The organism is Citrobacter sp. RHBSTW-00599, from assembly GCF_013784065.1.
GTDB classification, from domain to species: Bacteria; Pseudomonadota; Gammaproteobacteria; order Enterobacterales; family Enterobacteriaceae; genus Citrobacter; species Citrobacter braakii.
In genome coordinates this window covers 1956835-2013323 of record NZ_CP056717.1, presented here as the reverse complement: position 1 = coordinate 2013323, position 56489 = coordinate 1956835, and the positions used below count along the sequence as shown (strand labels likewise).

General features: G+C 53.6%; 62 protein-coding genes, 1 pseudogene, 1 riboswitch and 1 other annotated feature (2 of these 65 only partly in view). Of the genes and pseudogenes, 30 read left to right on the top strand and 33 right to left on the bottom strand.

Annotated elements, in window-relative coordinates; translation table 11 throughout:
* A protein-coding gene (locus tag HV243_RS09640) for an ABC transporter ATP-binding protein (protein WP_053390208.1) crosses the window boundary here: on the top strand, positions 1–445 show its 3' portion. Its footprint begins 239 nt before the window's first position; only the last 445 of its 684 coding nucleotides appear in the window; its start codon lies off the left edge, out of view; its stop codon occupies positions 443–445.
* Positions 446–468: 23 nt separating this feature from the next.
* Here the strand turns inward: HV243_RS09640 and ldtA are convergent, their stop codons facing one another.
* The 23 genes from ldtA to pduF form a co-directional block, all read right to left on the bottom strand.
* Entirely contained in the window at positions 469–1398 is a 930-nt protein-coding gene (ldtA, locus tag HV243_RS09635; RefSeq protein WP_053390209.1) for a L,D-transpeptidase, read from the bottom strand.
* An 852-nt stretch (positions 1399–2250) separates the two neighbouring features.
* The gene (cobT, locus tag HV243_RS09630) at positions 2251–3315 is read right to left on the bottom strand and encodes a nicotinate-nucleotide--dimethylbenzimidazole phosphoribosyltransferase (RefSeq protein ID WP_053389631.1); all 1065 of its coding nucleotides are present in this window, start codon (positions 3313–3315) and stop codon (positions 2251–2253) included.
* Between the two features lie 24 nt (positions 3316–3339).
* Positions 3340–4083, bottom strand: a complete 744-nt coding sequence (gene cobS / locus HV243_RS09625; RefSeq protein WP_053389630.1) for an adenosylcobinamide-GDP ribazoletransferase — start codon at positions 4081–4083, stop codon at positions 3340–3342.
* On the bottom strand, positions 4080–4625 hold the full coding sequence (cobU, locus tag HV243_RS09620; protein WP_046275699.1) for a bifunctional adenosylcobinamide kinase/adenosylcobinamide-phosphate guanylyltransferase: 546 nt from the start codon (positions 4623–4625) through the stop codon (positions 4080–4082). Before cobU ends, cobS begins: the two co-directional genes overlap by 4 nt.
* Entirely contained in the window at positions 4622–6142 is a 1521-nt protein-coding gene (locus HV243_RS09615) for a cobyric acid synthase (protein WP_047357945.1), read from the bottom strand. The genes cobU and HV243_RS09615 overlap by 4 nt, the downstream gene beginning before the upstream one ends.
* Complete coding sequence (locus HV243_RS09610; protein WP_046275697.1) at positions 6139–6954, bottom strand: energy-coupling factor ABC transporter ATP-binding protein; 816 nt, start codon at positions 6952–6954, stop codon at positions 6139–6141. The genes HV243_RS09615 and HV243_RS09610 overlap by 4 nt, the downstream gene beginning before the upstream one ends.
* Positions 6955–6962: 8 nt before the next feature.
* On the bottom strand, positions 6963–7640 hold the full coding sequence (locus tag HV243_RS09605) for an energy-coupling factor ABC transporter transmembrane protein (protein WP_016156861.1): 678 nt from the start codon (positions 7638–7640) through the stop codon (positions 6963–6965).
* Complete coding sequence (locus tag HV243_RS09600) at positions 7627–7908, bottom strand: energy-coupling factor ABC transporter substrate-binding protein (RefSeq protein WP_006683999.1); 282 nt, start codon at positions 7906–7908, stop codon at positions 7627–7629. Before HV243_RS09600 ends, HV243_RS09605 begins: the two co-directional genes overlap by 14 nt.
* 2 nt (positions 7909–7910) lie before the next feature.
* A complete protein-coding gene (cbiM, locus tag HV243_RS09595) occupies positions 7911–8648 on the bottom strand; it encodes a cobalt ECF transporter S component CbiM (protein ID WP_016153516.1) in 738 nt (245 codons plus the stop codon).
* Entirely contained in the window at positions 8645–9358 is a 714-nt protein-coding gene (locus HV243_RS09590; RefSeq protein ID WP_016156863.1) for a cobalt-factor II C(20)-methyltransferase, read from the bottom strand. Before HV243_RS09590 ends, cbiM begins: the two co-directional genes overlap by 4 nt.
* Positions 9355–10149 carry a sirohydrochlorin cobaltochelatase gene (locus tag HV243_RS09585; protein ID WP_046275696.1) on the bottom strand — a complete coding sequence of 265 codons (795 nt, stop codon included), beginning with the start codon at positions 10147–10149 and terminating at the stop codon, positions 9355–9357. Before HV243_RS09585 ends, HV243_RS09590 begins: the two co-directional genes overlap by 4 nt.
* A gap of 10 nt (positions 10150–10159) precedes the next feature.
* Entirely contained in the window at positions 10160–10945 is a 786-nt protein-coding gene (locus HV243_RS09580; protein WP_047357942.1) for a cobalt-precorrin-6A reductase, read from the bottom strand.
* Positions 10942–11667, bottom strand: a complete 726-nt coding sequence (locus tag HV243_RS09575) for a precorrin-3B C(17)-methyltransferase (RefSeq protein ID WP_053389629.1) — start codon at positions 11665–11667, stop codon at positions 10942–10944. Before HV243_RS09575 ends, HV243_RS09580 begins: the two co-directional genes overlap by 4 nt.
* Positions 11667–12722 carry a cobalt-precorrin 5A hydrolase gene (cbiG, locus tag HV243_RS09570; protein ID WP_053389628.1) on the bottom strand — a complete coding sequence of 352 codons (1056 nt, stop codon included), beginning with the start codon at positions 12720–12722 and terminating at the stop codon, positions 11667–11669. Before cbiG ends, HV243_RS09575 begins: the two co-directional genes overlap by 1 nt.
* Entirely contained in the window at positions 12703–13476 is a 774-nt protein-coding gene (locus HV243_RS09565) for a cobalt-precorrin-4 methyltransferase (protein ID WP_053389627.1), read from the bottom strand. The genes cbiG and HV243_RS09565 overlap by 20 nt, the downstream gene beginning before the upstream one ends.
* Positions 13469–14038 carry a decarboxylating cobalt-precorrin-6B (C(15))-methyltransferase gene (locus HV243_RS09560; protein ID WP_016153521.1) on the bottom strand — a complete coding sequence of 190 codons (570 nt, stop codon included), beginning with the start codon at positions 14036–14038 and terminating at the stop codon, positions 13469–13471. Before HV243_RS09560 ends, HV243_RS09565 begins: the two co-directional genes overlap by 8 nt.
* Positions 14028–14633 (bottom strand): cobalt-precorrin-7 (C(5))-methyltransferase, encoded by a 606-nt coding sequence (locus HV243_RS09555; protein ID WP_053389626.1) that lies wholly within the window; start codon positions 14631–14633, stop codon positions 14028–14030. The genes HV243_RS09560 and HV243_RS09555 overlap by 11 nt, the downstream gene beginning before the upstream one ends.
* Positions 14627–15763, bottom strand: a complete 1137-nt coding sequence (gene cbiD / locus HV243_RS09550; RefSeq protein WP_016153523.1) for a cobalt-precorrin-5B (C(1))-methyltransferase CbiD — start codon at positions 15761–15763, stop codon at positions 14627–14629. The genes HV243_RS09555 and cbiD overlap by 7 nt, the downstream gene beginning before the upstream one ends.
* Entirely contained in the window at positions 15760–16392 is a 633-nt protein-coding gene (locus HV243_RS09545) for a cobalt-precorrin-8 methylmutase (protein ID WP_008785140.1), read from the bottom strand. Before HV243_RS09545 ends, cbiD begins: the two co-directional genes overlap by 4 nt.
* A gap of 10 nt (positions 16393–16402) precedes the next feature.
* Positions 16403–17362 carry an adenosylcobinamide-phosphate synthase CbiB gene (gene cbiB / locus HV243_RS09540; RefSeq protein WP_053389625.1) on the bottom strand — a complete coding sequence of 320 codons (960 nt, stop codon included), beginning with the start codon at positions 17360–17362 and terminating at the stop codon, positions 16403–16405.
* Positions 17359–18738: a cobyrinate a,c-diamide synthase gene (locus HV243_RS09535; RefSeq protein ID WP_053389624.1), complete on the bottom strand. Its 1380-nt coding sequence runs from the start codon at positions 18736–18738 to the stop codon at positions 17359–17361. The genes cbiB and HV243_RS09535 overlap by 4 nt, the downstream gene beginning before the upstream one ends.
* Positions 18739–18825: 87 nt before the next feature.
* A riboswitch (cobalamin riboswitch) is annotated at positions 18826–19001 on the bottom strand.
* Positions 19002–19333: 332 nt separating this feature from the next.
* Positions 19334–20245 (bottom strand): regulatory protein PocR, encoded by a 912-nt coding sequence (pocR, locus tag HV243_RS09530; RefSeq protein WP_016153526.1) that lies wholly within the window; start codon positions 20243–20245, stop codon positions 19334–19336.
* Positions 20246–20446: 201 nt separating this feature from the next.
* A complete protein-coding gene (pduF, locus tag HV243_RS09525; RefSeq protein ID WP_016153527.1) occupies positions 20447–21256 on the bottom strand; it encodes a propanediol diffusion facilitator PduF in 810 nt (269 codons plus the stop codon).
* A 525-nt stretch (positions 21257–21781) separates the two neighbouring features.
* Here pduF and pduA point away from each other — a divergent pair.
* The 21 genes from pduA (at position 21782) to HV243_RS09420 (ending at position 38554) form a co-directional block, all read left to right on the top strand.
* Positions 21782–22063: a propanediol utilization microcompartment protein PduA gene (pduA, locus tag HV243_RS09520; protein ID WP_003030255.1), complete on the top strand. Its 282-nt coding sequence runs from the start codon at positions 21782–21784 to the stop codon at positions 22061–22063.
* Positions 22063–22875, top strand: coding sequence for a propanediol utilization microcompartment protein PduB (gene pduB / locus HV243_RS09515; RefSeq protein WP_016153528.1), 813 nt, complete (start codon positions 22063–22065; stop codon positions 22873–22875). The genes pduA and pduB overlap by 1 nt, the downstream gene beginning before the upstream one ends.
* 18 nt (positions 22876–22893) lie before the next feature.
* Positions 22894–24558, top strand: coding sequence for a propanediol dehydratase large subunit PduC (gene pduC, locus HV243_RS09510; RefSeq protein ID WP_003030249.1), 1665 nt, complete (start codon positions 22894–22896; stop codon positions 24556–24558).
* Positions 24559–24568: 10 nt separating this feature from the next.
* Positions 24569–25243 (top strand): propanediol dehydratase medium subunit PduD, encoded by a 675-nt coding sequence (gene pduD / locus HV243_RS09505; RefSeq protein ID WP_003844241.1) that lies wholly within the window; start codon positions 24569–24571, stop codon positions 25241–25243.
* Between the two features lie 14 nt (positions 25244–25257).
* The gene (gene pduE / locus HV243_RS09500) at positions 25258–25776 is read left to right on the top strand and encodes a propanediol dehydratase small subunit PduE (RefSeq protein ID WP_016153529.1); all 519 of its coding nucleotides are present in this window, start codon (positions 25258–25260) and stop codon (positions 25774–25776) included.
* Positions 25777–25791: 15 nt separating this feature from the next.
* Positions 25792–27624: a diol dehydratase reactivase subunit alpha gene (locus HV243_RS09495; protein WP_019077098.1), complete on the top strand. Its 1833-nt coding sequence runs from the start codon at positions 25792–25794 to the stop codon at positions 27622–27624.
* Positions 27614–27964, top strand: a complete 351-nt coding sequence (locus HV243_RS09490; protein ID WP_053389623.1) for a glycerol dehydratase reactivase beta/small subunit family protein — start codon at positions 27614–27616, stop codon at positions 27962–27964. The genes HV243_RS09495 and HV243_RS09490 overlap by 11 nt, the downstream gene beginning before the upstream one ends.
* A gap of 19 nt (positions 27965–27983) precedes the next feature.
* A complete protein-coding gene (pduJ, locus tag HV243_RS09485) occupies positions 27984–28259 on the top strand; it encodes a propanediol utilization microcompartment protein PduJ (protein ID WP_181603984.1) in 276 nt (91 codons plus the stop codon).
* A 24-nt stretch (positions 28260–28283) separates the two neighbouring features.
* Positions 28284–28760 carry a BMC domain-containing protein gene (locus HV243_RS09480; RefSeq protein WP_053389622.1) on the top strand — a complete coding sequence of 159 codons (477 nt, stop codon included), beginning with the start codon at positions 28284–28286 and terminating at the stop codon, positions 28758–28760.
* A complete protein-coding gene (locus tag HV243_RS09475) occupies positions 28760–29392 on the top strand; it encodes a phosphate propanoyltransferase (protein ID WP_053389621.1) in 633 nt (210 codons plus the stop codon). The genes HV243_RS09480 and HV243_RS09475 overlap by 1 nt, the downstream gene beginning before the upstream one ends.
* On the top strand, positions 29389–29880 hold the full coding sequence (pduM, locus tag HV243_RS09470) for a microcompartment protein PduM (protein ID WP_049040282.1): 492 nt from the start codon (positions 29389–29391) through the stop codon (positions 29878–29880). The genes HV243_RS09475 and pduM overlap by 4 nt, the downstream gene beginning before the upstream one ends.
* A gap of 3 nt (positions 29881–29883) precedes the next feature.
* The gene (locus HV243_RS09465) at positions 29884–30159 is read left to right on the top strand and encodes a EutN/CcmL family microcompartment protein (protein ID WP_003030211.1); all 276 of its coding nucleotides are present in this window, start codon (positions 29884–29886) and stop codon (positions 30157–30159) included.
* An 8-nt stretch (positions 30160–30167) separates the two neighbouring features.
* A complete protein-coding gene (pduO, locus tag HV243_RS09460) occupies positions 30168–31175 on the top strand; it encodes a two-domain cob(I)yrinic acid a,c-diamide adenosyltransferase PduO (RefSeq protein ID WP_053389620.1) in 1008 nt (335 codons plus the stop codon).
* Positions 31172–32557, top strand: a complete 1386-nt coding sequence (pduP, locus tag HV243_RS09455; protein ID WP_047357934.1) for a CoA-acylating propionaldehyde dehydrogenase PduP — start codon at positions 31172–31174, stop codon at positions 32555–32557. Before pduO ends, pduP begins: the two co-directional genes overlap by 4 nt.
* A 10-nt stretch (positions 32558–32567) precedes the next feature.
* A complete protein-coding gene (locus HV243_RS09450) occupies positions 32568–33680 on the top strand; it encodes a 1-propanol dehydrogenase PduQ (protein ID WP_053389619.1) in 1113 nt (370 codons plus the stop codon).
* Complete coding sequence (pduS, locus tag HV243_RS09445) at positions 33677–35032, top strand: cobalamin reductase PduS (protein ID WP_053389618.1); 1356 nt, start codon at positions 33677–33679, stop codon at positions 35030–35032. The genes HV243_RS09450 and pduS overlap by 4 nt, the downstream gene beginning before the upstream one ends.
* 2 nt (positions 35033–35034) lie before the next feature.
* Positions 35035–35589 (top strand): propanediol utilization microcompartment protein PduT, encoded by a 555-nt coding sequence (gene pduT, locus HV243_RS09440; protein WP_003030201.1) that lies wholly within the window; start codon positions 35035–35037, stop codon positions 35587–35589.
* Positions 35589–35939: a propanediol utilization microcompartment protein PduU gene (pduU, locus tag HV243_RS09435; RefSeq protein ID WP_016156881.1), complete on the top strand. Its 351-nt coding sequence runs from the start codon at positions 35589–35591 to the stop codon at positions 35937–35939. The genes pduT and pduU overlap by 1 nt, the downstream gene beginning before the upstream one ends.
* Before the next feature lie 4 nt (positions 35940–35943).
* Entirely contained in the window at positions 35944–36396 is a 453-nt protein-coding gene (pduV, locus tag HV243_RS09430; protein WP_049270742.1) for a propanediol utilization protein PduV, read from the top strand.
* Positions 36381–37595, top strand: a complete 1215-nt coding sequence (locus HV243_RS09425) for an acetate/propionate family kinase (RefSeq protein WP_029139585.1) — start codon at positions 36381–36383, stop codon at positions 37593–37595. Before pduV ends, HV243_RS09425 begins: the two co-directional genes overlap by 16 nt.
* A 92-nt stretch (positions 37596–37687) precedes the next feature.
* Positions 37688–38554, top strand: coding sequence for an L-threonine kinase (locus HV243_RS09420; protein WP_046275680.1), 867 nt, complete (start codon positions 37688–37690; stop codon positions 38552–38554).
* Between the two features lie 40 nt (positions 38555–38594).
* On the opposite strand, the gene HV243_RS09415 is transcribed toward HV243_RS09420, so the two are convergent.
* The 7 genes from HV243_RS09415 to phsA form a co-directional block, all read right to left on the bottom strand.
* On the bottom strand, positions 38595–38930 hold the full coding sequence (locus HV243_RS09415; protein ID WP_003834176.1) for a DUF496 family protein: 336 nt from the start codon (positions 38928–38930) through the stop codon (positions 38595–38597).
* Positions 38931–39168: 238 nt separating this feature from the next.
* Positions 39169–40227, bottom strand: coding sequence for an FUSC family protein (locus HV243_RS09410; RefSeq protein ID WP_016156885.1), 1059 nt, complete (start codon positions 40225–40227; stop codon positions 39169–39171).
* Positions 40228–40313: 86 nt separating this feature from the next.
* Entirely contained in the window at positions 40314–40781 is a 468-nt protein-coding gene (gene sbmC, locus HV243_RS09405; protein ID WP_016156886.1) for a DNA gyrase inhibitor SbmC, read from the bottom strand.
* Between the two features lie 123 nt (positions 40782–40904).
* Positions 40905–42077 carry a serine-type D-Ala-D-Ala carboxypeptidase DacD gene (dacD, locus tag HV243_RS09400; RefSeq protein WP_032931656.1) on the bottom strand — a complete coding sequence of 391 codons (1173 nt, stop codon included), beginning with the start codon at positions 42075–42077 and terminating at the stop codon, positions 40905–40907.
* A 138-nt stretch (positions 42078–42215) separates the two neighbouring features.
* Positions 42216–42983, bottom strand: coding sequence for a thiosulfate reductase cytochrome B subunit (phsC, locus tag HV243_RS09395; RefSeq protein ID WP_053389912.1), 768 nt, complete (start codon positions 42981–42983; stop codon positions 42216–42218).
* A complete protein-coding gene (gene phsB / locus HV243_RS09390; protein ID WP_016153548.1) occupies positions 42980–43558 on the bottom strand; it encodes a thiosulfate reductase electron transport protein PhsB in 579 nt (192 codons plus the stop codon). The genes phsC and phsB overlap by 4 nt, the downstream gene beginning before the upstream one ends.
* Positions 43559–43572: 14 nt before the next feature.
* Positions 43573–45846 (bottom strand): thiosulfate reductase PhsA, encoded by a 2274-nt coding sequence (phsA, locus tag HV243_RS09385; RefSeq protein ID WP_047498996.1) that lies wholly within the window; start codon positions 45844–45846, stop codon positions 43573–43575.
* A gap of 397 nt (positions 45847–46243) precedes the next feature.
* On the opposite strand from phsA, the gene sbcB reads away from it, so the two are divergent.
* Positions 46244–47668 (top strand): exodeoxyribonuclease I, encoded by a 1425-nt coding sequence (gene sbcB / locus HV243_RS09380; RefSeq protein ID WP_016156890.1) that lies wholly within the window; start codon positions 46244–46246, stop codon positions 47666–47668.
* A gap of 60 nt (positions 47669–47728) precedes the next feature.
* On the opposite strand, the gene plaP is transcribed toward sbcB, so the two are convergent.
* The 3 genes and pseudogenes from plaP to HV243_RS09360 all read right to left on the bottom strand — a co-directional run bounded on the left by plaP (position 47729) and on the right by HV243_RS09360 (position 51154).
* Entirely contained in the window at positions 47729–49090 is a 1362-nt protein-coding gene (plaP, locus tag HV243_RS09375; RefSeq protein ID WP_016153551.1) for a putrescine/proton symporter PlaP, read from the bottom strand.
* A gap of 214 nt (positions 49091–49304) precedes the next feature.
* Positions 49305–50289 (bottom strand): annotated as a pseudogene (locus HV243_RS09365) (LysR substrate-binding domain-containing protein).
* 40 nt (positions 50290–50329) lie between these two features.
* Positions 50330–51154 carry an SDR family oxidoreductase gene (locus HV243_RS09360; RefSeq protein ID WP_053389913.1) on the bottom strand — a complete coding sequence of 275 codons (825 nt, stop codon included), beginning with the start codon at positions 51152–51154 and terminating at the stop codon, positions 50330–50332.
* 174 nt (positions 51155–51328) lie between these two features.
* On the opposite strand from HV243_RS09360, the gene hisL reads away from it, so the two are divergent.
* The 7 genes from hisL to hisA all read left to right on the top strand — a co-directional run.
* Positions 51329–51376, top strand: a complete 48-nt coding sequence (gene hisL / locus HV243_RS09355) for a his operon leader peptide (RefSeq protein WP_100250077.1) — start codon at positions 51329–51331, stop codon at positions 51374–51376.
* Positions 51352–51474 (top strand) — a sequence feature (His leader region). Its footprint overlaps the gene before it by 25 nt.
* Positions 51475–51519: 45 nt before the next feature.
* The gene (gene hisG, locus HV243_RS09350) at positions 51520–52419 is read left to right on the top strand and encodes an ATP phosphoribosyltransferase (protein WP_003834191.1); all 900 of its coding nucleotides are present in this window, start codon (positions 51520–51522) and stop codon (positions 52417–52419) included.
* 5 nt (positions 52420–52424) lie between these two features.
* On the top strand, positions 52425–53729 hold the full coding sequence (hisD, locus tag HV243_RS09345) for a histidinol dehydrogenase (protein ID WP_053389914.1): 1305 nt from the start codon (positions 52425–52427) through the stop codon (positions 53727–53729).
* Complete coding sequence (gene hisC, locus HV243_RS09340) at positions 53726–54805, top strand: histidinol-phosphate transaminase (RefSeq protein WP_053389915.1); 1080 nt, start codon at positions 53726–53728, stop codon at positions 54803–54805. The genes hisD and hisC overlap by 4 nt, the downstream gene beginning before the upstream one ends.
* Positions 54802–55869: a bifunctional histidinol-phosphatase/imidazoleglycerol-phosphate dehydratase HisB gene (hisB, locus tag HV243_RS09335; RefSeq protein ID WP_053389916.1), complete on the top strand. Its 1068-nt coding sequence runs from the start codon at positions 54802–54804 to the stop codon at positions 55867–55869. The genes hisC and hisB overlap by 4 nt, the downstream gene beginning before the upstream one ends.
* A complete protein-coding gene (hisH, locus tag HV243_RS09330) occupies positions 55869–56459 on the top strand; it encodes an imidazole glycerol phosphate synthase subunit HisH (protein WP_003030129.1) in 591 nt (196 codons plus the stop codon). The genes hisB and hisH overlap by 1 nt, the downstream gene beginning before the upstream one ends.
* On the top strand, positions 56459–56489 hold the beginning of the coding sequence (hisA, locus tag HV243_RS09325; RefSeq protein WP_046275331.1) for a 1-(5-phosphoribosyl)-5-[(5-phosphoribosylamino)methylideneamino]imidazole-4-carboxamide isomerase. 707 nt of this gene lie beyond the right edge of the window; only the first 31 of its 738 coding nucleotides appear in the window; the start codon lies at positions 56459–56461; the stop codon falls past the right edge of the window. The genes hisH and hisA overlap by 1 nt, the downstream gene beginning before the upstream one ends.

The window sequence follows — 56489 nt, the reverse complement described above, 5'->3', positions numbered from 1 at the left end:
GGAAAAACGGCATGTCGGCATGGTCTTTCAGGAATATGCGTTATTCCCTCACCTGACCGCGCAACAAAACGTGGCCTTTGGGTTACGACGTATGCCGCGTGAGCAGCAGCAGGTCCGGGTGGCGGAGCTGTTAAAAATGGTGGAGTTGCACAGTCATGCCAGCCGTTATCCGCATGAACTGTCCGGCGGTCAACAGCAGCGTATCGCTCTTGCGCGCGCGCTGGCGCCGCATCCGGAAATCCTGCTGCTCGATGAGCCTTTCTCCAGCCTTGATAAGCGCACGCGTGAGCGTCTTGGCAACGAGGTGCGGGATATTTTGCGTGCCGCCGGGCAAACGGCACTGCTGGTTACACACAGCGAACACGAGGCGCAGCTAATGGCAGACCATATTGGCGTGGTAAAAATGGGACAGTATCAAATTAAAAAAGCGACCCACTCAGGATAAGGGTCACAGGGGCGCCTTGAAAATTAGTAATGGGTCTGAATCAGACTGATATTCACCGGCATGCCGGAGCGTCTTTCCAGTGCCTGATTTCCGCGACTCACATCCACGTCATTCCCGCTGATGAAGGTGCGCAGCGCGGGGGTGACTGGCAAGGGAACTTTTCTGTCAGACTCGTATTCCGACCGGTTTCGTGACAGTGGTTCATGCACTTCCACCCAGCGACTACCGTCCGGCTCTACGCTGTATTTCACCGGTCGGTCTATCAGTTGCACACGCGTCCCTACCGGTACGGTATCAAACAGATATTTAATGTCGTCATTACGTAAACGGATACACCCCTGACTTACCCGCAGACCAATACCGAAATTCGCATTTGTGCCATGAATGGCATAAAGCCTGCCGATATAAATCGCATACAGTCCCATCGGGTTATCTGGCCCGGCAGGAACAAACGCCGGCAGGCTTTCCCCACGTGCTGCGTATTCGCGCCGGGTATTCGGCGTAGGCGTCCAGCTTGGTGCTTCCTGCTTACGTTCTACCGCCGTCACCCAGTTACGCGGCGTTTCTCTGCCCGCCTGGCCAATGCCAATGGGTAAAACCTCAACTGTATTGCTGCCAGCGGGATAATAGTAAAGGCGCATTTCTGCGACGTTGATTACGATCCCCTCGCGTACAGTATCCGGTAATATCAGTTGCTGTGGCACAACCAGCGTCGAGCCAGACTTAGGCAGAAAAACATCCACGCCGGGATTGGCCTCCAGCATATTGCTCAACCCCTGTCCGTACTGCGCGGCAAAAGCTTCCAACGGCTGAGTGTTTCCTGAAGGTACCGTAATGGTCAAAGGGCTCCCCACCAGGCGACTGCCTTCAGGCGGGAGCGGATAACTCACCGCCTGCGCGCTCTGACTCACGAGCAGCATAATGAGTGAACAAAGCAGTTTTACACGACGCATCTTTTTCCTTTCCTTCGCCGCAGCAGATATCCGTTAATTATAGCTTTTATTATCTGTTTTAGTGAGTTACGCCTAAAATCCGCATAAAAAAGCCGCCTGAGGCTAATGCAGTTCAGTTAACGCCTCTGTATCAGAAAGCATCACCTGTGTTGGCAGAAGTTATGAATATGCTATCTCACGGTAAGGGTTCCGTTCACCTCATGTGCATCGTTTCTCTGAAACACCGATTCCTGTGAACGTGTAAAGGGCGTTCTCCGCCACGCCCTTTACAATCCCGGCTCCCGGCGGGAAAATTGCCGCTCCGCGGTCCCCTCCGTTTATTCCTCCAGGCTACCGGGCCGGGCGCGAGGTAGCATCCCTGCAAAACGCGCCCTGAACCCGCATCCCTGCGGGTTCTCCCTGCCTTACGGAAACACGTCGGCAATTTTCAGCCGGACCAGCCCACACCTGACCACCTGCGTTTTTTATCTGAACAGCAAAACAGAGTTAACTGGAAGTCAGTGCGTTGCAGCGATGACCCCGTTCCGGCTGAAAATCGATGAGGCGTTGACGGCTGACCGGGTCTGCCCGCAGGGATGCGGGCAGAGGGGACGGCCTGCAGGGACGCAGGCCCGGCCCCGACCCGACAGGCAGACGGCATAAGACGAATGAATCGCGCAGCGACGATTTTCCCGCCGGGAGCCTGGGATGCAAGGGAGGCGGCGGTGAGCCTCCCTTGCGCGTTCACAGGTATAACGTTATCAGAGAAGCAACGCACATAAGGTGAACGAAACTGATTCAAAGCAAAACATTTCCATACAGGCTTAACTGAACGGTATTGCACCATGGGGCGAAGTTCAGCGTGGCCGAAAACTATGCTTCCTTACCATCCGGAAGCACAATGTTGCTGGCGGCAAGCTGCCCCATGTTGTTGTACATTGCACAGGCGGCTTCAACAATCGGCATCGCCAGCGCGGCCCCGCTGCCTTCGCCCAAACGCATCCCCATATTGAGATACGGCTCCAGTTCAAGATGCGCCAGCGCGGTGCGAGCCCCCTTCTCGGCGGAGAAATGTGACGGGATCAGGTAAGGTTTAATCTGCGGCGCAATCTGGCAGGCTGCCAGCGCAGCGGAATAAGAGAGAAAACCGTCCAGCACGACCGGCAGGCCGCAGGAGGCCGCCCCCAACATCACCCCCGCCATGCCGACCAGATCAAACCCGCCTACCTTAGCCAGCACATCAATACCGTCATTGCGATCCGGTTGATTGACGGCGATTGCTCGCCGCACAACATCGACTTTATTGCCTACTCTTGAAAGCGGCAGGTTAGCGCCGATACCAACCACATCCTCGGCATCGCTGCCGGTCAGCACGCTGACGATTGCCGCCGCTGGTGTCGTATTTGCCATACCAAGTTCACCGACGCCAAACAGCGTTACGCCATCTTTGGCCAGCTCATGGGTATAGCGGATAACCTCCAGCAGCAGCTCCTCGGACTGCGAACGACTCATCGCCGGGCCTTGTGCAATATTGCCGCAACCGCGCGCCACACGCATATTCACCACGCCAGGGATAAGCTCAGCGTCGATGCCGACATCAATCACATGTACCTTTGCCCCCGCCTGAGCGGCCAGCACACAAACGCCTGTCGTCCCACGCGTCATATTAGCAGCCTGAATAGCCGTGACGATTTTAGGCGAAACGGCAACCCCTTCATCCCATACACCGTGATCGGCGCACATCACCAGCATCGCTTTGCCATTCACATGCGGTACGCCCTTCAGACCCGGCATTCCGGCCAGTTGCACGGCGAGCGACTCGAGTCGACCAAGACTTCCTGGCGGTTTAAGCAAGCCATCGACATGCTGCTGTGCACGCAGCATCGCAGCACTATCAGGTGAAGGGATTGCGTGGAGTAAAGAGGTTAAAGTCTGCATAAGGGTTCCAGTATGTTGGCTGACTCAGAGCAGAGCCAGCAGGAAAATCAACTCGCCAAGTTCAATGGCCGCGCCCAGCGTATCGCCGGTCTGCCCACCCAACGTGCGTTTTAATAACTGCCCAAGAATAAAAATCGCTACTATCGTGATAACCAGCGCCGCCACGCCGCGCATGCCAGGAAGAAGCACGGCAGCCAGGATCGCCGCGAATCCCAACGTGACGCAGGTTTGACGCCCGGTGACTTTACCGATAAAGACGTTGCCCAGCCCTTCTTCGCGGGCGTAGCGATGTCGATACATCAGCAAAACAGCGGTACCCCGCCCGGCGACACAAGCGGCTGCAAGCGCCGCCAGCATCGGTGTACCCCGCAAAGCCAGTTCGCTCACCACCAGCACTTTTGCCAGCAACACGAAAATTAACGCCAGTCCACCGTGAGTCCCCAGGCGGCTGTCACGCATGATTTCCAGCATCCGCTCGCGTCGACGGGCCGAAAAAATACCGTCACAGGTATCCGCCAGACCGTCGAGATGAAATCCCCCGGTCAATAACGCCAGCGTGAGAACTGCAAACAGGGCCGCCAACGACACCCCACACCAGGGCTGCAGCGCCATAAAGACCAGCCCCGTCAGCCCTCCCAGCACCACGCCAATTAGCGGGAACATCACAATGCCACGTGAATAGTGCTCGAAATCCAGTCCTTGCGACCAGCGAGCAGGAACGGGCAAGCGACTAATAAAAGAGAGCATTGCCCAGAACAACTTACTCATTTAATTTTGACTCCAATTCCTGATACCACCAGCCAGACCTCATCAGCCGCCGCCGCCAGTCGCTGGTTCACGCGTCCTGCAATATCGCGAAAATGCCGTGCCAGACGGTTCTCCGGAACAATCCCCATTCCGACTTCGTTAGTGACCAGCACAACCTTCGCCGGACAACGCTGACAGGCCGCAATCAGCGAACGAATTTCATCCTCAATAGATTGCTCCATCGCCGCGTAATCCCAGCTATCCGGGTCGCTATCACCGCCCAGCGCAAACAGCAGGTTAGTCACCATCGTGGTGATGCACTCCAGCAGAATGGCTTCTTGTGGATCGTTTGCTGCCGTAATCAGTTCATCGAGATGTTGCCAGCGTTCGGCTGTCCGCCAGTGCGCAGGACGTCCGTCACGATGATGCTGAATTCGCGCAGCCATCTCCTCATCAAAAATCTGCGAAGTCGCGATATACAAAACGTTTGGAGAGTCTGAGATCAGCGCTTCCGCATGCCGACTCTTGCCGCTTCGCGCGCCGCCAGTCACCAGAATCATCATACTGGCTCCCGGTGTTGCTGCATGATGGTATAAATTTTCTCAATATCGATGTGTTGCCGCATCGCATCCGCCAGCAGATCAAACTGCTGCGATTTATATTGCGCGTAATGGAAGGTGGAATCCAGCGGCGCTAACCCTTTACGTTCTCGCAAGCCATTAACCAGCGCACGGGTAAATTCATCGCTGTCGAACAGACCGTGAAGATAGGTGCCGAACGCCAGGCCATCGGCAGTGACCGCGCCATCAGCCACGTTACCGCCGTCTTTACGCAGCGTCATCACCGACCGGCATTCCTCGGTTAATGCCGTTTCACCCATATGAATTTCATAACCGCGAACGGATAATCCCGCGGTACCCGCCAGCCAGTCCGGCAGCGAGGAGGACATTTGCCCCTCAACCAGGGTCGTGGTTTTGTGCTGGGCAAAATGCGTTACGGTATTGAGCAAGCCCAGACCCGGCAACGTACCGAGTCCTGACTCAACTTCATCAATGATGGTTTCGCCGAGCATTTGATAGCCACCGCAAATCCCCACTACGGGTACGTTATTACGATGTAATTGCACCACGCCATGCGCCATCCCGCTTTCACGCAGCCACACCAGATCGCCCAGGGTGTTTTTGCTGCCGGGCAGAATCACCAGATCGGCCCCCGCCAACTCTTCAGGCTGGCGAACATAGCGCACGCGCACATCCGGCTGTGCGGCAAGCGCATTGAAATCAGTAAAGTTAGAAATGTGTGGTATCTGAACAACGGCGATATCGATGTCGCGTTTGTCTGTGCGCAAATATTTGCCCTTTTGCAGCGCAACGCCATCTTCATCTTCCAGATCAACGTCCAGCCATGGCATGACGCCCAGGACCGGAACGCCGGTCAGCGCTTCAATTTGCTCAATCCCGGAATACAGCAACGCCACATCACCGCGAAACTTATTGATGATCACCCCTTTTACCCTGGCGCGTTCATGGTCGTGCAGTAGCGCCAGCGTGCCGTAAATGGAGGCAAACACCCCGCCGCGGTCGATATCCGCCACCAGAACGACAGGGCACTGCGCCATTTCAGCCATACCCATATTGACGATATCGCGATCGCGCAGGTTAATCTCAGCCGGGCTTCCCGCCCCTTCCAGTACCAGCACATCGAACTCCTGCGCCAGACTGTTATAAACAGACAGGATTTGATCCCGTAGTTTAGGTTTGTACTCGTGGTAGCTCACCGCATCCATATCGGTTGCCACTTTGCCCATCAGCACAACCTGCGCTTTACGATCGCTGGTCGGCTTAAGCAGCACCGGATTCATACGCACATCTGGCGTAATACCGGCGGCCTCAGCCTGAAAAATTTGCGCGCGGCCCATCTCTTTGCCCTCTGGCGTAATGCCAGAGTTCAGCGCCATGTTCTGCGATTTGAACGGTGCGGTACGCAGTCCATCCTGATAAAAAATTCGACACAGACCGGCGACCAACACGCTTTTACCTACATCAGATGCCGTTCCCTGCAACATTATTGCCTGCGTCATGACGCCTCCTTCAGTGCGTTCTCTCGCATACAGCTAAAAAATTCAGCCTCTGTTTTACACAGCGGGAAGCCCAGCTCGGTATGCAGCTTCACCAGCCAGGGCTGAGTTAATCCCGCTTGTTCAATAAGATCCGTCCGGGCAAACACATCACCCGGCGAGCCGTGCGTTAGCACTTCACCCCGGCGTAAAACGTACACTGCATCGCTGACTTCATAGATAAGATCGATATCATGGCTGGAGATAACCACGTGGTTTCCTTGCGCTACGATGCGTTTGATTATCTCAATCATCTGCGTGCGGCCTGATGGGTCAAGGCCCGCAGTAGGTTCATCCAGTAGCAAATACTGCGCCTGCAACACCAACGCCCCGGCAATCGCCACACGTTTTTTTTGCCCGTGACTTAAACACTGAATTGGCTGATGGCGAAAATGCTGGGCATCTACCAGCGTGAGCGCATCATCCACCCGGCGGGAGATTTCAGCTTCATCCACCCCAAGGTTGCGCAGGCTGAAGGCAATATCGCTGTCGATATCGGTATAAAAAATTTGCTGGTCGGGATCCTGAAATACGGTTGCCACCTGCTGACGCAGCGCCAGCAGGCCGCGCTTGCTGTAATCCAGCGGTTTGCCTTGCCACATCACCGCGCCTTCCTGCGGGCGCAGTAAACCACTCAGGTTCATAAACAGCGTGGATTTCCCGCAGCCATTAGCACCGACCAGCCCGGTGACGGCATGCGTTGAAAAGTCCAGCGTTAGCCCTTTGAGGATTGGGTCATCCTGATAGCGAAACCAAAGCGCTGAAGTGGCAAGCATACTTTTCCTTACAGGTGAAAATCACCCTGATACAGTTTGATATCCAGTGTGGTGGTCATTTGCTGGTAGCGGATCAACACGCGGGTAAACAGCAATCCCACCAGCATCGCCAGCGAGCGATAGCCCAACGGCAAGCTACGATAACCAAAACGTAGCGTTTGTGCGCGATGAATAGCCAGCGCCTCGTCTAACAGGATAAAAATAAAGCGCCAGGTTAGCAGGATCTGCTCAGTGAGCAGGCGAGGAACGTGCGCGCGTTTGAGTAAGATAATCAATTGCGGAAACGGCAGATTCAGTACCAGCCAGAACGTTGCCGCCAGCGCAGCCAGGCTGCGCCAGAAGGTCTCATTGGCGGTGACAAGCCCTGGCGCGCTAACGCCTAACCAATAGCTTCCAACGGGGATGCTGGCCAGCAGCGTCTGCGGATCGCGGCTAAAACTAAACAGAATGGTCACGACGCCGACCGTCAGAAAACCAAACGGTAATGCCATCCAGCGACACCAGCGCCAGAAGGAAATGCGCAGCAGCCAGCAGCTCAGCGCGGCAATCAGTAACAGCTCAATACCCTGCCCCAACGGGGGCAGAGTAAACGCCAGAATCATCATCATCAGCCAGAGCAGAAATTTCCGCACGGGTGAGACATGAAACCAGCGGCTTTGATAGCTAAGCCTGTCAAGCCCGGTCATCACGGCGTTGCCTGCCCTTGGTGTAACCCAGAATGTAGAAAATCACGGCTGCGCCCAGCGATCCCTGGAGCGTAAACAGCAGGCTTTCAATCTCACCGCTTGCCGGTTCATACAACGGCTGGAACCACGGCTCATAATGTGGGGCAATTGCCTGAATCTGACTCTCCGCCTCACCGTCTGAGCCGCCGTACTCTCCACCATGGTTGATAAAGAACGGCAGGATCACCAGCGCCACTACCATCCCTAACAAAATCAGCGTCTTTTTCATCGTTAATGTCCTTGAGCGGTAATCAACTGCCGTTTGGTTAACTGGTCATAAATCATTACGGTGAGCAGACCTTCCGCTATCGCAATTGGGATCTGCGTCAGGCAGAAAATCCCCATGAACTTGATGATTGAACCCGTAGCACCAGCGGATGGGTCCGGGAACGCCACGCCCAGTTGCACCGAGGTCACGAAATAGGTGACGAGATCCGCCAGCATCGCGCACAGGAAGACGCAAACATCACGACGCAACCCCGCACGGCAGGCCATTTTCCACACCATGTAACCCACCACCGGGCCAATCACCGCCATCGACATGCCGTTAGCGCCAAGCGTTGTCAAACCACCGTGCGCCAGTAACAGCGCCTGGAACAGCAGGACGATTGCCCCGAGGATTGCCACCACGCCCGGTCCAAACAGGATAACCGCCAGGCCTACCCCGGTAGGGTGCGAGCAACTTCCGGTAACAGAAGGAATTTTCAGCGCCGACAGCACAAAAATAAACGCGCCGCACAGAGCCAGTAACACTTTTTGGTGACTATCTTCCTGCACGATTTGGCGCAGCCGCACCAGCCCGTACCACAGGCACGGTAAAAACAGCAGCCACCAGGCCAGCGCCCACATCGGCGGCAAGAAACCTTCCATTATGTGCATGGCGAACGCTTGTTCAGGAACAACCATCAGTAATAGCGCCGCAGCCAACCCGCTGAAAGACAGCTGTTTTAGCTGTTGTTCAAGCTTCATTGTGCATACTCCCACTGTTTATTGACCAGAATGGTCGAGAAATAAGGCAGCGGCTGATCGTCGCTCACCTCATCGAGATGACGCCAGCACTGTTCACCCGGCAGCGTGGCTTCAGACATCATCAATGCACAGCCCAACAAACCCTCTTGTTGCAGCAGCGCTTTGATGCGCGCAAAACGACCGTATACCTTCATCAGCACCAGACTGTCATGCTGCTTTAACGCCTGCTGGATTTCCGCTTCCGGCGCGGTACAGGAGACCACGGCCAGTGACTGTTGCTCCATGGCGAGCGGCGTTTTTGAACGCGCGGCAATCGCAGCGAAAGAGGTCACGCCCGGGACGATTTCTAACCAGTCAGGACAGCCAATACGCTGGAGTAAAAAAACCCAGGTGCTGAACAGCATGGCGTCGCCGAGAGTAATAAAGCCCACCTGCTTACCCGCTTCGACTTCCTGAACCAGCGCGGCCGCAACGTCATCCCATACCGCCTCTTTTTCAGCGCTGTCAGCACTCATAGGAAAATGGCAGCAGCGAACTTCGGTCTGCTCACCGATATATTCACGTACGATCGACAGCGCCAGACTGTCGCCACCTTTACGCCCAGCGGGCGCATAGAGAATATCCAGCGTACCCAGCGTGCGTGCGGCCCGCACGGTGATAAGATCGGAAGCGCCAGGCCCGGTGCTTAATGCGTACAGTTTTCCGCTCATGCTGCTTCCTCCAGCGCCACATTAAGCGCCTGTTGTAAATGCGCCACGAACATAGCGCGAACCGCCGGATTCTCACCCAGACCACTGAGCCACGGCGTAGCCGGTATCCCGGCCGCATTGAACAATGTTTTCCACGAATCCTCTTCGTCAGAGGCCATATCATTGATGGCATGATCGCCAGCAACTAACATCAGCGGCATCAGATGCACCGCCGTCACCCCTTCCTGAGACAAACTTTCAATCAGCACATCGACTTCTGGGTAGCTTTCCACCGCTCCAACCCGCGCCGGGTAGCGCTGTGCCGTCATCATATGGTCGAGGCAGGCATAGGCGGCAAAGGCATGATGGCTGGCACCGTGTCCCATAAACACCACTTTTTCATTTTCGCCAAGCACCGGCATTTGCTGTTGCAGCGCCAGCATCAGCTGGGCGTAATCGTCATGGCTGCTCAGCAGCGGAACACCCAGCGTCAGGCGAGAAAAAAGCGGGCGCATGCTTTGCACTTCGCGGACAATTTTTTCGTATTCATCACCGTTGATAATGTGCAACGACTGAATAGCCACGTCCTGATACCCCTGCTCCGCCAGCTTTTGCAGCGCCTGCAGCGGCGTGTCGATCTCAATGCCGTCGCGCTGCTTGAGCTTGCGGATAATCATCCCGGAGGTAAACGCCCGAAACAGGTCGCGGTCAGGGCAACTGGCTGCGAGATCGCGCTCACAAGCCACAATATTTTTCTCACAGGTGTCGTGATAGCTGGTGCCAAAGCTGACCACCAGAAGCGCCTTTTTCATCTCTAACTCCTTAAGCAGCGGCCAGCCAGCGCGTTAAACGCGCCCCAAAGGCGGCCTGACTTTCCAGTAACTCTTCTCCCGTCACCAACGGTGCCGGACGTGTAATCACGATGCAGGGGATACCAGCATCCAGACAGGGTTGAACTTTTTCCTGATAACCACCTTCCGCACCGGATGCCTTAGTGATCACCACATCAGCCTGACACTGGCGATAAAACGCAGCGTTGAACTCGGCGCTAAACGGCCCGCACAATGCAAAAATCTCACCGACGCCAAATCCCAGGTCCGCGCATTGCTGAATAACCTCGGGTACAGGCAGGACGCGCGCCAGCAGCGTTTTTTCAGGCAACCCTTCGCGCCAGATAGCCAGATCTTTACTGCCGGTCGTCAGCAGCACGCGGTCACCGAAGCGGCGCGCAACCTCGCAGGCTTGCTGAATACTCTGTACGGTATAAAGCTGCGGATGGGTTAAACCGCTCAACTGCTCAGGACGTTGATAGCGGCTCAGCAGTACCCCCGCCGCTTCGCAGGCGTTCATGATGTTGCGGCTCACCACCTCGGCATACGGATGCGAGGCGTCTATCACCCAGCGCGTCTGATTTTCCTGTAGCCAGGCAATCATTTGTTCGCGTTCCAGACGTCCGCAGCGCACCTGACCTTTGATATCTCCCGCCAGCTGCTTCCCCGTAGGGGTCGCAACTGACAGGGTGTAGGCCACATTGGCTGCGTCCAGTTGCTGGCACAGCATGCGCGCATCGCTGGTACCGCCCATGACCAACACATCACCGTAATTCACAGCACATAACCTCGTGGCGTGATCATCAGGCCGTCCTGAACATAGGTTGTTTTGTTGCCAACGATCACAAGGCTGGTCATATCAACCGGTTCAAAGTCCATTTCACCCAGGGTGGTCAACCATTTTTCCTGTTTTTTACGTCCGGCTGACTTCACTATACCCACCGGCGTTTGCGCGCTCTTGCTGGTAGAAAGCAGCTCAAATGCGCGCGCCAGATGTCCTTCGCGACCCCGACTGCGCGGGTTGTAGAAACAGATTACAAAGTCTGCTTCGCCGGCAGCCACTATGCGTTTTTCGATAACTGGCCACGGTGTTAACAGATCGCTCAAGCTGATGTGGCAGAAGTCGTGCATCAACGGCGCGCCCAGCAAAGAGGCGGCGGCAATGCTGGCCGTCATTCCTGGGATCAGCCTGACCTCAACGTCCAGCTTTTGCTTGCTGACCAGCTCAAGCACCAGCCCGGCCATACCGTAAATCCCTGCATCACCGCTGCTGATCAGCGCCACGTTGTGACCCGCCTGCGCCAGTTCGATCGCCGCCTGGCAGCGTTCAATCTCTTTGCACATCCCGGTTTTGATCACCTGCTTGTCGCCAGTGAACGCTTTTACCAGGTGGGTGTAGGTTTTATAGCCAACGATGATTTCCGCTGCCTGCAATGCTTCAACGGCTTCCATGGTCATCATTGCCTGCGAGCCAGGGCCAATTCCAATTACGCTTAACATCAGTGTGAAACTCCCAAAGTGATAGTGACGCCCTGTTCTCGCAGGGTCTCGCCTAACAGTTTTCCGTGGCTCAGCAGCCAGGCTGCAGGACCGGAAACGCTTCCTGTACCCACCGTTTTGCGAACAAACGATGAGGCCGGGAAGCGGTGTTCATGCTCACGCAGCGCGTCAGCAGTAAAGGTTTCGAAAGGAACGCGACAGCACGAAGCCAGTTGGATAAGTCCCTGTTCATCTTTTTTCAGCGTGATACTGCCAATCGCTTTAAGCGCCAGCGGATCGAGTTGCTGGGCCTCGAGTTGCCTGGCAAGCAGCGCGGCCAGCAACGGGAACGGCGTGTCACGACGACAACCAATTCCGGCCACAACACGCTGCGGCACCAGCTTCCAGTGCGGAACAGGCAGATCGGGTAAGTTGGCGCGTAAGGTGATACACACCAGCGCATCCAGTTCAGGAAGCTGATTGAGATCGGTTACCGTGATAAAACCGCGCCGGTCGCAATGACTGACATCCTGCGTCAGTTCATCATCCCACCACAGCCCTACCCGCTTATTACTGACCAGCATCTGATTAACGATCTTCACCGCCGAACGGAAATCACTCATCCGGGCATTCAGTTGAAATGCCAGCGTATCCAGTGCCGCCATATCGTTGACATCCGTCGCAGTGGTGATCACCGGATCGGCGCCCAACATGCCCGCCAGATACCGCGCCAGCGCATTGGCACCGCCCGCGTGACCGGAGAGCAGGCTGATGACATGCTGGGCGCGTTCATCAATGACCACCACCGCCGGATCGCAAAATTTGTCGTTGACCAGCGGGGCCAGCACGCGCACCGCAATGCCGGTCGCACCGATAAAAATCAGCGCCGAGTAATTCGCAAACGCTTCGCGGGCGGTATTCGCAAAGCCGTTCTCGAAAGGAATGAATCCCTCCTCCAGCAGCTTTTCACTGGTAAAACAGGTGACCGGCAGCATGGCCGCCAGACGTTTTGCCAGCGCAACGCCTCCCGGGGTCAGGCAAAAAAGCGCAATTGACTCAGGCTTTACGGTATTCATGGCTAAAGTCCGCCGCATAGAGTTTGGAGTAGTGATACTCCGAGCCCAGGAAATTACCGACCAGAATAAGGGCCGTTTTACGGATGCCCGCATCACGAACCTTGTCGCCAATATCCGCCAGGGTACCGCGCACAGTCTGGCTTTCCGGCCAGGTTGCCTTGTAGATCACCGCCACGGGCGTGGTCGCCGGATAACCGCCTTCAATCAAACGCTCGGCCACACGATGAATACGCTGAACGGACAGATAAATCGCCATAGATGTCTGGTGACTGGCAAATGACTCCAGCTGTTCGCGCTCCGGCACCGGCGTGCGTCCTTCCAGGCGGGTAATAATCAGGCTCTGTGAGACCTCAGGCACGGTATACTCAACGCCCAACTCCGCCGCCGCGCCAAGGAATGCGCTGACGCCGGGCACCACCTGCCAGTCAATCCCGCGTTTGGTCAGTTCCTCGCCCTGCTCGCGCACGGAACCGTACAGCGAAACATCGCCGGTTTGCAGACGCACCACGGTCTTACCCGCTTTCACTCCGGCTTCCATCAGATCAAGGATCTGCTCCAGATGCAGTTCAGCGCTGTCGTGGCATTCAGCACCAGCAGGGCAATATTCCAGCAGTTCGATGTTAATCAGCGATCCGGCGTAGATAACAACCTGCGCCTGCTGTAGCAACCGGTAACCTTTGAGGGTAATCAGCTCGCGATCGCCAGGACCTGCGCCAACAAACCACACGCTACGGGGATCAAAAATCTCAGACATGGTTTCCTTCCTTCTGACAGGCGATAACAAATACGGGGTTATTCGGTTTGAAATAGTGACCACTGCCAAGCGTGGTAAGCGAGGAAACCTGTAGCTGCAGGCAATCCACTCCCGGTACGCCAAGATGGTCCAGATGTGCCAGCGCGGTGTTGAGGTTTTCCTGGAGGATGAATGTCATCACCAGCCGCCCTGCGGGATGCAATTGACGCATTGACCAGTCAATCAGTTCAGTCAAATGGCCACCGCTGCCGCCCATGAAAATGGCATCGGCTTTTTCAGCGATGGTCATCGGCGCAACACCGGGAAAAATGTCGATGTTTGCACAGGCAAAATGCTGGCGGTTTTCATCCAGCAACCTGAGCGCCGCTGGGTTACGCTCGATTGCCGTCACGCGCAATCCAGGGTATTGCAGCGCGGCTTCTATCGACACGCTGCCGGTTCCCGCGCCAATATCAATCAGGTGACTGGCGCGGTGTAATTCAAGTTTTGAGAGGGCAAGTGCACGTACCGCTTCTTTGGTCATCGGCACTTTCTCTCCACGTAAAAAAAGCTCATCTTTCATCAAGGATCACCACTGCATTCATGTCATAGTCGGCGTTAACTTCGCTCACAGGCAGGAAATGGATCCGTTCGTTTTCCATTGCCAGGTTTTCGCCAATCACCATCCAGCGATGTCCCTTGCCTCGTGCAATGAGCTGCTGCGCAATTTCACGCGGGCCGCACTGCGCATCTGTCACCATCGCCACCTTGTTATGTCGCGCCAGTTCATCGAAACAGACGCTGCGACCATGGCTACTGGTCAGCCACATATCGTTCATATCAATACCGGACTGCGCACACAGGTACTGCACCGCGCTAATACCGGGAATAATGCGCACATTTTCAATACCAAAATGCGCCACCATGCGCGTCCCGATGCCGTAAAACAGCGGATCGCCAGATGCCAGCACCACAACGCGTTGCTCCTGGTGCGCGCAAATCCAGTTCAAAAGTTCGAGAATATTGGCGCCGAGAACAAACAGTTCACCGGTAAAATCCGGGAATTGCTGCAAATGCCGCTTTCCACCGACCAGAACATCAGCCGTTGCGACCGCTTCACGCGCCGCAGGCGTCATCAAATGCAAACCGGCTGGTCCCATCCCTACAACGGTTAACATTGCATCTCCTCAGCAATCTCTGCGACCGGGCGATTACTTCCAAGCACCTGATTATCAAAAGAGAACATGATGGCGTCACAGGTCGGGGGATTTTTGGTAAAGCGCAACGTTTGCAGGACGCGCATACAGATGCGCTTAGCCAGATGGTTGTAAATGTGCTGAAAACCGTATGCTTCTATGTGTTCCATCGCCGCCTCGGTGGTATCGCAGTCGCTGACCAGCGTGAGCAGTTCCAGCGGCGCCCCCAGTAACGCGAGGTGGGCCACCAGCGTTTCCATGCGAGCATCGGCAATATGACTGTGGGTATGAAAGATCCCCGCCGCAATTTTGACGAGCTTACCAGGGTGTCCCACCAGCACAATTTGTCGGAACCCCAGACGTACGGCTTCTTCAATCATGTAGCCGACAAAATTGCTCATAGTGACCACAACCTGGGTGTCGATCCCCATCTGCTCACGCACAAAACGTTCGCCGTGGTTTCCTGGTACCAGTACGACACGCTCCAGCCCCGCCGCTCGCTTAATTTCCAGCTCCAGCGACAGTGAACGTTTCCAGCTTTCTTCTGACATCGGCGTGACGATCCCAGTCGTACCAATGATCGAAATGCCGCCCAGAATGCCAAGGCGGGAGTTGTAGGTTTTTTGTGCCCGCTCTTCGCCTTCCGGCGCGAAAATTTCAATTTGCGCCCCACGATTCGGACCAATCGCCTCACGAACCGCAGACTCAATGGTCTGGCGAGGTGTGCGATTAATCGCCGAACTGCCCACCGGCAGGCCGATCCCTTTGCGGGTTACCGTGCCAACGCCTTCCCCGCCCTGAAGGGTTATCTCTTTGCTATCGTTTAACGTCACGCGGGCAAAAATCAGCATGCCGTGGGTGGCATCCACATCATCGCCACCGTCTTTGCGGATGGCGGCTATCGCCTGCTGTCCTTCGATATGCGGTGACTCTACGTTCAGACACAGCGTCACACCTGATGGCGTCACGATAGAAACCTGATGGATCAGGTGCTGACGCAATACCATCAGCGCAGCCACTTTTGCCGCCGCCGTCGCGCACGATCCCGTGGTATATCCTTTACGCAGCGCTTTACCGTTGTGCCACACAGGCGTATCGAAGGACTCGCTCATCGCGCCCCCTGCATGTGATAAAGCATGGCGTTGACGATCGCGGCGGCGACGTTACTTCCCCCTTTACGACCTAACGCAGCAATGGCGGGTAGATTGCTTTGGGTCAGTGCATCTTTCGACTCTTCTGCACCGACGAACCCAACCGGTACGCCAACTACGCCACTCACGGCCACATCATGCTCAAGCAGGCGGAACAGCGCTGTCGGCGCGTTGCCAAACACAAACAGCTTTTCACCCTCTTCCTTCACCGCAATGTCAACGGCCGCCATTGACCGGGTAATGCCCTGCTCTTTTGCCGTCCGCACGACCCGCGGGTCGCTGATGTAGCAGCGGCATTCGCCACCGAATTTTGCCAGCAGCGTTTTATTAATCCCGGAAAGGGCCATAGTGGTATCGGTATAAATCACGCTCGAACGGCTAAGCGCCGCACAGAACTGCTCCAGCACATCACTGGAAAACCACAGAATGTCCAGCCAGTCGAAATCCGCTGTCGTGTGAATAACCCGCTTGATAATGGCTTCATGTAACGGGCTGGCAAACTGATAGTCCGGGCGGGTTTCACGGATGATCTCGCCAATAATGTCGAAACTTTTGGCCTCAATCGCCTGGGGTTGCTGGATATATTGCATTGTGTTGTCCTCAGGCCACACCGACCAGCAGCCACCGCAGCGCAATAAACAGCGCCAGTGCCAGCATCGATGCCACCCACATCAATCGAATCGTATGGGAAATGTCGTCTACCGAAATGTCGCGTTGTGCATCACCGATCCACGGTTTCTCAACGCGCTCGCCAAAGTAGTCATTAGGACCACCCAGACGAATTCCTAATGCCCCGGCAACGGACGCTTCTGACCACGCGCAGTTGGGGCTGCTGTGGTTGTAGCGATCGCGCCAGCCAATCTGCAAAGCACGCGCGCCGTCCTGGCGACATAAAAATGCCGCTGCGCCCAGCAGCAGCCAACTTAGTCTCGCGGGAATATAATTTGCGACATCGTCCAGACGAGCGCTGACCATACCGATAGCGCGGTATTTTTCATGTTTGTAACCCACCATGGAGTCAAGGGTGTTTACCGCTTTGTAGGCCATCGCCAGAGGCGCACCGCCGAAGAGCAAGAAGAACAGCGGCGCGATAATGCCATCAACGGTGTTCTCAGCCACAGTTTCCACTACGCCGCGATTGATCTGCTGTGGCTGTAATTGCGAGGTATCGCGTCCCACAATCCATGACAGCTTTTCCCGACTTGCAGCAAGGTTACCGGCACGTAGCGGACGCTCAACATCCTGCGCGGCATTTGCCAGGCAGCGCCCGGCCAGCACGGTAAAGATCATCCAGACCTCAACCACCCAACCAAGCCAGGGATGAATAGAGTGCGCCAGCGCCAGTACTCCCCAGGACACAACCCAGGTCAGCCCCACCACCACAATCCACATCACCCCGCCACCGATGCGTAGCGCACGGTCGCTATGGCAGTAACGCCGAACAACCCGTTGCACTGCAGAAATCAGATTGCCAATCCAGCGCACCGGATGCGGCCAGTTCTGCGGATCGCCGATGATAAAATCAAGCAGCCAGGCAACACACCACGCGAGGATGGTCATAGTGCGCTCCTCGCGGCTGCCAGCCAGTGGTTAAGCATCTGCGGACGTTGAGCAAAATGAACGTGTAGATAGCTGGCAAAGGTATTTCCCACCTGCCAACCGCCGGACCAGGCTTGCAGCGTTTTGCCATCGCGCACTTTGCGACAGTTCATCACCGCGGAGGTTTCAGGGGTAAAATCGGAGTAGTGGAATTCATGTCCGCGCAGCACTTCGCCTTCTGCAGCTAACAACGTTTGCTGCGCGGCCTGCGCTTCGCAGTAGCCAAATCGGGTCAGACGTTTTCCCATTTTGCTATGACCGGGAATGATATCCGCCATCAGCCAGGTATCACCCTGGCTGTCTTCCAGCGAACTGCCGAGATACATCAGCCCCCCGCACTCGGCATAAATCGCGACACCCTGCCGGTGCGCCGCCCGCAGTTGGTTAAGCATCGCAATATTACGGGCCAACGCCGCAGCATGTAACTCAGGATAGCCACCCCCTAGCCAGATCATCTGACAGTCGGGTAAACAGGTGTCGTGCAACGGGCTAAAACGGACAATCTTAAGCCCCGTGCGCTCCAGTAGCGCAATGTTGTCCGGGTAGTAGAAGTTGAACGCTTCGTCATCGGCGATGGCAAGCGTTAGCCCTGCCCCGGCGTCTGCGGCGGGCAACGCTGGCCATTCACCCGCAGGAAGCGTGTCTAACTGGCTTAATCTCAGCAGCGCGTCAATATCAAGGGTTTGCTCCAGCGTCGCGGCAAACGCCTGCCACGGCTGCTGGTTGATAACCGACTCACGCGCGGTAACTAACCCCAGATGACGCTCAGGAAGCGCAACGCCTTCCATACGGGGAACGTAGCCTAAGACGGGTACAGCGCAGTAACGCTCAATCGCCACTTTCAGGAGCTGGTAATGCGTTTCGCTGTTAACCCGGTTAACAATAACGCCGGCAATATTCAGGGTTGGATCAAAATGCTGAAACCCCATTACCGTCGCGGCGATCGAGGTGGAAACGGCTTTGCCATCAACCAGTAGGATAACCGGACAGCCTAACTGTTTGGCCATCGCGGCGGTGCTGCAGTAGTTTGGGTCGGTGCCGTATCCGTCATACAACCCCATAACGCCTTCAATAACGGCGATATCCGCATGTTGCATGTGCTCGCGAAATAAAGCATTCAGGGTGGGGACGGGAAGCATGAAGCTATCAAGATTGCGGGAAGCAGTGCCGCATACCGCGGTATGCCAGCCGGTATCAAGGTAATCGGGGCCTACTTTGCAGGGCTGGACGCGTAAACCGCGTTTTTTCAACAAGCTCAACAAGCCCAGCGTCACCGTGGTTTTACCACAGCCGCTTCCGGTACCTGCAAGAACAAAAGCGTGAAAATTGGCCGCCATACCCTGATCCTGTTCAGGGTGGTAGGGGTGTAAAGATACCCAGTCTCTCGACTGTATGCATCTGAACCACCCACTTCCCACCGAAGTTGTTGGTAGTCACTGACAGGCAGGTCTTCTGGCTTAGCGTCATCCTCACCCGTCCTTCCCAATCTTGCGATCAGTGGTCAATACGGGGTCGTCAGCATCACAGCAGCGGGGGCTGCGGGGGATTCTCACCCCCTTCCCTACCACAAATGTGGCAAACCTGTCAGTTCAAGAGCCTGATTAATTAAGCTCTCTGTTATGAGGTAAATTCACGACCTCATGACAATAATTCAATTTAATATCTTGCCGGGTTCATTCAACCAATTACCTGGCATAAACCCACTTATTCATATGCTCGCATTCTGAATGAAAGTGCCAACAAAGAATAAAGAAAGTCATTCACAGAGACACTGTATCTCATCACAAAAATAAAAACTGGTGCAGTTTATCCCTCTAATACTAATATTTTGTTGCGCTATGACAATTTATTGACTGCTGTCGCTACTTTTCATTTTATAATGACTGACATAGCGCCCTATATCAAAAATCGGCAATAGCAAAATATTGCCATTTAAGCGGATTCGCCACGTGAAATGACATTTATTTGCTGGCGAAATGCCTGCGGCGTGACCTGATACGTTTGACGAAAAACTTTGCAAAAATAACTGGTTTGCGAAAATCCTAAATTACGCGCAATGCTGGCTATGCTCCAGTCACTGTGGCAAAGCAGCTCTTTTGCACTGGCCATTCGCTGCTGGTTTACCCATGCGTTAAAACCGATACCATGATATTTTTTGAACAATTTGCTGAAATAGTAAGGGCTAAGGTAAACATGAGAGGCGACATCCTCCAGACGCAATTCGTCTGATAGATGCGCATCAATATAACGCAGTGCTTTTTTCATTTTGCTGTCATGAGGATTGGTACTGCGGTTAGCTCGTACCGGCTCTGACTGCTGCGGGTTATCTTTGATAACCACAAAATTAAGTTGTTTCTTAAGGCAATTTTCTACGATGAGCTTCAGCAGATCCGCTGAGGCGATGACTCGCGAATAATCCATTTCCGGTACATTACGAAACTCGTTGACCAGTTCGGGATCGGCTTGCCAGCGGTCATCTACATTCAGAATATCAACCAAACCAACATCGTTACTTAAGCGTACCTGGCCACAAAGCACAAACCCTACCAGGTGCCCCGCAATGACCAGCGGAATTGAGAAATCGGTAAGTCCGGCGTGGCAGCGATAGATGCAGGGTTGATCGGATTTAGAGGCTTCCAGCCCTCCACAGCGATCGCTCATACGACAACGGGTACTGTGCTGAGGATGCTGACGCATCAACTGGCAAAAAGGGGTGAAATTAAAAAGCTCAGAAATTTCATCACCGTGAATATTGACAACCACAACGGCCAGACTGGTGGCCTGCGCAAAATCCTGTGCGATTTTATTAATGAGTTCTGAGTTCAGGGCACTCGCAGAAATCATGATAAAACCTCTCAGTTAATTTATTGTTATAAATAAAACATATTATTCACATTCGTTTTCACCCTGCCATCCTGAGCATTGATGAAAGTCGTAATTGAACATAACAAAAGTCTCCCATTCTTGGGAGACTTTTTGGGCAGTTCAGGATACCGGATCACGAAAACAGTTTTTACTTTTCAAAAATAAACTTCTTCTGTGAAGCTAGCTCTCATTTTCGTCCAGCTTACACGTATTACACGGTAAATTTTTGCCAATCAAATAACGATAAATTGCTGCACCCGCGCACGCGCCGATGATAGGGGCCACAATCGGTACAATGAAATAAGGGATATCACGCCCGCCGGTCATCGCAACATCTCCCCATCCGGCCATCCAGGCAAACAATTTAGGACCAAAATCACGCGCCGGATTCATCGCAAATCCGGTGAGCGGACCGGTGGATGCGCCGATAACAGCAACCAGAATACCAATCAGCAATGGTGCCAACGGACCTTTAGGAACGCCGTTACCGTCGTCAGTCAGCGCCATGATCATCCCCATAAGAATGGAGGTAATCACCACTTCGACCAACGCTGCCTGCCAGACGCTGAGCGCCGCCGCAGGATAAGTACTAAAAATACTGGCAAGGTGCAGGCTTTCCAGACTGCCGCGCACCATCTGGTGGGCCGACTCATACTCGGTAAACAGACTGCCGTAGAGCAAATAAGCCAGCAAAGCGCCACCAAAGGCCCCCGCGACCTGCGCCACAGTGTAAGGTAAAACTTTGCGCCCCGGAAAACAGGCAAACAGCCACAGTGCGATGGTGATAGCAGGGTTGAGATGCGCGCCAGAAATCCCGGCCGTCAGGTAGACTGCAAGCGAGATCCCCAGCCCCCAAATGATGCAGATTTCCCACAATCCCAGGCTGGCACCTGCGACTTTCAGAGCGCTCAGGCAGCCAATACCAAAAAACAAAAATAGCCCGGTACCCAAAAACTCAGCAATGCATTGCGCTTTTAGTGAATCGTTCATTGTGACACCTTCTAAGCAGAGTTCGTGTCTTTACCAGCGGACTCCTTACTGGCAAGTAGAATACTTCGAGGCTTACTATAAAAGGCCGTATCAGCAAATTGTTGGCATTCTGCGGATAGCTTGCCCTTTAAAATCGTGGCGCAATAGCAAATTCTTGCTACGCACTTTATTAAAACATTAGAGACAATCGGGATTACGCGTATTACACGGACATTTTCAAAACAATAAAATATTGCTATTAGCAGAAATCCGTTTTCAAACCACCATCACAATTTCATTTTTTTCGCATAGCAAATTATATTTATAATGTCACCAGAAAAAGTGTAAATGTGGAACTAACATAACTAAATAATCATATTAATGAAATTTAATATACCCATTAAAAACAACAATTTAAAATAATTAATAGCAATTTTATATCACCTTACCTCTATTATTTTTTCACTCTCAATTTCAAGTCAGCCATTCTTTTTCCTCGCTTCTTTTTATAGTCATGAACATCGGGACAACCCAGGCGAGGTCTTTATGCAACAAGAAGCGTTAGGAATGGTAGAAACCAAAGGCTTGACTGCAGCCATAGAGGCCGCAGATGCAATGGTGAAGTCAGCCAATGTAATGCTGGTCGGCTACGAAAAAATTGGTTCGGGGCTGGTAACAGTCATTGTCCGCGGCGATGTTGGCGCAGTCAAAGCAGCAACAGATGCAGGTGCCGCCGCAGCACGTAATGTGGGAGAAGTGAAAGCCGTACACGTCATCCCGCGCCCTCACACCGATGTAGAAAAAATCTTACCGAAGGGAATTAGCTAATGAGCAGCAATGAGCTGGTTGATCAGATCATGGCGCAGGTGATTGCTCGCGTGGCAACGCCGGAACAGCAGGCTATCCCTGAAAATAATCCTCCAACACGAGAAACGGCTATGGCAGAGAAAAGCTGCAGTTTAACGGAGTTTGTCGGTACTGCGATTGGCGACACCGTCGGTCTGGTAATCGCCAACGTGGACAGCGCCCTACTGGACGCAATGAAACTTGAAAAACGGTATCGCTCCATTGGCATCCTTGGCGCGCGTACTGGTGCAGGCCCGCACATCATGGCCGCAGATGAAGCGGTAAAAGCCACCAATACTGAAGTCGTCAGTATTGAGTTGCCACGTGATACCAAAGGCGGCGCGGGTCACGGTTCGCTGATTATTCTCGGCGGCAACGATGTTTCCGACGTGAAACGCGGAATTGAGGTTGCGCTGAAAGAACTGGATCGCACCTTTGGCGATGTGTATGCCAACGAAGCCGGTCACATCGAGATGCAATACACCGCACGCGCCAGCTACGCGCTGGAAAAAGCCTTTGGTGCACCGATTGGCCGTGCCTGTGGCGTGATCGTCGGCGCCCCGGCATCCGTTGGTGTCCTGATGGCTGATACTGCGCTGAAATCCGCCAACGTCGAAGTTGTGGCCTACAGCTCCCCTGCCCATGGCACCAGCTTCAGTAACGAAGCCATTCTGGTCATTTCAGGCGATTCCGGCGCTGTGCGTCAGGCCGTTATCTCCGCCCGCGAAATCGGTAAAACCGTACTCGGGACCCTCGGCTCAGAACCGAAAAACGATCGTCCGTCCTACATCTGATATCAGTGAGGCTGATTCATGAGATCGAAAAGATTTGAAGCACTGGCGAAGCGCCCTGTGAATCAGGATGGCTTCGTTAAGGAGTGGATCGAAGAAGGCTTCATTGCGATGGAAAGCCCGAACGACCCTAAACCGTCGATTAAAATTGTCAACGGTACAGTCACAGAACTGGACGGCAAATCCGCCAGTGAATTTGACTTAATTGACCATTTCATTGCCCGCTATGGCATTAACCTGGCGCGCGCTGAAGAAGTCATGGCGATGGACTCAGTAAAACTTGCCAATATGCTTTGCGACCCTAACGTGAAGCGCAAAGACATTGTGCCGCTGACCACCGCAATGACCCCGGCAAAAATTGTCGAAGTGGTGTCCCATATGAACGTCGTTGAGATGATGATGGCCATGCAGAAAATGCGTGCTCGTCGTACACCGTCTCAGCAGGCGCACGTCACTAACGTTAAAGATAATCCGGTGCAGATTGCCGCTGATGCGGCTGAAGGCGCCTGGCGCGGATTTGACGAACAGGAAACGACGGTTGCCGTTGCGCGTTATGCACCCTTTAACGCCATTGCGCTGTTAGTCGGCTCACAGGTTGGGCGCCCTGGCGTATTAACCCAGTGCTCGCTGGAAGAGGCGACCGAACTTAAACTCGGTATGTTAGGCCACACCTGTTACGCGGAAACCATCTCTGTCTATGGTACTGAACCCGTCTTTACCGACGGCGATGACACGCCATGGTCGAAAGGTTTCCTCGCCTCTTCCTACGCCTCACGCGGTCTGAAAATGCGCTTTACCTCCGGTTCTGGCTCAGAAGTTCAGATGGGTTACGCCGAAGGTAAATCGATGCTTTACCTCGAAGCCCGCTGTATTTACATCACCAAAGCCGCTGGCGTACAGGGTTTACAAAATGGCTCAGTAAGCTGCATCGGCGTGCCTTCCGCTGTGCCGTCAGGCATTCGTGCGGTGTTAGCTGAAAACCTGATCTGTTCCTCCCTGGATCTGGAGTGTGCCTCCAGCAACGACCAAACCTTTACCCACTCGGATATGCGTCGTACTGCCCGCCTGCTGATGCAGTTCCTGCCGGGTACTGACTTCATCTCTTCCGGTTATTCCGCTGTGCCGAACTACGACAACATGTTTGCGGGTTCGAACGAGGATGCCGAAGATTTTGACGACTACAACGTCCTCCAGCGAGACCTCAAGGTAGATGGGGGTCTGCGTCCGGTTCGTGAAGAAGACGTTATCGCCATTCGTAATAAAGCGGCGCGCGCACTGCAGGCCGTCTTTGCCGGGATGGGATTACCGCCAATCACTGATGAAGAAGTGGAAGCGGCGACTTACGCCCACGGTTCGAAAGATATGCCGGAGCGAAACATCGTTGAAGACATTAAGTTTGCGCAAGAGATCATCAATAAAAACCGTAACGGTCTGGAAGTGGTGAAAGCCCTTGCTCAGGGCGGGTTTACCGATGTCGCTCAGGACATGCTCAACATCCAGAAAGCCAAGTTAACCGGGGATTATCTGCATACCTCCGCCATTATCGTTGGCGACGGACAGGTGCTATCCGCAGTAAATGACGTCAATGACTATGCCGGTCCGGCAACAGGTTATCGCCTACAAGGCGAACGCTGGGAAGAGATCAAAAACATCCCTGGCGCACTTGATCCCAACGAACTTGGCTAAGGGGTGAAAAATGGAAATCAATGAAAAGCTGCTGCGCCAGATAATTGAAGACGTACTGTCTGAAATGCAAACCAGCGACAAACCCGTCTCATTCCGCGCATCGACAGCGGCTAGCGCGCCACAGGCTGCAGCGGCGCAGGGCGACAGCTTTCTGACCGAGATTGGCGAAGCCAAACAAGGCCAGCAGCAGGACGAAGTGATTATTGCCGTAGGTCCCGCGTTTGGACTGTCGCAAACCGTCAATATCGTAGGGATCCCGCATAAGAACATCTTGCGCGAAGTGATTGCGGGTATTGAAGAAGAAGGCATTAAAGCGCGCGTTATCCGCTGCTTTAAATCCTCCGATGTGGCATTTGTCGCCGTGGAAGGTAACCGTCTGAGCGGTTCCGGGATCTCTATCGGCATCCAGTCAAAAGGCACCACGGTAATCCACCAGCAGGGGTTACCGCCGCTTTCTAACCTGGAGCTGTTCCCTCAGGCACCACTTCTGACGCTGGAAACCTATCGTCAGATCGGTAAAAACGCCGCGCGTTATGCCAAGCGTGAATCTCCGCAACCGGTCCCTACTCTGAATGACCAGATGGCTCGTCCTAAGTACCAGGCGAAATCGGCCATTCTGCACATTAAAGAGACCAAATACGTCGTGACGGGCAAAAACCCGCAGGAACTGCGCGTGGCGCTTTGATAAAGGATAACTCCATGAATACCGACGCAATTGAATCGATGGTTCGGGATGTGCTAAGCCGGATGAACAGCCTGCAAGGCGAGTCCGCGACGCCGGTCGCGGCGAGTTCATCAGCACATACCGCGAAAGTCACGGATTACCCTCTCGCGAATAAACATCCTGAGTGGGTAAAAACCGCAACCAACAAAACTCTGGATGACTTCACGCTCGAAAATGTTCTGAGCAACAAAGTGACGGCGCAGGACATGCGCATCACCCCTGAAACGCTGCGCCTTCAGGCGGAAATCGCCAAAGATGCCGGACGTGACAGACTGGCGATGAACTTCGAGCGTGCAGCTGAGCTAACCGCTGTACCTGACGATCGCATTCTTGAGATCTACAACGCGCTGCGCCCATACCGCTCAACGAAAGACGAGCTGATGGCCATCGCCGACGATCTCGAAAATCGTTATCAGGCAAAGATCTGTGCAGCTTTCGTTCGTGAAGCGGCAGCGCTGTACGTTGAGCGTAAAAAACTCAAAGGCGACGACTAACTCAGGGACAGGATCATGCGATATATAGCTGGCATTGACATAGGCAACTCATCAACGGAAGTCGCTCTGGCTACCCTCGATGAGTCTGGCGCACTGAGCATCACCGGCAGCGCGCTGGCAGAAACCACCGGAATTAAAGGCACATTACGTAATGTGTTTGGTATTCAGGAGGCACTTTCGCTGGCAGCAAAAAACGCCGGTATCAATGTCAGCGATATTTCGCTCATCCGTATCAATGAAGCCACCCCGGTCATTGGTGACGTCGCGATGGAAACGATAACCGAAACCATCATCACTGAATCCACCATGATCGGCCATAACCCTAAAACGCCGGGCGGCGTCGGATTAGGCGTTGGCGTCACTATTACGCCGGAAGACCTGCTCAGCCGTCCGGCGGATACGCCCTATATTCTGGTGGTGTCATCGGCCTTTGATTTCGCCGATGTCGCCACGATGATTAATGCCTCCGTCCGCGCCGGATACCAGTTAACTGGCGTTATTTTGCAGCAGGACGATGGCGTATTGGTCAGTAATCGTCTGACTCACCCCCTGCCTATCGTCGATGAAGTCCTTCATATCGACCGCATCCCGTTAGGGATGCTGGCTGCCATTGAGGTCGCAATTCCAGGAAAAGTCATTGAAACGCTTTCTAACCCTTACGGGATTGCGACCGTCTTTGGCCTCAACGCCGACGAGACTAAAAACATTGTCCCGATGGCGCGGGCGCTGATCGGCAACCGTTCTGCCGTGGTCGTGAAAACGCCATCAGGTGATGTGAAAGCACGAGCCATTCCTGCCGGAAATCTGGAGCTACAGTCGCAGGGTCGTACCGTACGGGTCGACGTTGCAGCTGGCGCTGAAGCGATTATGAAAGCGGTTGGTGAATGCCCGAAACTGGATAACGTCACCGGAGAGGCTGGGACCAATATTGGCGGCATGCTGGAGCATGTGCGCCAGACAATGGCTGAATTAACTAACAAACCCAGCCACGAAATTTTTATTCAGGACCTGCTGGCAGTCGATACCTCGGTTCCCGTCAGCGTGACCGGCGGGCTAGCCGGTGAGTTCTCGCTGGAACAAGCTGTCGGCATTGCTTCCATGGTGAAATCAGACCGCCTGCAAATGGCGATGATTGCTCAGGAAATCACGCAAAAGCTCAACATTGACGTCCAGGTTGGCGGCGCCGAAGCCGAAGCTGCCATTCTGGGGGCCTTAACCACCCCCGGCACGACGCGGCCACTGGCTATTCTGGACCTCGGAGCAGGATCGACCGATGCCTCCATCATCAACCCGAAAGGCGAAATTATTGCCACGCACCTGGCGGGTGCGGGCGATATGGTCACGATGATTATTGCCCGTGAACTGGGGCTGGAAGACCGTTATCTCGCTGAAGAGATCAAAAAGTACCCGCTGGCTAAAGTCGAGAGCTTGTTCCATCTTCGCCACGAAGATGGCAGCGTCCAGTTCTTCCCTACACCTCTCCCACCAACGGTTTTTGCCCGCGTATGCGTAGTAAAACCCGATGAACTGGTGCCACTGCCAGGCGAACTGGCGCTGGAGAAAGTCCGGGCCATTCGCCGCAGCGCTAAGGAACGCGTTTTCGTCACCAACGCACTCAGAGCGCTACGTCAGGTGAGTCCGACCGGGAACATTCGGGATATTCCCTTTGTGGTGCTGGTTGGCGGCTCATCCCTGGACTTTGAAGTTCCGCAACTGGTCACCGATGCGCTGGCACACTATCGCCTGGTTGCCGGGCGCGGCAACATTCGAGGCACCGAAGGTCCGCGCAACGCGGTCGCGACAGGGCTGATTCTCTCCTGGTACAAGGCATTCGCTCATGGAAAGTAATCTCACCACGCCAGCCATCGTTATCTTCGCCACTGCTGACTGCACTGACGTCTGGAGTGATGTGCTGCTGGGTATTGAAGAAGAAGGGATCCCCTTTGTGATTCAGGAGAGCCCGTCAACTGACGTTATCCACAACGCATGGCTGGCGGCTTGCCAATCGCCACTGCTGGTTGGCATTGGCTGCAGTCGCGAAAAACTGGTCGTGCACTATAAAAACTTACCCACATCAGCGCCACTATTTACGCTGACGTATCAACAAGATAACCATGCCCGACGCAGCATTGGTAATAACGCTGCGCGGCTGGTTAAAGGCATTCCGTTTCGGGAATGCCACTCATAACCCACAGGAGAAAAGCAGTATGAATAACGCACTGGGACTGGTTGAAACAAAAGGGCTTGTCGGCGCTATTGAAGCCGCTGATGCCATGGTGAAATCCGCAAACGTGCAGTTGGTTGGTTACGAAAAAATCGGCTCAGGCCTTATCACCGTTATGGTTCGCGGCGATGTCGGCGCAGTGAAAGCTGCCGTAGATGCAGGCTGCGCTGCAGCAAGCGCCGTTGGCGAGGTGAAATCCTGCCACGTTATCCCGCGTCCGCACAGCGACGTTGAAGCCATTTTACCTAAATCCGCATAAGTCGTTGCAACCAAGGAGCACAGCGTGAAGCAATCACTGGGATTACTTGAAGTTAGTGGTCTGGCATTAGCCATCAGTTGCGCGGACGTCATGGCGAAAGCCGCCTCCATCACGCTGGTGGGCCTCGAAAAAACCAACGGTTCAGGCTGGATGGTGATCAAGATAATCGGGGATGTGGCCTCCGTCCAGGCGGCCATTTCCACCGGTGTCAGTTTCGCTGACCAGCGAGATGGACTGGTGGCTCACAAAGTCATATCCAGACCAGGGGATGGCATTCTGTCACATAGCATCACCCCGGAGTCTGAGTCTGAGTCTGAGCCAGCGCCCGCCCCGACACCGGTCGTACCACATGAAGAGATCCCTGAGGACCATGCAGCGCCCGAAGCGCCACAAGATGCAGAGTTGATTAGCTGCAATCTGTGTCTTGACCCTGCCTGCCCCCGTCAAAAGGGCGAGCCGCGCTCTCTTTGTCTGCACTCAGGCAAACGAGGTGAAGCGTGATGGATAAACAGCAACTGGAGACAACGGTCACCAAAGTTCTGGATGAAATGCGTGAGCGCCCTATTCCGCTAGGGATCTCTAATCGTCATATCCATCTATGCGCTGAAGATTACGACCGCTTGTTTCCCAATCACCCTATTAGTGAGAAAAAAGAGCTGCTGCAGCCCGGACAATATGCAGCAGACCAGACCGTCACGCTGGTGGGACCAAAAGGTCAGTTAAAAAATGTGCGCTTACTCGGCCCACTGCGTAACACCAGTCAGGTCGAAATTTCTCGTACCGACGCTCGTACGTTGGGAATTGCTGCTCCACTCCGGATGTCAGGCAGTATCGAGGGCACGCCAGGCGTTCGCCTTATCAGTCCATTTGCTGAACTGGACTTAGCATCCGGGGTAATCGTCGCCCAACGCCATATCCATATGTCGCCGCTCGATGCCCTAATCCTGCGCGTTTCCCATGGCGATAAAGTCTCTGTTGCCATTAATGGCGATGAACGTCGACTGATTTTCGATAACGTCGCCGTACGCGTTTCGCCGGATATGCGCCTTGAGATGCATATCGATACCGACGAAGCCAATGCTGCGGGCGCAGATAATCCGCAGGCATTTGCCACACTGGTGAGCCCACGATGAACAACGAACTGCTGCAACGCATTATCGAGGAGGTTGTTTCCCGATTAAAAAAACGCGCGGAAAGCACGCTCTCGCTTAGCGTCGCGCAGTTACGAGAAATCGAACCACGGACATTGTGCTGCCAGTACTCGTCGCTCCACCTCCTGCAGGCGGACCTGCCATTGCTGGAGCAAATTGCCGAGGGCTGCGCGGACAACATGTCGGTGGTAACGATCCACGAAGCGCTGGCATGCGGAGTCCGCGTGAAAATTTCACTACAACACCGATTGTTACCCGCAATCCCCGTTAGAAAACTCGCGCGTCTGCCTCTGGAGTTCAGTGACGAGCTGGGGCGAATCATCGTTTTGCATCCTGACAAACTTCTCAGCTATGCCGACGTCGCCCAACTGAAGGGGGGCGTTCTGGTGCTACGTCGTCGATGTGTCGTGACGGCTCTGGCTCAGGACGCCGTCGGTACGCGAAATGTCCAATTAATTAAGCAGGAGTGAGCTATGCATCTGGCACGGGTTACAGGCGTTGTGGTTTCCACGCAAAAATCCCCATCACTGGTGGGGAAGAAACTGTTGCTGGTACGTCGGGTGAGTGCGGACGGAGAACTTCCCGCGTCCCCTGTGAGTGGAGATGAAGTCGCGGTTGATTCTGTCGGCGCTGGAACTGGAGAACTGGTATTACTCAGCAGTGGCTCCAGCGCCAGACACGTTTTTTCCGGCCCTAATGAGGCCATCGATCTGGCTATCGTCGGCATTGTCGACACGCTTTCTCGTTAGGAGGAACTATGGCGATTTATACCCGCACTGGCGATGCCGGCACAACGGCCCTCTTTACCGGGCAACGCGTGAGCAAAACGCACCCGCGCGTCGAGGCTTACGGTACGCTGGACGAACTTAATGCGGCGCTTAGCCTGTGTGTTTGCGCAGCGAAAAACCCGCAGCACCGCCAGTTACTCGAAAACATTCAACTGCAGCTTTTTTGGTTCAGCGCCGAGCTGGCAAGCGAAAGCGAACAGCCAGCGCCAGAGCAGCGCTACATCAGCTCAGAAGAAATTGCCGCGCTGGAAGCCGCCATCGATACCGCGATGCGGAGAGTGCCCCCCCTACGCAGCTTTATTTTACCTGGCCGCAGCGAAGCCGCCAGCCGTCTGCACTTTGCCCGCACGCTGGCCCGCCGCGCAGAGAGGCGACTGGTCGAACTCTCCACCGAGATTTCCGTCAGACACGTGCTGATGCGTTATATCAATCGCCTCTCCGACTGCTTATATGCGCTTGCACGAGCAGAAGATCATGACGCCCATCAAAACAACATTATTCAGAAAGTGGCGGAGCGTTATCTCGCAGCCATCCGTACATCAGCCACCAGGGAGCCGGCTATGTCTCTGTCTTTTCAGGAACTCCACCAACTCACTCGCGCTGCGGTAACGAGAGCAGAAGAACTTCAGGTTCCGGTCGTCATCAGCATTGTTGATGCGAATGGGACCCAAACGGTGACCTGGCGCATGCCTGACGCATTACTCGTCAGTAGCGAACTGGCACCGAAAAAAGCCTGGACCGCCGTGGCAATGAAAACCGCCACGCATGAGCTGACATCAGCAGTGCAGCCAGGCGCCGCGCTTTACGGTCTGGAAAGCCATATGCAGGGAAAAGTCGTCACCTTCGGTGGCGGGTACGCATTATGGCGTGAGGGGTTACTCCTTGGGGGTCTTGGCATCAGCGGGGGAAGCGTTGAGCAGGATATGGACATTGCAGAAACGGCCATTGCGGCAATTAACGTGAGAACACATCAATGAACACTTCAGAACTTGAAACCCTTATTCGTAACATTTTGAGTGAGCAACTTGCCCCGGCCAAAGCAGAAGTTAAGGGTAATGGAATTTTTCCGTCCGTTAGCGAAGCGATCGATGCCGCTCATCAGGCTTTTCTGCGTTATCAGCAATGTCCATTGAAAACCCGCAGCGCCATCATTAACGCCCTGCGAGAAGAGCTGACGCCTCACCTTGCTTCATTGGCTGCTGAAAGCGCTGCCGAAACGGGAATGGGCAACAAAGAGGATAAGTTCCTTAAAAATAAAGCTGCGTTGGATAATACCCCGGGTATCGAAGATCTCACCACTACGGCGCTTACCGGTGACGGCGGCATGGTGTTATTCGAGTATTCACCCTTTGGCGTGATTGGTTCCGTCGCCCCCAGCACCAACCCGACGGAAACCATTATTAACAACAGCATCAGTATGCTGGCTGCGGGAAATAGCGTTTATTTTAGCCCACATCCAGGTGCAAAAGCGGTCTCACTGAAGCTGATTACCATGATTGAAGATATTGCTTTTCGCTGCTGCGGGATTCGGAATCTTGTCGTCACGGTCACAGAACCCACTTTTGAGGCTACCCAGCAGATGATGGCGCACCCTAAAATCGCAGTTCTGGCGATTACCGGTGGTCCAGGCATTGTTGCTATGGGCATGAAAAGCGGGAAAAAAGTCATTGGCGCAGGCGCAGGCAATCCCCCCTGCATTGTTGATGAAACAGCCGACCTGGTTAAGGCGGCGGAAGATATCATCAATGGCGCATCCTTTGATTACAACCTCCCCTGCATTGCTGAGAAGAGCCTGATTGTTGTTGATGCCGTTGCCGAACGACTGGTTCAACAAATGCAGTCTTTTGGCGCGATGCGACTCAATAGCGAAGAGGTAGACAAACTGCGCGCAGTTTGTCTACCAGAAGGAATAGCCAATAAACAACTGGTAGGGAAAAGCCCGGCAACCTTACTGGAAGCCGCGGGAATACCGGTTCCGGCAAAAGCACCTCGATTACTGATAGGTATCGTCAAGGCTGACGACCCATGGGTTACCAGCGAGCAACTGATGCCAATGCTCCCCATCGTAACGGTGAGCGATTTTGACAGCGCGTTAACGTTGGCCCTGAAGGTTGAAGAGGGATTGCATCACACCGCCATTATGCATTCGCAAAATGTGTCACGTCTGAACCTTGCCGCGCGCACGCTTCAGACCTCCATTTTTGTGAAAAATGGCCCCTCTTATGCTGGGATTGGCGTTGGTGGTGAAGGCTTTACCACCTTCACCATCGCAACGCCGACCGGCGAAGGAACGACATCTGCGCGCACTTTCGCACGCTCTCGTCGTTGCGTGCTGACAAACGGTTTTTCTATTCGCTAATGGGGCCGTTATGAAAAGCTTTTCACTGCAAACTCGATTGTACAGCGGCCAGGGAAGCCTGGATGTGCTTAAGCGCTTCACGAATAAGCATATCTGGATTATCTGCGATGGTTTTCTCGCGCGTTCTCCCCTGATTGAAAAGCTGCGCGACGCGCTGCCAGCGGATAACCGCATCAGCATTTTCAGCGATATCACCCCCGATCCCACCATTAACACGGTAGTACAAGGGATTGCGCAAATGCAGTCCCTACGACCGGACGTCGTAATTGGTTTTGGCGGTGGCTCTGCACTGGACGCCGCAAAAGCCATCGTCTGGTTCAGCCGACAGTTCGGTATTGAGATTGAAACCTGCGTTGCAATTCCCACCACCAGCGGCACGGGATCGGAGGTGACCAGCGCCTGCGTGATTAGCGATCCGGATAAAGGCATTAAGTATCCATTATTTAATAATGCGCTTTATCCGGACATGGCCATCCTTGATCCGACGCTGGTCGTCAGCGTTCCACCAGCCATAACAGCGAATACCGGCATGGACGTATTAACGCATGCGCTGGAGGCTTACGTGTCCACGAAAGCCAGCGACTTCACCGATGCGCTGGCTGAAAAAGCGGCACAAATTGTCTTCCAGTACCTGCCTGTCGCCGTCAGCAAAGGCGACTGCCTGGCAACCAGAGGAAAAATGCACAACGCGTCAACGCTCGCGGGAATGGCATTCAGTCAGGCTGGTCTGGGTATCAATCATGCGATTGCCCATCAGTTGGGCGGCCAGTTTCATCTGCCCCACGGACTTGCCAATGCGCTGCTGCTGACCCATGTCATTCATTTTAATGCCCGCGATCCGCGGGCTGCGAAGCGCTATGCCCGTTTCGCTAAAGCCTGCCACCTATGCCCGGATAACGCGAACGATACGGCGGCACTGAATGCGCTAATTCGTCATATAGAGCTACTCAAAAAACAGTGTGCGTTACCTTCTTTTGCTGACGCGCTTAAAGACGGAAAGCAAGCCTGGTCACAACGTATACCGTCGATGGTTCAGGCCGCGCTGGCTGATGTCACGCTGCAAACCAATCCTCGTGTTGCCGACGCCAGCGCCATGCAGGAACTGCTTGAGGAATTATTATGAAGACAGCCATGACGGCAGAGTCCACGCTTTATGATGCGCAGACAATTCGCGAACGCGTTCGCGCAGCGGGTGTTGTCGGGGCCGGAGGCGCAGGCTTTCCTGCTCACGTAAAATTACAGGCGCAGGTCGATACGTTTCTGGTCAATGCGGCAGAATGTGAACCGATGCTGAAAGTTGACCAGCAATTGATGGCCGTTCAGGCTGAGCGACTTATCCGTGGCGTTCAATATGCCATGACGGCTACCCGGGCCAGGGCCGGTATTATTGCGCTCAAAGAGAAATATCAAAAGGCTATCAATGCGCTAACGCCCCTTCTGCCTGCCGGGATCCGCTTACATATTTTGCCTGATGTCTACCCGGCTGGTGACGAGGTTTTGACCATCTGGATGGCAACGGGCCGGAGAGTTCCGCCTGCCGCGCTGCCGGTCAGCGTCGGCGTGGTGGTCAATAACGTCCAGACTGTACTCAACATCGCCAGAGCCGTTGAGCAGCAATATCCGGTTACGCGCCGTACCCTGACCGTTAACGGCGCGGTCGCCAGACCAATCACTCTTACCGTCCCTATCGGAATGTCTTTACGTGAGGTTCTGGCACTGGCCGGTGGTGCTACCGTTGACGATCCCGGTTTTATTAACGGTGGTCCGATGATGGGCGGCCTGATTACCTCACTGGATACCCCAGTCAGCAAGACCACCGGGGGACTGTTGGTTTTACCAAAGTCTCATGCGTTGATTCAGCGGCGGATGCAGGATGAACGCACCGTGCTTTCCGTCGCAAAAACCGTTTGCGAGCAGTGTCGTTTGTGTACGGATTTGTGCCCAAGGCATTTGATCGGCCATGAATTATCGCCGCACCTGCTGGTTCGCGCGGTTAATTATCAGCAGGCGGCCACACCGCAGTTACTGCTCACGGCCCTGACCTGTTCAGAATGCAATGTATGTGAAAGCGTAGCCTGTCCGGTTGGGATTTCACCGATGCGAATTAACCGCATGCTTAAACGCGAGCTACGGGCGCTCAACCATCGTTATGAAGGGCCGTTAAATCCTGAGGATGAAATGGCGAAGTATCGGCTTATTCCGGTGAAGCGCCTTATTACCAAACTGGGCCTTAGCGACTGGTATCACGATGCGCCACTGACTGAGACTGATTATCCCACGGATAAAACGACGCTGTTGCTACGCCAGCATATTGGTGCCAGCGCCATCCCATGTGTACAGCAGGGCGAACACGTTGTTCGCGGTCAATGCGTTGCCGATGTGCCGTCCGGTGCATTAGGCGCACCTGTCCACGCCAGTATTGACGGTATTGTCAGCGAAATTACTGAGCAATCCATCACGGTAATAAGAGGTTAATCATGTCTCAGGCTATAGGGATTTTAGAACTCACCAGCATTGCCAAAGGAATGGAAGCGGGCGATGCCATGTTAAAAAGCGCGAATGTGAATTTACTTGTCAGCAAGACCATCTGCCCGGGTAAATTTCTGCTCATGCTCGGTGGTGACGTAGGCGCAGTACAACAGGCGATCGCCACCGGAACTTCTCTTGCTGGCGATATGCTCGTTGATAGTCTGGTACTACCCAACATTCACGCCAGCGTACTTCCTGCGATCAGCGGACTAAACAGCGTGGATAAGCGTCAGGCCGTTGGCATTGTTGAAACATGGAGCGTTGCGGCCTGCATCTGCGCCGCCGACCGTGCGGTTAAAGCCTCCAATGTCACGCTGGTACGCGTCCATATGGCATTTGGTATTGGCGGCAAGTGCTACATGGTTGTCGCTGGCGATGTGTCTGATGTGAATAACGCAGTGACAGTTGCCAGTGAAAGTGCAGGTGAAAAAGGTCTGTTGGTTTACCGTTCAGTCATCCCTCGTCCGCATGAAAGCATGTGGCGACAGATGGTGGAGGGATAATGGAAAGACAACCCACCACGGATCGTATGATTCAGGAATATGTTCCTGGCAAGCAGGTTACGCTGGCGCATCTTATCGCTAATCCGGGTAAAGATTTGTTCAAGAAACTGGGATTACCAGAGTCGGTTTCTGCAATCGGTATTCTGACGATTACCCCCAGCGAAGCCTCAATCATCGCCTGTGATATCGCCACGAAATCCGGGGCGGTAGAGATTGGTTTTCTCGACCGTTTTACCGGCGCTGTGGTACTGACGGGCGATGTTTCCGCCGTTGAGTACGCGCTGAAACAGGTAACCCGGACGCTGGGCGAAATGATGCGTTTTACCGCCTGTCCCATCACCCGGACATAATCTCATGAAACGCATAATGCTAATTGGCCCCAGCCAGTGCGGTAAAACGTCACTCACGCAGTGCATGCGGGGAGAGGCGCTTCACTATCAGAAGACCCAGGCCATTGTCTGGTCTCCCACAACGATAGACACACCGGGTGAATATCTCGAAAACCGCTGCCTGTACAGCGCGCTGCTGGCCAGCGCCTGTGAAGCAGACATCATCGCGCTGGTTCTCAATGCTGACGCGCCGTGGTCACCTTTTTCTCCAGGTTTTACTGGCCCGATGAACCGACCCGTTATCGGCCTCGTCACCAAAGCCGATTTAGCCAGCCCGCAGCGTATTTCTCTCGTAGAGAGTTGGTTAGTTCAGGCTGGCGCGCAAAAAGTATTTGTCACCAGCGCACTGGAGAATACCGGGGTCGATGAGATGTTCATTTTTCTGAATGCAAAGGAACCTTCATGTCTCACAAAATAATGGCCATTAATGCAGGTAGTTCCTCGCTTAAGTTTCAGCTCCTGGCGATGCCGCAGGGTGAAATGATTTGCCAGGGACTGATCGAGCGTATCGGTATGTCTGATGCGCAGGTCACCCTAAAAGCACCAGCGCAAAAATGGCAGGAGACTTTGCCCGTAGCCGATCACCGTGAAGCAGTAACGCTGCTACTGGAAAAACTGCTCAGCCACAATATTATCAGCAGTCTGGAAGAGATCGACGGCGTTGGCCATCGCGTCGCACACGGTGGAGAATCCTTCAAAGATTCCGCGCGGGTAACTGATGAAACACTGGCGGAAATCGAACGCCTTGCGGAACTGGCACCGCTTCATAACCCGGTTAATGCCTTGGGGATTGCGATATTTCGCCAGCTAATGCCGAAAACGCCAGCCGTTGCGGTTTTTGACACGGCTTTTCATCAGACCCTTGATGAGCCTTCTTTCATCTATCCCCTGCCCTGGCGCTACTACTCAGAACTCGGTATTCGTCGTTATGGTTTTCATGGTACCAGCCACAAGTATGTCAGCGCTCAGCTTGCTGAAAAGCTGGGCGTGCCGCTCAGCGCCCTGCGGGTTGTTTGTTGTCATCTGGGCAACGGCAGCAGCATCTGCGCTATCAAAGGCGGACACTCGGTGAATACCTCCATGGGTTTTACGCCGCAGTCTGGCGTAATGATGGGCACGCGAAGTGGCGATATTGATCCATCCATTCTGCCGTGGATTGCCCTGCGTGAAGGCAAAACCCCGCAGCAGCTCAACCAATTGCTCAACAATGAGTCCGGATTACTCGGAGTTTCTGGTGTTTCACCCGACTACCGGGACGTTGAACATGCCGCAGATACGGGCAATCACCAGGCAGCACTGGCGTTGACGCTTTTTGCCGAGCGGATTCGCGCCACTATTGGCAGCTATATTATGCAGATGGGCGGTCTGGATGCGCTGGTGTTTACCGGGGGAATTGGTGAAAATTCAGCGCGTGCTCGCGCCGCGATTTGCCACAACCTGAATTTCTTAGGTCTGGCCGTTGATGAAGAAAAAAATCAGCGTAACGCCACCTTTATTCAAACGGAAAATGCGGTGGTTAAAGTGGCGGTGATTAATACCAATGAAGAGCTGATGATAGCCCAGGACGTTATGCGTTTAGCGATATCAGAAACTGTGACATTGGGCATTCCCGCCTGATATTGCCGCACCGCAAATTGCGGCAAATCATGGTAATAGCGCGATCGCCATGACACTATGCGCCGAGGATTGCTGAACACAAAGGTGAAGACGTGGCTGTTGCGCAATGTCCCGCATCGTGCGGAGAACTTATCCAGGGCTGGATTCTGGGCAGTGAGAAACTGGTCTCCTGCCCGGTCGAATGGTATAGCACCGTTGAGGTCACTTCAGGCTCACCGCTGACAGATGAACGTCCACTTTCTCGGGCAATGGTTGACAGGTTATTACAGCACTGGCAGTACCCGGCGCATCTCAGTCAGGATATCCGGATAGATGTTCAGTCAACCATTCCCATCGCGAAAGGAATGGCCAGCAGCACTGCGGATATTGCCGCCACGGCCATCGCCGCAGCGCATTATCTGGGTCATCAACTGGACGAGCCAACACTGGCACAGCTTTGCGTTTCTCTGGAGCCAACCGACAGCACCGTTTTTCGTAAGCTAACCCTTTTCGATCATAACAACGCTTCCACGCAAATTGGTTGTGAAGCTCAGCCTCAACTCGATCTGCTGGTTCTCGAAAGCCCTGAAACATTGCGTACCGCGGATTATCACCGTATTCCACGTCATTCCGGCTTGCAGGCGGGAGCTGCGGCCCTCCAACGGGCATGGGAAAAAGTACAGGAAGCCTGTATTAGTCAAAATCCTTACCGGTTGGGAGAAGCGGCTACGCTTAGCGCAATCGCCAGCCAATTGCTGTTACCAAAGCCGGATTTTGATTCACTATTAGCACTGGTGGAAGAATGTGATTTATACGGCGTCAACGTCGCGCACAGCGGCAGCGTAGTCGGACTGATGCTGGACAGAAATCGTCATGATGTGGATTACATTAAATGGATGCTGACGCAGAAAAAACTTACGATTCACTGGCCAGAACAGCATTTGTTACGCATGGTAACGGGCGGGGTCGAACTGCAATAAGGGTCGCCGCACGGCAGCGACCCGGACAAGCATAAAATCGTTACTCGGCTTTCGCTTCGCCGTTTTTCACTTCGCCCATGGCTTTAAGCTTTTTAGAGATATCGCGGCGTTCTTTAGAGATCTCGGCGTTTTTGATGATGTAGTCATCAACACGATCTTCATAATCGCTTTTCATGCTGGCAATGATGCCCTGAATCGCTTCCACGCTCATACCAGGCTTGATGTAGTCGCTCAGGTTGTCCAACAGCAGAACGCGTTTCTGGTTGTCACGGATCTTTTTCTCAACGTCCTGGATTTCACGTTGCAGTTTGTTTTTACGACGGAACAGACGAACAAATTCCAGCACGTCCTGGAAAGAAGGCTTGGTAGTTTCCATTTTTACACCCCTGATAATGTGAGATTCGGATTCGTTAAAACAACGGCTAAAGTGGGTCAACATTACTTTCATGCCCGCCATACTTCAAGTTGCATCTGCATCGACAATGCATGGTTGAAACCTGAGTTATCGAGGGTAAAGCCATTGCAGTTACCAATGGTTTTAGCCTTTTTCAGTATCATACCTCTAATCTTTGCTGAATCGAAGCAGCAGTAGAACCAATCCCCTCATCTGCTCTTTATTTGCGCAGTGCGCGACAGATTAAATGTGAGAGTAACTCCAGCTGTCGAGCCATCTCCATGTTCAACCAAACGTAGCCGTGAATGGGCGTTTCTGCGACATTATCGCCTTTATGCTCAGCAATAAGCTGACGCAGCTCTGCCACGGTGTCATTGAGCTTTTCCGTATTGGCAAGCACCGGCTGCGGATTACCTTCATACAAGGCGTGGGTTATTGTCAGTAGTGCCTGCTGGGTCCTGAGCTGAGTTTCACGTAGCGTATGCGCATTCAACATGACAAAGTGGCTGGTACGGCTGGCCCACAGCGCATTAATTTGCAGCTCGAGCATGCAGACCAGATTGCGATTCACCGTCTGAATAGCCTCAAAGATCGATTTTTGAATGCGGGTTTCCTTGCTGGCAGGAGCGATGAGCCCACGCATTTTGACAACGTCGCTCAACAGTTGTTGTAAATGCTTCTCCAGCCGCGGTTGCTCGAGCAGATTGGGGGATAGCGCGGCCTGATACACCCGATTGTACCCCGTGACGCAATGCGCCAGTTGGATACGCCAGTGTATAAAGGCCCGCTGCGGCCAGATGCCGGTAAACAGCATCGCCAGTAACGACCCCAGAATAACATCACCACCGCGCCATAACGCGGTATTCATATCTCCGGCAGGCGCACCCACGACCACGGCAAGCGTTATGCCAATCAGTAGCGCCTGATACGGCCTTTTCCCCAGCGCCAGCCAGCCGCAGAGAAACATCGCTACCGCGCACCATATCAGCATTAACGGCAGCGAGAAGAGTTCCAGACGCAGGGCAACCAGTCCCAGGACCGAGCCCAGGATCGTGCCGCCTATACGTTCAAAGGCCCTGGGAACAACGTTACCCCAAAAAGATATTGGCCCCATGATCACCACCAGCGTGATCAGAGGCCATGTACCTTCGGGAATGTTTAACAGGCGTACCAACAGAAAAGTAAGGAGAAACGCCAGCGCAATGCGAATACCATGCACCACACGATAATGACGATACAAACGAATTTCAAAAGGACTCAGCGATTTGTCTGCACGCACTCATGCACTCCGTCAGGGAATAGCAAAGAAGCGAATTGTACCTGTTTTTAGCGTGAAAAGATCATCCTGATTTACACCCCAAACAGTTACTTCGTCTGCACTGGCACGTACATTTCAATGTCCCAGTAACCGTCCTCCATGCCATTGTTCATATAAACTTCAAAGCAGGGTTTAGCGGCTATCGTATAAGTTGTATCCTGCAACAGGCGCTCGAAGAACTGATACCAAGGCGTCGCAAAATCGTGATTCTCAACGCGCGCAACGGCGACAGCATAGTCGCCACCCGCCAGTTCTGTGAGGATCACCCCTTCGCTGTTTTCCGGGATTTCAAAACCTTCAGGCACAGAAACCACGGTATCACAGCGCAGTTTTTCCGCAGGAACAACATCAGGGTTGTCGTAATAAACAGCAATCCATTCCAACGGCACAATCTGTTTACCGTCGACCCACTTCATTAATTGCTCAAACCCCTGCTTCACCGTTTGTTCCCACGGTCCAACCATATGGAAACCGGCAATCATGCGTTTTTCGACCAGCTTTATCTCGTACTCCATACAACCTCCACTGTTACACTGTATTTATATACAGTGTAATTTCTGGCTATGTCGGCCACAAGGAAATAGTGATTATTATGTGAGCAGATTCGCACTCTTGCCAGTCAGACGCATCAGGAAAAACTACGCCTTGTGGTGGAAATAATCGCTCAGGCGCGAGAAAACGCCGCCTTCGCCGACGGATTCCAGCGTAACCAGAGGCCAATGTGCCACCAGCTTATCCCGATCGTAGAGTTCAATTTCCCCCACACGTTGATGCGCAGCGATGGGAGCAACCAGCTCTTTCTTATCAAGGACATATTTTGCTTTGATGTTAGGGACTTCTGCTTTAGGCAGGGCCATCCAGAAATCCTGCTCGGTTCCGAGGCTGATTTTTTCTTTATCGCCATACCAGATCCGTTCAGTGCCAACCTGCTTACCGCTACGCAAAACCTGCACTGTATCGAAGTTGTGTTGCCCCCATTGCAGCAGTTTACGCGCCTGATCTTCGCGCCCTTTCGCACTCTCCGCACCCATCACCACTGCAATCAGACGGCGCTGACCATCGACGGCGGAAGCAATCAGGTTAAACCCGGCACCGGACGTATGCCCTGTCTTCAGGCCATCAACGTTCATGGTTTTATCCCACAACAAGCCGTTACGGTTTTGCTGTGTGATGCCGTTCCAGGTAAGGCTTTTCTCACTGTACATATGGTAGAAATCCGGTTCTCCGTGGATGATAGCGCGGGACAGCACGGCCAGGTCGTACGCCGAGCTATGCTGACCCGGCGCATCCAGACCATGTACCGTTTCAAAATGGGTGTCCTGCAGGTTCAGTTTTTGCGCATAGTTGTTCATCATCGCGACAAACTGCGGCTGCCCTCCGGCGATGTAATCCGCCAGTGCCACGCAGGCATCATTACCGGAATCAACAATTAACCCACGGCTGAGGTCGCGTACCGAAACGCGATCCCCTTCTTTCAGGAACATCAAGGATGAACCGACAAATACCGGATTATCTTTTGCCCATGCATCGCGCCCGACGGTGACAATATCTGTCGGACTAATACGCTTGCTGTCAATTGCGCGATCGACAACATAGCCAGTCATCAGTTTCGTCAGGCTGGCAGGATTGCGCTGCTGGTGTTCATTACCGGCTGTCAGGATTTGGCCCGTGGTGTAATCCATTAACACCCATGCCCCGGCAGTAATCGCAGGAGGTTGTGGGGCGAAGCTCACGGCATCGCTCGCCCAGGCGGGCGAAAAACTCATCGTTAATAGTGAAGCGGCAATAAACAAACGGCGTTTCAACAGCATGTCCTCAGGAAAGGGAGAAATAGCCGTTCTTTTTACGGAAGTTCTGTCGAACAAACATGGATAAATTGCAAGAAAATGTGACATAAGGCACATTTTCTTGCTATCAGGAAAGGGTTTCAGAGACAAATCTCGCCGGAACTACCCTTTACGCGGCACGGTCTCTGCGTGATGACTGCGATGGCGGTGATAACCATCGATCATACTGCGAAAAATTTGCCCCGGTGTGTCACCCAGCGTGCACAGGTAAATATGCGCGCAGATGAACAGTAAGCCCACAATCGCTAACGCCATATGCAGCACCAGCATCACCGGCCCCGCCCCTACCACCTGCGGGTAGAGACATAGCAACCCGGTGATGATCAGTAGTGGAACCAGTGCGTACATGATGGCCAGGTAGGCCAGCTGTTGCAGCGGGTTAAATTTGTCCTCTGCCGTTGCGGCAAACGGGTGCGGCTCACCTTTCATAATGCCATACAGATAAAAGCGCGTTTGCAGTAGGCAGCGTGATATCAACCCGCTAAATTTCACGCGATAATGGCAGCCGTTGCCGCTGGTTGCGTTTATTAACACAAAGCCAACCCAGAAGGCCAGCAATGCGAAGCCACACCAGGTATGTACCTGCACCATTAAGGCCACCGGTCCGACAGAAAAGTGGCCAAACAGGCCGCTCAGCAGAAGCAGGATAAAGAGCAGCGCATTACCCCAGTGCCAGCGGCGGACCGCCAGCGAATAGAGGTAGTCCCGATGCTCTTCCCCGGTTGCCGTTTTGGGTGCCAGCATCCGACGTAACAGCGCGTGTGTGACCAGACCCGCAATCATCAGCACAATAATAACGCCTGCATAAATGAGCCACAGCGGCCAGTAGTCCGGCGCATAGTTAAGCTCTGCTCCCCAGATAGAATTCATACATTACCCTCCTGATGGATCTCTTTACGCCGATAGACACTTACCGGGCCGCTACGCGTATCTTGCTGGCGATAAACCTCTTTTTGATTAATCCAGTGCTGAATTTCCGGGTCATCACGACGACCAAATTTCAGCGCATCCGTCGGACAAACGGAAACGCAGGCTGGCGATTGTCCGACCTCCAGGCGAGTATCGGCGCAGAAGTTACATTTGTCGGCAATCCCCGTTTGTGGGTTGAGGTAGCGGACATGGAACGGGCAAGCGGCAACGCAGTAGTCACAGCCAATACAGCGAGACTTATCCACTTGCACAATGCCATTTTCGTCACGAAATGAAGCGCCAGTAGGACAGACGCTGACGCACGGCGCATCTTCACAATGCTGACAGGAAACGCGAACAAACTGGAAGTGGGACAGCACTTCGGGTTCATGTTCGGGTGAACGGATCTGCACTTGTAGGCGACTAAATCCCTCCGGCACGTCATTCAGTACCTTGCAGGCAACCGTACACGCCTGACAGCCAATACAGCGTTTCTCGTCATGCAGCATGACATAAGGGTTTGTTGATTGATTCATGATGTTCTCCTTTCTCATGCCCGACGAAGCGTGACGCCAGCGGTGTGCACCACCGTACCGGAAACCGGACTGGTAACATGCGGAAGCAAATTACCGCAGTGAATACCGTGCGTCGTCGCCGCGGTTTTAGCTCCCGCCTTGGCGCCAAATCCCATATAAACGAACAGCGTATCGGGTCGTATTCCGGCAGTAACCAGCGCTTTGCCTTTTTCCTTACCGGTCGCATTTTCCAGCCAAATCTCATCGCCGTTTTTGATGCCTTTTTCACGGGCCGTTTGCGGGTGGATCCACACCGCGTTATCCCACATCAGCTCACTCAGCAGTGGTACATATTGCGTCGCGCCGTTGGTATGCACCGCAACTTTTCCCTGAATAAAATAGAGTTCATTGTCGCCTTTGAGGGCAAAATTGCGGGCGCGCGGAATACCGTAGCCAGGCAAAAGTGCTTCCAGCTCTTCAGAGTAGAGTTCAATTTTTCCAGACGGGGATTTAAAGCGCAGTTGCTCGCCATAGGTACCGTCGCCGTCAACCGCCACCGCGCCCGGATAACGCGCCACAAACTGACGCACTGCTTCAGGTTCCCGCAGCAGCAGCGGAACACCCCACTCCCGATATCCTTTCTGACGCAGTTCAGCGGAAAGCGCATGATCGCCATTAAGCTGGTACAACTGCCGCGTCTGCATATCCTGCCAGGGGTAGAACTGCCCAAGGCCTAACTGCACGGCCAGCTCTTTCCAGATTTGCCAGCTCGGACGCGCATCCCCAATCGGCTCTACAACCTGCTGGCGCAGGGCATAGGCCGGATTCAGGCCCGACATGTCAGAGACTTCTTCATCGCGTTCAAGGTAGGTGCATTCGGGTAACAGATAATCGGCATATGCCGCGCTTTCGCTTAAATAGACATCGCAACTGACCACCAGATCGAGTTGTTCGACGGTTTTGACCAGATCAGGCCTACAGGTCACTGTTTGGAAAGGATTGTGGCGGGACATAATCCATCCCTTCACCGGATACGGCGTCTGGTTTAACACGGCATCGATGATGCTTTGCACCACGCCGCCGCCCGCCGCGATGTACTTGAATTGTGGGGCAACCAAATCGATGCGCTGCGCCGTTGGCTTGGGCAATTTGGCATCAGGTTTTGCCAGCACCGGAGCGACCTTCTCTCCGGCCAGCTTATTGTAGGTTGCCGCGGCTTTTTTCTGGTACAAGCCGCCTTCACGCTCAATATTTCCCAGCAGCGCATTGAGGGTGAAAATCATACGCCGCATATCAATTTCTTCTTGCGAAAACGTCGCGCGATGGCCAGGGCTGACGATAGCATGAGGCGCACAGGCGGCCATTTCGCGGGTGACACGAACAATAACATCAGCAGGCACATCAGCTTGATTTTGCGCCCATTCCGGCGTGGTCTCTTGTACCGCTTCGGCCAGTTGGTCAAACCCTGTGGTGTAGCGCGCTACGAAGTCCGCGTCATACAGATGTTCATTAATCATGACGTGACACATGGCCATTAACACCGGCAAGTCGCCGCCCGGCTTGAGCGCATGCCATTCATCCGCCTTGCTGGAGAAAACTGACAAACGGGGATCGAAGCTGACCATTTTTGCGCCCTTTTCCTGCGCGGTCATCAGTTCATGCGTTTCGGCAACCTCAATACCTTCATAGAGATTGTGGCCAAAAGAGACCATATAACGGGTATTGGCGATATCCATAGCCAAATCGCCGCCCATCATCACTTTGGCGGCAATCGATTTTCCGGCAGGGCATGTCGACGCATGCGTAAAGGTGTTTGGCGATCCAAATGCCGTTGCCAGCTGAAATAAATGACCCGAAAGCGAACCAGATTTGGAAGAGAATACGACCCCCTGAGGACCATGCTGCGCTTTTATTGCCGTCATTTTTTCGGCAATTTCTTTGTAAGCCTGTTCCCAACTAATAACCTGCCATTCTCCGCTGCCGCGAGGCCCTGTGCGTTTCATGGGTTTGACAATACGGTGCGGGTCGTTGACCAGGCTAACACCACTGCCTCCTCGCGCGCAGACACGCGTGCCTTGTTGAGGCGCATTAGGGTTCCCCTGAATAAAAACCGTCTTGTTATTAATTACCTGTGCCTGTATTGGGCAACGATAAGAACACATTTCGCACAAGCTTGGCGTCAGAGATGTTTTCCCCTTAATGCTCTCTGGAGAATTTCGCGCCAGTGCGCCTGGCGGAAAACTGCCTATCGCGCAGGCTGAGCAACCGATACCCACTCCTCGCAAAAAATTACGCCGACTAATGCTCATATAACCTCCTGTTATTAGATATATCCAATTATTATATGGTGTTTAAATTATTAATTTTTAACCTCACTCACATTTCATTAGAATATAGAGCAGCTAACCGCCAAAATAAAAACCCATTGTTTATAAAAGAATTTTAAAATTTCCAGAACACAACAAATCAGCACCAAATAACAATAATGGTTCTCATTTATATTATTTATCAGCTCATAGATTTCAGACAATTTATTCCAGTAATTTCCCTTAACAGTGCAAAATTTATTAATCAATTCTATTAAAGCCTGTTCATCTCAATTTTATTGCGTACATCATTCAGCATTGATAATCGCTTTGCTGATTACCTCGCTATTTTTTGGTATTCTTGGACGAGCGCTAAATTGATCCCGGACATAACTGAACAATGAATGACGGCAAGCAGCAACCTGGTTTTCTCTTTCACGATTACGAGACCTTTGGTACCCATCCGGCGCTGGACAGACCCGCGCAATTTGCGGCTATCCGCACAGATAGCGATTTCAACATCATCGGTGAACCTGAAGTCTTTTATTGCAAACCCGCAGACGACTATCTGCCGCAGCCTGAGGCGGTGCTGATAACCGGTATCACACCGCAGGAAGCGCGTGAAAAAGGAGAAAATGAAGCCGCCTTTGCTGCGCGCATCCACGCCCTGTTCACCGTGCCGAAAACCTGTATCCTGGGCTATAACAACGTGCGCTTCGATGATGAAGTGACGCGCAACATCCTGTATCGCAATTTCTACGATCCCTACGCCTGGAGCTGGCAGAACGATAATTCACGCTGGGATCTGCTGGATGTGATGCGCGCCTGCTATGCCTTGCGTCCTGAAGGAATTAACTGGCCGGAAAACGACGACGGCTTACCCAGCTTTCGCCTGGAGCATTTGACCAAAGCCAACGGTATTGAACATGCCAATGCCCACGATGCGATGGCCGACGTATACGCCACAATTGCGATGGCGCAATTAGTGAAGTCGCGCCAGCCGCGCCTGTTTGATTATCTCTACAGCCATCGCAATAAGCACAAACTGGCCGCACTGATTGATGTCCCGCAAATGAAGCCGCTGGTCCATGTTTCGGGGATGTTCGGCGCATGGCGCGGCAACACCAGTTGGGTGGCGCCTTTAGCCTGGCATCCTGAGAATCGCAACGCGGTGATTATGGTCGACTTAGCCGGTGATATTTCACCGCTGCTCGAACTGGACAGCGACGCGCTGCGTGAGCGGCTCTACACTGCTAAAGCTGATCTGGGAGATAACCCAGCCGTGCCGGTTAAACTGGTGCACATCAACAAATGCCCGGTACTGGCACAGGCGAATACCTTGCGCCCGGAAGATGCCGATCGCCTTGGCATTAACCGCCAGCATTGTCTGGATAATCTCAAAATACTGCGCGAAAACCCGCAGGTTCGCGACAAAGTGGTGGCCATCTTCGCCGATGCGGAACCCTTTACGCCATCAGATAACGTAGACGCACAGTTGTATAATGGTTTTTTCAGCGATGCCGACCGTGCCGCGATGAAAATCGTCCTGGAAACTGAGCCGCGCAATTTACCGGCGCTGGATATCTCCTTTGTCGATAAGCGCATTGAAAAGCTGCTGTTTAACTACCGCGCACGTAACTTCCCCGGAACGCTGGATGAAGCCGAACAGCAGCGCTGGCTGGACCATCGTCGTCAAATATTCACGCCAGAGTTTTTGCAAAATTACGCCAATGAATTGCAGATGCTGAGCCAGCAATATGCAGATAACAAAGGGAAACTGATGCTGCTGAAGTCACTCTGGCAGTATGCGCAAGAGATTGTATAACTCCCACGTATAAAAAAACCGGAGAACATGTCTCCGGTTTTTTTTATCTAAATACAGTTATTACGCGATATCTTCGTCGTACTGTGGCACCGGGTTACGGAAGCTTTTGGTCACGCAAGCCAGGTAAATCAGACCAATAGCGGCCCAGATCAGACCCAGAACCATTGAGCTCTCTTCCAGGTTCACCCACAGCGCACCAACGGTCAGCGCACCGCACATTGGCAGGAACAGATACTGGAAGTGGTCTTTCAGCGTCTTGTTACGCTTCTCACGGATCCAGAACTGGGAGATCACCGACAGGTTAACGAAGGTAAACGCCACCAGCGCACCGAAGTTAATCAGCGCCGTCGCCATCACCAGGTCGAAGTTAATTGCCAGCAGAGCAATCGCACCAACCAGAATGATGTTCATGGACGGAGTACGCCATTTCGGGTGGACATAACCGAAGAAACTTTTCGGGAACACACCGTCACGCCCCATCACATACATCAGACGCGCTACGCCTGCATGCGCCGCCATACCTGACGCCAGTACGGTAATGGTAGAGAAAATCAGCGCGCCGACCTGGAAGAACTTACCAGCGACATACAGCATGATTTCCGGCTGCGAAGCGTCCGGATCCTTGAAGCGTGAGATATCCGGGAAGTACAGCTGCAACAGATAGGTGGAGACGATAAAGATCAGGCCACCAATCAGCGCGGTCAGGAAAATCGCCCGCGGGATCACACGTTCAGCGTCTTTGGTTTCTTCAGACAGGTTGCTGATACCGTCAAAACCGGTGAACGAGAAGCACAGAATAGTCGCTCCCGTGATCATCGGGATCACATGCGCATCACCTGACCAGAACGGACGGCTGCTCGCCAGCGTACCGGCACCTTCCCCTTCGAACACGCCATAAACGACCATGCCGAGGATCACTGCAATCAGCACCACCTGCAACAACACGATTACGGTGTTGAAATTCGCAACAGATTTCAGGCTGCGCAGGTTAAAGGCGGTCATAAAGGCCACCAGCGCCACCACGAATATCCATGACGGTATCGACGGCACCAGAGCTTCAAAATAAATTTTCGCCAACAGAATGTTGATCATCGGTGCGAACAGGTAGTCCAGCAGTGACGACCAACCCACCATAAAGCCAACGGTCGGGCTAATGGATTTCTGGGCGTAAGTGTAGGCAGAGCCTGCAGACGGATAGCGACGCACCAGTTTACCGTAGCTCAGTGCGGTAAAGAGGATGGCGATCAGTGCAAAGGCGTAAGCTGTCGGGACGTGACCATCGGTCATTCCTGATACGATACCGAATGTATCGAACAGCGTCATCGGCTGCATATAGGCAAGGCCCATCATGACAACCGGAACCAGCGTAAGCGTTTTACGTAATTCCACGCGAGAGGTGTTTGGAGTAGCGTTATGCGACATGGTTATCCCCCATTACGGCGAAAACCGTCGCGTAAGCAAAAAATTGCCCCATTTTTTGTTAATCCTCAGCGACAACAACTGTCGATTTTTAAGTAAGTATCTATCCGGTACGAAGCCCGGCCTCTTTTATGAATGATTGGTTTGATGCAAAAAAATAACCGACGCGTATTAAAACGTCGGTTAATGTCATTTTTTGCAAGCGGCGTATTTTGCACTAATTTGGAGAGAAATAACAAGAGATTGAAGCTACTACAAAAGAATATTTTTTCTTAACTGATTGATTTATCAGCAGCCGTTTTAACGTACACCCCCGCAATAGCACTATTTGCTAAAATCTCATCCCGCCACCAGGCACTGGCCAACCCGGCAGTCTGTTCATTCCAACCTATCCACACGGGTTCAAAGATAATTTGTGCGACTACCTTTTTCTCAATCAGAGCGCCGCTCTCCAGAAATCGCTGCGCCAGATAGCGCGGAATATAGCCGCATCCCAGACCACTGATTTGCAGTTCCAGCTTGGTTTTGAAGTCAAAAACGGTGATGGCTTCCTGATCGTCAAGCACCTGAGAGCCGGAGACGTTAGCATGCTGTGCATTGTCGCCCACCACAATCGCGCGAAAACGCCGAATAGTGCGACGATTCAACGGCTCCTGTTCCTGCGCCAGCGGATGATGCGACGCAACCACAAACACCTGCTCCAGAACTCCTAGCTGCGCAAAGCCAAATTCGCTCGCGGCAGGCGGCTCATGCGTGGCGCCGACAATAATATCCGCCCGCCCCTGAGTGAGGGCATCCCAGGAGCCGCCCAGCACGCCATTGATAAATTTCAGGCGCGTCACACTGTGGTGTTGATAGAAAGATTCGATGAGTGGGGCCAGCAGCGAAAAGGGAAACGTATCATCTACGCCAATAACCAGTTCATTCTCCCAACCTTCATGAAGTTTAATCGCCTGCTTTTCGAGTTCGCGGACGGTGTGCAACACCTCCCGCCCCTTTTCCAGCAGCATCTGTCCGGTACGGGTAAACTTAGCCCGATGTCCGCTGCGATCGAGTAGCTGAATATTAAGATCGCTTTCCAGCTTATGGACGGTGTAGCTAAGCGCAGACGGCGTCTTAAACAATTTTGCCGACGCCGCAGCGAAACTGCCCTCTTTTTCCAACGCATCGAGGATGATAAGAACGTCCAGCAGTGGTTTCATACTCGCCCCCTGGCGGTATCAGCGGCACTCTGCTGGTCTGTCACTCCATCGGCATCACCAGCGGGTCAGGATACTGGTACTCAAACCCAAGCTCGTTACAAATACGGTTGCCATCAATGACTTTACCTTTACCGTTATCCTCATTGCCACGAAATTCCGGCGGCTCCATCCCCAACTGGCGGGCCATCTGTGGATAGAACACATTGCGCGCCGGATGCATAGGCGCACATATATTATAGATGTGTCCCCCTTTTGGCGCTTGCAGCAGCAAAGAGATGGCGGAAACCACATCATCCAGATGCACCAGATTGACGCCATGGTGTCCATCTGGCGCCTTCTTGCCAGCGAAAAAACGACCGGGATGTCTTCCCGGGCCGACAAGTCCGGCCAGGCGCAAAATATCCACCGAAGTGCCGGGTAAATTGTGCAACCAGTCTTCAAGTTCTTTCAAAACGCGACCACTTGCCGTGACCGGGTTACGCGGAGTCCCTTCTTTCACGATGCCTTGTGCATCGCCATAGACCGACGTCGAACTGGTAAAAATAATCCGCGGGATACGGTACGCCAGCGCACTGTCGACCAGCTCCTGCATAGCCTGCAGGTAAAATGTCTCCCCCGGACCGCTACGGCGCGCAGGTAGCGTAATAACCAGCGCGTCGGCGTCCATCAGTGCGTCGAGATCGTCTGTCTCACAGACCAGTTCAGGCTCCAGGCGCAGCGAGTAGCTCTCTATACCACTCATGCGGGCCGCTTCCACCCCATCCAATGTGGTTTTGCTGCCGGTAACCTGCCAGCCTCTCGCCGCCAGCGACATAGCTAACGGCATGCCTAACCAACCTAAACCGACAATTGCGACCTTTTTCATGCCTTCTCTCCTGACTTTTGGCCTATAACGCAAGGCTACGCTAGCCCACAGTGGCTGACAATTCATAGTATCAATATGAAATGAATTAATGATCAAAAAAAGCCCTTGCTTTCCGTAGCTAAAGTGGTTTAGGTTAAAAGACATCAAATGAATAAACATTCATCGAGAAAATTTATGACACGCGCTCAATTCAAACACCATCATCACCATCATCCTGACTAGTCTTTCAGGCGATGTGTGCTGGGAGACATTTAAATCTTCCAGCGGTGCATGAGCGTATGAGAAAGCCCCCGGAAGATTTCTTCCGGGGGCTTTTTTTTGTGCGTGACCCAAACTGATTCAGACAGGATAACGAGGAATAAAGAATGTTAGATAACACCCGTTTACGCATAGCTATGCAGAAATCAGGTCGTTTAAGCGATGATTCACGCGAATTGCTGGCCCGTTGCGGCATTAAAATTAATCTTCACACCCAGCGCCTGATCGCGATGGCTGAGAATATGCCGATCGATATTCTGCGCGTGCGTGATGACGATATCCCGGGTCTGGTGATGGACGGCGTCGTTGATCTCGGCATCATCGGGGAAAACGTTCTCGAAGAGGAACTGCTCAACCGCCGGGCACAGGGTGAAGATCCACGCTATTTTACCCTGCGTCGTCTGGACTTCGGCGGCTGCCGTCTTTCGCTGGCTACCCCGGTTGATGAAGCCTGGGATGGCCCGGCAGCGCTGAACGGTAAGCGTATCGCTACCTCTTACCCACACCTGCTTAAACGTTATCTTGACCAAAAAGGGGTGTCGTTTAAATCCTGTCTGTTAAACGGCTCTGTAGAAGTCGCTCCCCGCGCAGGTCTGGCTGATGCGATTTGCGATCTGGTGTCAACCGGAGCCACACTTGAAGCCAACGGTCTACGTGAAGTGGAAGTGATTTACCGCTCTAAAGCCTGCCTGATTCAGCGCGACGGCGAAATGGCCGAAGCCAAGCAACAACTGATCGACAAACTGCTGACCCGTATTCAGGGGGTCATTCAGGCACGTGAATCAAAATACATCATGATGCACGCACCGAGCGAACGTCTGGACGAAGTCATCGCCCTACTGCCAGGCGCTGAGCGCCCTACCATTCTGCCACTGGCGGGTGACCAGCAGCGCGTAGCCATGCACATGGTCAGCAGCGAAACCCTGTTCTGGGAAACGATGGAAAAACTGAAAGCGCTCGGCGCCAGCTCAATTCTGGTGCTGCCGATTGAGAAGATGATGGAGTGATAGCCATGAGCTTCAATACCCTGATCGACTGGAATAGCTGTAGCCCCGAGCAGCAGCGCGAACTGCTGATGCGCCCGGCGATATCCGCCTCTGAAAGCATCAGCCGCACGGTGGCCGAGATTCTTGAGAACGTCAAAAATAACGGCGACCGGGCGCTGCGTGAATACAGTGCGAAGTTTGACAAAACCGAGGTCGGCGCGCTGCGCGTCACCGAAGAAGAAATTCAGCAAGCCAGTAGCCGCCTGAGCGAAGAGCTGAAACAAGCCATGCAGGCGGCGGTGCGTAATATTGATGCGTTCCACACCGCGCAAATTCTGCCGCCGGTGGATATTGAAACTCAGCCAGGCGTGCGCTGCCAGCAGGTTACTCGCCCTATCGCCTCCGTGGGGCTGTATATTCCTGGGGGATCGGCACCGCTATTCTCGACCGTATTAATGCTGGCGACCCCGGCGCGTATCGCCGGCTGCAAAAAAGTGGTGCTCTGCTCACCGCCGCCGATTGCCGATGAAATCCTCTACGCCGCGCAACTGTGTGGTGTAAAAGAGGTGTTCAACGTGGGCGGCGCGCAGGCCATTGCCGCGCTGGCGCTGGGTACCGAATCTATTCCTAAGGTCGATAAAATCTTCGGGCCAGGCAATGCGTATGTGACCGAAGCCAAACGTCAGGTCAGCCAACGTCTTGACGGCGCGGCTATCGACATGCCTGCGGGCCCGTCTGAAGTGCTGGTTATTGCCGACAGCGGCGCGACGCCTGACTTTGTTGCTTCCGACCTGCTTTCTCAGGCCGAGCACGGCCCCGACTCGCAGGTTATCCTGCTGACGCCAGACGCTACGCTTGCCGAAGGCGTGGCCAAAGCCGTTGAACGCCAGCTTGCCGAGCTTTCCCGCGCCGACACCGCACGTCAGGCGCTCGCCGCCAGTCGACTGATCGTCGCCAGAGATCTTGAGCAATGCGTGGCCATCTCTAACGCCTACGGCCCAGAGCACCTGATTATTCAGACCCGTAACGCGCGTGAACTGGTTGACGATATCACCAGCGCTGGTTCGGTATTCCTGGGTGACTGGTCTCCTGAGTCGGCTGGCGACTATGCTTCCGGCACCAACCACGTTCTTCCGACCTACGGCTATACCGCAACCAGCTCAAGCCTTGGGCTGGCTGATTTTCAGAAACGGATGACGGTACAGGAATTAACTCCCCAAGGTTTCTCTGCCCTGGCCTCCACCATTGAAACACTGGCCGCTGCTGAACGACTGACTGCCCACAAAAATGCCGTCACCCTGCGCGTTAACGCCCTGAAGGAGCAAGCATGAGCACTGACAACTTTCTCAGCGTCACTGATTTAGCCCGTAAGAATGTTCGCGAGTTAACGCCCTATCAGTCTGCCCGTCGTCTTGGCGGTAACGGGGACGTGTGGCTCAACGCGAATGAGTACCCAACCGCCGTTGAGTTCCAGCTACGCCAGCAGACGCTGAACCGCTATCCGGAGTGTCAGCCGAAAGCCGTAATTGAGAATTACGCACAATATGCTGGCGTCAAACCAGAACAGGTGCTGGTCAGCCGCGGCGCAGATGAAGGGATCGAACTGCTGGTGCGCGCTTTTTGCGAACCCGGTAAAGATGCCATTCTCTACTGTCCGCCGACTTACGGCATGTACAGCGTCAGCGCCGAAACGATTGGCGTTGAATGCCGCACCGTCCCGACCCTGGATAACTGGCAGCTGGATTTACAAGGCATCGCGGACAAGCTTGATGGCGTGAAGGTGGTCTACGTATGCAGCCCCAATAACCCAACCTGCCAGCTGATAAATCCGCAGGACCTACGTTCACTGCTCGAAATGACGCAGGGTAAAGCCATCGTGGTCGCTGATGAGGCCTATATTGAGTTTTGTCCGCAGGCTACGCTGGCAGGCTGGCTGTCTGAGTATCCGCATCTGGCAGTATTACGTACGCTGTCTAAAGCATTTGCTCTCGCCGGTTTACGCTGCGGATTTACGCTGGCGAATGAAGAGGTTATCAATCTGCTGTTAAAGGTGATTGCTCCCTACCCGCTTTCTACCCCGGTAGCGGATATCGCCGCCCAGGCGCTGACGCCACAAGGGATTTCCGCCATGCGCCAACGCGTAGAGCAGATCCTGCAAGAGCGTCAGTATCTGGTGGAGAACCTGAAAACCATTCGCTGTGTAGAGCAGGTTTTCGACTCTGAAACCAACTATGTTCTGGCGCGCTTCACCGCATCAAGCAGCGTATTTAAATCTTTGTGGGATCAGGGCATTATCTTACGAGATCAGAATAAACAACCTTCATTAAGCGGCTGCCTGCGAATTACTGTCGGAACCCGCGAAGAGAGCCAGCGCGTCATTGACGCCTTACGTGCGGAGCAAGTATGAGCCAGAAGTATCTTTTTATTGACCGTGATGGAACCCTGATTTCCGAACCGCCAAGTGACTTTCAGGTCGATCGCTTTGACAAACTCGCCTTCGAGCCGGACGTCGTTCCCGTTTTGCTGAAGCTGCAAAAAGCCGGCTTTAAGCTGGTGATGATTACTAACCAGGATGGACTCGGTACGCAGAGCTTCCCGCAGGCCGATTTTGACGGTCCGCATAACCTGATGATGCAAATTTTCACCTCTCAGGGCGTCGCGTTTGATGAGGTGCTGATCTGCCCGCACCTGCCAGCGGACGCGTGTGATTGCCGTAAGCCAAAAATGAAACTGGTTGAGCAGTATCTGGTTGAACAGGCCATGGATGTGGCAAACAGCTACGTCATTGGTGATCGGGCGACCGATATTCAGCTCGCAGAAAACATGGGCATTAGCGGATTACGCTACCACCGCGACACCCTGAACTGGGTGATGATCGGCGAGCAGTTGACCAAGCGAGACCGCTACGCGCACGTTGAGCGTAATACCAAAGAGACGCAGATTGACGTCAAAGTCTGGCTGGACCGCGAAGGCCGTAGCAAAATCAATACCGGCGTTGGCTTCTTTGACCACATGCTGGATCAAATCGCCACCCACGGCGGTTTTCGCATGGAAATAGCCGTCAAAGGCGATCTGTATATTGACGATCACCACACCGTTGAAGATACCGGTCTGGCGCTGGGTGAAGCCTTAAAGCTGGCATTAGGCGATAAACGCGGTATCAACCGTTTTGGTTTTGTGCTGCCGATGGACGAGTGCCTGGCACGTTGCGCGCTGGATATCTCGGGGCGTCCGCACCTGGAATACCGCGCGGAGTTTACCTACCAGCGCGTTGGCGATCTGAGCACAGAGATGATTGAACACTTCTTCCGTTCACTCTCTTACACCATGGGTGTCACCTTGCACCTGAAAACCAAAGGGAAAAATGACCACCACCGTGTGGAGAGCCTGTTTAAAGCCTTTGGTCGTACGCTGCGTCAGGCTATTCGCGTAGAAGGTGATACGCTGCCCTCCTCGAAAGGAGTGCTGTAATGAACGTGGTGATCCTTGATACCGGCTGCGCCAATCTGCACTCGGTGAAATCCGCCGTCGCGCGCCATGGATACGACCCGGTTGTCAGCCGTGACCCGGACGTGGTGCTGCGTGCCGATAAACTGTTTCTGCCGGGCGTCGGTACCGCCCAGGCGGCTATGGACCAGTTGCACGAGCGTGAACTGATTGAACTGATTAAAGCTTGTACGCAACCGGTACTGGGGATCTGTTTAGGCATGCAACTGCTTGGCCGCCGCAGCGAAGAGAGTAACGGTGTCTCTCTGCTGGGCATTATTGAGCAGGACGTTCCGAAGATGACCGATTTCGGTCTGCCGCTGCCGCATATGGGCTGGAATCGCGTCTATCCGCAGGCAGGAAATCGTCTGTTCCAGGGCATTGAAGATGGCGCATATTTCTACTTTGTACACAGCTATGCTATGCCGGTGAACCCGTGGACCATTGCCCAGTGCCATTACGGCGAACCGTTTACCGCGGCAGTACAAAAGGACAATTTCTTTGGCGTGCAGTTTCACCCTGAACGCTCGGGCGCGGCTGGGGCGCAGTTGCTGAAAAACTTTCTGGAGATGTAATGATTATTCCGGCATTAGATTTAATCGACG

Coding starts and splice junctions, on each gene's coding strand:
- cobS (WP_053389630.1), bottom strand. CDS start 4,083: ATGAGTAAGTTGTTCTGGGCAATGCTCTCTTTTATTAGTCGCTTGCCC.
- pduT (WP_003030201.1), top strand. CDS start 35,035: ATGTCTCAGGCTATAGGGATTTTAGAACTCACCAGCATTGCCAAAGGA.
- HV243_RS09450 (WP_053389619.1), top strand. CDS start 32,568: ATGAAAAGCTTTTCACTGCAAACTCGATTGTACAGCGGCCAGGGAAGC.
- pduA (WP_003030255.1), top strand. CDS start 21,782: ATGCAACAAGAAGCGTTAGGAATGGTAGAAACCAAAGGCTTGACTGCA.
- HV243_RS09590 (WP_016156863.1), bottom strand. CDS start 9,358: ATGAGCGGAAAACTGTACGCATTAAGCACCGGGCCTGGCGCTTCCGAT.
- pduM (WP_049040282.1), top strand. CDS start 29,389: ATGAACAACGAACTGCTGCAACGCATTATCGAGGAGGTTGTTTCCCGA.
- pduE (WP_016153529.1), top strand. CDS start 25,258: ATGAATACCGACGCAATTGAATCGATGGTTCGGGATGTGCTAAGCCGG.
- HV243_RS09475 (WP_053389621.1), top strand. CDS start 28,760: ATGGATAAACAGCAACTGGAGACAACGGTCACCAAAGTTCTGGATGAA.
- pduF (WP_016153527.1), bottom strand. CDS start 21,256: ATGAACGATTCACTAAAAGCGCAATGCATTGCTGAGTTTTTGGGTACC.
- pduJ (WP_181603984.1), top strand. CDS start 27,984: ATGAATAACGCACTGGGACTGGTTGAAACAAAAGGGCTTGTCGGCGCT.
- HV243_RS09535 (WP_053389624.1), bottom strand. CDS start 18,738: ATGGCGGCCAATTTTCACGCTTTTGTTCTTGCAGGTACCGGAAGCGGC.
- hisG (WP_003834191.1), top strand. CDS start 51,520: ATGTTAGATAACACCCGTTTACGCATAGCTATGCAGAAATCAGGTCGT.
- cbiB (WP_053389625.1), bottom strand. CDS start 17,362: ATGACCATCCTCGCGTGGTGTGTTGCCTGGCTGCTTGATTTTATCATC.
- cbiM (WP_016153516.1), bottom strand. CDS start 8,648: ATGAAGCTTGAACAACAGCTAAAACAGCTGTCTTTCAGCGGGTTGGCT.
- cobU (WP_046275699.1), bottom strand. CDS start 4,625: ATGATGATTCTGGTGACTGGCGGCGCGCGAAGCGGCAAGAGTCGGCAT.
- HV243_RS09575 (WP_053389629.1), bottom strand. CDS start 11,667: ATGTTAAGCGTAATTGGAATTGGCCCTGGCTCGCAGGCAATGATGACC.
- pduP (WP_047357934.1), top strand. CDS start 31,172: ATGAACACTTCAGAACTTGAAACCCTTATTCGTAACATTTTGAGTGAG.
- pduS (WP_053389618.1), top strand. CDS start 33,677: ATGAAGACAGCCATGACGGCAGAGTCCACGCTTTATGATGCGCAGACA.
- HV243_RS09465 (WP_003030211.1), top strand. CDS start 29,884: ATGCATCTGGCACGGGTTACAGGCGTTGTGGTTTCCACGCAAAAATCC.
- pocR (WP_016153526.1), bottom strand. CDS start 20,245: ATGATTTCTGCGAGTGCCCTGAACTCAGAACTCATTAATAAAATCGCA.
- pduB (WP_016153528.1), top strand. CDS start 22,063: ATGAGCAGCAATGAGCTGGTTGATCAGATCATGGCGCAGGTGATTGCT.
- pduU (WP_016156881.1), top strand. CDS start 35,589: ATGGAAAGACAACCCACCACGGATCGTATGATTCAGGAATATGTTCCT.
- HV243_RS09615 (WP_047357945.1), bottom strand. CDS start 6,142: ATGACGCAGGCAATAATGTTGCAGGGAACGGCATCTGATGTAGGTAAA.
- HV243_RS09425 (WP_029139585.1), top strand. CDS start 36,381: ATGTCTCACAAAATAATGGCCATTAATGCAGGTAGTTCCTCGCTTAAG.
- HV243_RS09610 (WP_046275697.1), bottom strand. CDS start 6,954: ATGCTTGCCACTTCAGCGCTTTGGTTTCGCTATCAGGATGACCCAATC.
- phsB (WP_016153548.1), bottom strand. CDS start 43,558: ATGAATCAATCAACAAACCCTTATGTCATGCTGCATGACGAGAAACGC.
- pduC (WP_003030249.1), top strand. CDS start 22,894: ATGAGATCGAAAAGATTTGAAGCACTGGCGAAGCGCCCTGTGAATCAG.
- phsC (WP_053389912.1), bottom strand. CDS start 42,983: ATGAATTCTATCTGGGGAGCAGAGCTTAACTATGCGCCGGACTACTGG.
- hisB (WP_053389916.1), top strand. CDS start 54,802: ATGAGCCAGAAGTATCTTTTTATTGACCGTGATGGAACCCTGATTTCC.
- ldtA (WP_053390209.1), bottom strand. CDS start 1,398: ATGCGTCGTGTAAAACTGCTTTGTTCACTCATTATGCTGCTCGTGAGT.
- HV243_RS09605 (WP_016156861.1), bottom strand. CDS start 7,640: ATGACCGGGCTTGACAGGCTTAGCTATCAAAGCCGCTGGTTTCATGTC.
- sbmC (WP_016156886.1), bottom strand. CDS start 40,781: ATGGAGTACGAGATAAAGCTGGTCGAAAAACGCATGATTGCCGGTTTC.
- cbiG (WP_053389628.1), bottom strand. CDS start 12,722: ATGAATACCGTAAAGCCTGAGTCAATTGCGCTTTTTTGCCTGACCCCG.
- HV243_RS09585 (WP_046275696.1), bottom strand. CDS start 10,149: ATGAAAAAGGCGCTTCTGGTGGTCAGCTTTGGCACCAGCTATCACGAC.
- hisC (WP_053389915.1), top strand. CDS start 53,726: ATGAGCACTGACAACTTTCTCAGCGTCACTGATTTAGCCCGTAAGAAT.
- pduD (WP_003844241.1), top strand. CDS start 24,569: ATGGAAATCAATGAAAAGCTGCTGCGCCAGATAATTGAAGACGTACTG.
- sbcB (WP_016156890.1), top strand. CDS start 46,244: ATGAATGACGGCAAGCAGCAACCTGGTTTTCTCTTTCACGATTACGAG.
- HV243_RS09565 (WP_053389627.1), bottom strand. CDS start 13,476: ATGTCTGAGATTTTTGATCCCCGTAGCGTGTGGTTTGTTGGCGCAGGT.
- HV243_RS09600 (WP_006683999.1), bottom strand. CDS start 7,908: ATGAAAAAGACGCTGATTTTGTTAGGGATGGTAGTGGCGCTGGTGATC.
- HV243_RS09415 (WP_003834176.1), bottom strand. CDS start 38,930: ATGGAAACTACCAAGCCTTCTTTCCAGGACGTGCTGGAATTTGTTCGT.
- HV243_RS09560 (WP_016153521.1), bottom strand. CDS start 14,038: ATGAAAGATGAGCTTTTTTTACGTGGAGAGAAAGTGCCGATGACCAAA.
- plaP (WP_016153551.1), bottom strand. CDS start 49,090: ATGTCGCATAACGCTACTCCAAACACCTCTCGCGTGGAATTACGTAAA.
- HV243_RS09490 (WP_053389623.1), top strand. CDS start 27,614: ATGGAAAGTAATCTCACCACGCCAGCCATCGTTATCTTCGCCACTGCT.
- HV243_RS09555 (WP_053389626.1), bottom strand. CDS start 14,633: ATGTTAACCGTTGTAGGGATGGGACCAGCCGGTTTGCATTTGATGACG.
- HV243_RS09495 (WP_019077098.1), top strand. CDS start 25,792: ATGCGATATATAGCTGGCATTGACATAGGCAACTCATCAACGGAAGTC.
- pduO (WP_053389620.1), top strand. CDS start 30,168: ATGGCGATTTATACCCGCACTGGCGATGCCGGCACAACGGCCCTCTTT.
- HV243_RS09360 (WP_053389913.1), bottom strand. CDS start 51,154: ATGAAAAAGGTCGCAATTGTCGGTTTAGGTTGGTTAGGCATGCCGTTA.
- HV243_RS09545 (WP_008785140.1), bottom strand. CDS start 16,392: ATGCAATATATCCAGCAACCCCAGGCGATTGAGGCCAAAAGTTTCGAC.
- cbiD (WP_016153523.1), bottom strand. CDS start 15,763: ATGAGCGAGTCCTTCGATACGCCTGTGTGGCACAACGGTAAAGCGCTG.
- cobT (WP_053389631.1), bottom strand. CDS start 3,315: ATGCAGACTTTAACCTCTTTACTCCACGCAATCCCTTCACCTGATAGT.
- hisH (WP_003030129.1), top strand. CDS start 55,869: ATGAACGTGGTGATCCTTGATACCGGCTGCGCCAATCTGCACTCGGTG.
- dacD (WP_032931656.1), bottom strand. CDS start 42,077: ATGCTGTTGAAACGCCGTTTGTTTATTGCCGCTTCACTATTAACGATG.
- pduV (WP_049270742.1), top strand. CDS start 35,944: ATGAAACGCATAATGCTAATTGGCCCCAGCCAGTGCGGTAAAACGTCA.
- hisD (WP_053389914.1), top strand. CDS start 52,425: ATGAGCTTCAATACCCTGATCGACTGGAATAGCTGTAGCCCCGAGCAG.
- phsA (WP_047498996.1), bottom strand. CDS start 45,846: ATGAGCATTAGTCGGCGTAATTTTTTGCGAGGAGTGGGTATCGGTTGC.